This is a genomic window from Bradyrhizobium sp. Kon69, from assembly GCF_055807515.1.
Genome location: NZ_JBVVOS010000045.1, coordinates 1 through 47,585, shown reverse-complemented (window position 1 = coordinate 47,585; position 47,585 = coordinate 1). Strand labels below are relative to the sequence as shown.

Here is a 47,585-nt window from a genome sequence, read left to right as displayed (position 1 = left end):
ACCCCGGCAGAGGCCTTCTCCTCTCAACTGTTGCACTTCGAGTGTGAATCCACCTCCTGGCTTTCGCCAGGACGACAGCGGGGCTCCATCACCGCCTGCTTGTAGCGACTACATCACCACCGGCGCGTCCGGCAGCTCGTTCGCATGCGGGCCCTGCGGCGGAAAGTGCTTCGCCAACTCCCGGGACACCGCCTCGATGCCGCCGATCACGCCGCGCTCGAACTGCCCCGACCTGAACTCGACTTCCATGGCGCGGCAGATGCCCTCCCAACGCTCGGCGCCAACCTTCGCATCGATACCGCGATCGGCGATGATCTCGACATCGCGGTCGGCGAGCAGGAGATAGATCAGGACGCCGTTATTGTGCGCGGTGTCCCAGATGCGCAGTTGCGAGAACACGTCGAGCGCGCGCTCGCGCGCCGGCTGGTTGCGAAACAGCGGGCCGCCGTCGAGCGCGCCTTCGACCACGAACCGCACCTGTCCGGAATGCATGGCTTCGCCACGCTTGATCGCCTGCTCGATGCGGTCGAGCACGTCTTTCGGAAACACCTGCTTGGCACGCCAATGATGCTGGAGCAGATGCCGGGTGATGCGCCTGATGCTCATGACCTACCAGCTCCCCGAAGCACCGCCGCCGCCAAAGCTGCCGCCACCGCCGCTGAATCCGCCGCTCGACGACGACCCGCTGCTCCAGCCGCCGGATGACGAACCGCTCGACCACGAGCGGCCGCGCGCGGATCCCGTGCCCGATCCCGCCCCAAACAGATCCGCGATAAACGTCAGGACAGCGCCGAGCACACCGACGCCCAGTCCGATCACCGCAGAGCCGATCACGAACCAGGCGATCACACCAACGATCGCTCCGGTTATCCCCGAACCGAACAGCCGCCCGAACATGGAGCGCAGGATGCCGCCGATGACCAGCGGGCCGAACAGCAGAAAGAAAAAAAGCGGCTCGACGTCGTTCCAATCGCCGAAATTCACGCTGCGCGAGGGCGTCGGCAGCGGCTCGCCATCGATGACGCGGATCATGCGGTCGACGCCCGCCGTGATGCCGCCGGCGAAATCGCCACTCCTGAATTTCGGCGTGATGGCTTCGTCGATGATGCGCCGCGAGGTGACGTCGGTGAGCGCGCCCTCGAGGCCGTAACCGACCTCGATGCGCAAATGCCGGTCGTTCTTGGCCACCACGAGGATGGCGCCGTCGTCGACGTTCTTGCGTCCGATCTTCCAGGCCTCCGCAACGCGGATCGCGAATTGCTCGATCGTCTCCGGATCCGTCGTCGGCACGATCAGGACGACCAGCTGGCTGCCTTTGCGGGTCTCGAAGTCCTGCAGCTTTTGCGACAACGCTGCGATGTCGCCGCTGGAAAGCGTCCCGGTCTGATCGACGACGCGGCCGGTGAGCTGGGGTATGGCGACATCGGCTGAGGCGGGGAATACCGAGCCAAACAATAGCGAGAATACGATTATCGTGCGCCACACATGCGCTGTCATCGCCCGGCGCGACCGGGCGATCCAGTATTCCAGAGACGCCAGCGGGATATGTTGAAGCCGCGGCGTACTGGATTCCCCGCTTTCGCGGGGAATGACGGCGGTGGGTGGGGCTGCGCGCATGCGCAAAATAGCGCGCACTTACTTCGACGGCGCGGGCGCCGGATTGAAATCGACCTTCGGTGCGGTCGAGATTTCCTTCTCGTTTGCGACCGAGAAGTTCGGCTTCTCCTTGTAACCGAACATCATCGCGGTGACGTTGCTCGGGAACGAGCGGATGGTGACGTTATAGTCCTGCACCGCCTTGATGTAGCGGTTGCGCGCCACCGTGATGCGGTTCTCGGTGCCTTCGAGCTGCGACATCAAATCCTTGAACAGCGCATCCGACTTGAGCTGCGGGTAGTTCTCGGTAACCACGAGCAGCCGGGACAGCGCGCCGGAGAGCTCGCCCTGGGCCGCCTGGAATTTCTGGAATGCGGCGGGATCGTTCAGCACCTCGGGCGTCGCCTGGATGCTGCCGACCTTGGCGCGGGCATTGGTGACGCCGAGCAGCACGTCCTTCTCCTGCTGCGCAAAACCCTTCACCGAGTTGACGAGGTTGGGCACGAGATCGGCGCGGCGCTGGTACTGGTTCACGACCTCGGACCAGTTGGCCTTGATCTGCTCGTCCTCGCTCTGGATCGCGTTATAGCCGCAATTGGTGAGGCTCAACGAGGCCAGCGCCGCCAGCACGGTCAGGATCTTTCGCATCAAATTTCTCCCGGTGGAATCGGGCGCAAGCTACCAGATTGCGCGCGCGAGATACCAGACATCTTGCGTCCCGGCCGAAGCCGCGAAAGGCAGCCGATGTACGCAAGCCTCTTGCTTAATCCCGGCTGTAATAGTCAACTTGAGGGAACAATAATGCCAAGTCGGGAACGCCAGGGGAACGCGATGAGCTCGTTCGAGACCATCCTCGTGGAGAGGCCGGAGCCGGCGATTGCCCGGGTCGTGATGAACCGGCCCGACGTGCGCAACGCGCAGAACCTGCAAATGACCTACGATCTCAACGCCGCCTTCGATCAGGCGGTGCAGGACGACGCGGTCAAGGTGATCATTCTGGCCGGCAACGGCCCGCACTTCTCCTCAGGCCATGATTTGCGACCTGGCAGCAAGAATGAAGCGGGCGTGGATTTTCCGCCGATCGGAAATTGGGGCGGCTTCGCTGAGCCAAACGCCCATGGCCGCTTCGCGCGCGAGCAGGAGATCTATCTCCAGATCACGCGGCGCTGGCGTAACCTCGCGAAGCCGACCATTGCGGAGGTGCACGGCAAGTGCATCGCCGGCGGCCTGATGCTGGCATGGGCCTGCGATCTCATCGTCGCGAGCGACGATGCGCAGTTCTGCGATCCCGTGGTCACCATGGGTGTCTGCGGCGTCGAATGGTTCGTGCATCCCTGGGAGCTCGGACCACGCAAGGCCAAGGAATTTCTGTTCACGGCCGACAGCTGGAGCGCGCAGGAGGCGCACCAGCTCGGCATGGTCAACAAGGTCGTGCCGCGCGCGGAGCTCTCATCGCAGGTGCTGGAGCTGGCACGCCGGATCGCATCAAAGCCGTCCTTTGCGCTGAAGCTGACCAAGGAAGCCGTGAATCGTTCGGTTGACGTGATGGGCCAACCGGCCGCAATCGACCAGGCCTTTGCGCTGCATCAGCTCTGTCACGCGCATAATCTTCAGGAATTCGGCATGGTGGTCGATCCATCCGGCCTGCACCCCTCCGTGCGCAAGCCGCCGGCGGCCGCGGAGTAGACAGGATGGATCTCAATCTCAGCGACGAGCAACGGCTGCTGCGCGAAAGCGCGGAGCGCTTCGTGGCCGAAAGCTACAATGCCGCTCACCGCCGCAAGATGGCGAACGATCCGCTCGGCTTCAGCCCGGCGGTGTGGACACAATTCGCCGAGCTCGGTTGGCTGGCATTGCCGATCGCGGAAGAGTTTGGCGGGCTCGGCGGCAGCGCGGTCGAGATCGGCATTTTGATGGAAGCCTTCGGCCGCGGGCTGGTGTCGGAGCCGTATATCGCAACAATCGTGCTTGGCGCTGCGTTGATCGAGCGATGCGGCAGCACGGCGCAGAAGCAGGCCATCCTGCCGAAGATCGCGGACGGATCGTTGAAGCTCGCGTTCGCGCATTCCGAGCGCGCGGCGCGGTTCGATCTTGCCAAGGTCGCAACCACCGCCCACAAGACGGCGCAAGGCTGGCGCCTGGCCGGCAGCAAGATTGCCGTGCTCGATGGCCACGCCGCCGACGAGATCATCGTCTCCGCGCATATCCATGATCATCAGGGGCCGTCGGCGCGGATCGGCCTGTTCCTGGTGCCGGCGACGACGCCGCGTGTTGCGATCTCCGACTACGAGCGCCTCGGCGGCGGGCGGGCCTGCAACATCGAGCTGTCGGACGTGCAATTGCCGGAGGATGCCTTGCTCGGCAACGGGCATGACGCGCTGCCGCCAATCGAATGGGCCGTTGACCGCGCCATGGCCGCACTCGGTGCCGAGGCCGTTGGCATCATGCAGGTGCTGCTGGACACCACGCTGGAGTACACAAAAATTCGAAAGCAATTCGGCCGGCCGCTCTCGGCCAATCAGGTGATCCGCCACCGCCTCGCCGACATGGCGGTGCAGGTCGACGAAGCGCGTTCGATGGCGCTGCGCGCCGCGCTGAAGGTCGACGCCGATCCGGTCGAGCGCGCGCGGGCCGCGTCAGGCGCGAAGGCGAAGATCGGCAGATCCGCACGTTTCGTCGGCGAGCAGTCGATCCAGCTTCACGGCGGCATGGGCGTTACCGAGGAGCTCGAGGTCGGCGCCTATTTCAAGCGGCTGGTCGCGTTCGACACGCTGTTCGGCGGCAGCGCCCACCATTACGGCCGCCACGCCCTGCTTGGCCGCACCACCGTGCCGGCCTGACACTGGGAGAGCCTCATGGACCTGTCCTTCAATGCCGAAGAGCGCGCCTTTCAGGATCAGGTGCGCGGCTTCATTGCCAAAAATCTCACCGAGGAGATGAAGCGCGCGACCGCGCTGACGCCGTCCGTGTTCTCCGACCCCGATATCGGCATGGCCTGGCAGCGCACGCTGCACAGCCGCGGCTGGGGCGCGCCGGGCTGGCCGGTCGAGCATGGCGGACCCGACTGGACTCCGGCGCAGCGCTGGATTTTCGAGACTGAAAGCGCGCGGGCCGGCGTGCCCAATGTCAACGTGATGGGCGTGAAGATGGTCGGGCCCGTCATCATCGGCTTCGGCTCGGCGGAGCAGAAGAACTTCTACCTGCCGCGCATTCTGTCCGGCGAGGATTATTGGTGCCAGGGCTATTCCGAGCCGGGCTCCGGCTCCGATCTCTCCTCGCTGAAGACGCGCGCGGTGCGCGACGGCGACGACTACATCATCAACGGCACCAAGATCTGGACCACCCATGCCCACCACGCAAACCGCATGTTCGCGCTGGTGCGCACCAGCGACGGCCCGCGGCAGCAGGACGGCATCAGCTTCATCCTGATCGACATGAAGACGCCGGGCATCACAACGCGCCCCATCCTCACCATCGGCGGCGACCACGAGGTCAACCAGGTGTTCTTCGACGATGTACGCGTTCCCGTGGCGAACCGCGTCGGCGAGGAAGGCAAGGGCTGGACCTACGGCAAGTATCTGCTTGAGTTCGAGCGCGGCTCCGGCATCGCGTCGGCAAAATTGCGCGAAGGGCTGAAGGCGATCGCGGATCTCGCTGAATCGGACTTGACGGGACGTGCGATCGACAGCCCTGACATCGCAACGCGCATCTCCGAGGTCGAAATCGACATCGACGCGCTGGAGATGACCGAGCTGCGCGTGCTGTCGGCGCTGCAGACCGGACAGAATCCCGGTGCGGTGTCGTCGATCCTGAAGCTGCGCAACAGCGAGATCCGCCAGGCCGTGACGCGGCTTGGCGCCGACGTGATCGGCCATGACGCCCTCGCGGTCGAGCCGATGCGTCCGCTCTACAAGCTCAACCATGAGCCGGCGATGCCGGAGGAGATGCTGACGGTGGTGCCGGAATATCTCAACGGCCGCGCCTATACGATCTTCGGCGGCACCTCGGAGATCCAGCGCGATATTATTGCGAAGATGATGCTAGGAATTTAGCACTTGTAGCCCGGATGGAGCGCAGCGCAATCCGGGACAACAATCGCGAGCGGCCCCGGATTTCGCTGCGCTCCATCCGGGCTACACGCCAAACAACTAGCCCACCTTCGCATCTCTGATCGCCTGCCAGATCTTCTGCGGCGTCAAGGGCGTGTTGAGCTGGGTGATGCCGAGCTCGGCGAGCGCATCCATCACGCCGTTGGTGACGCAAGGCGGACCGCCGATGGCGCCGGATTCGCCGCAGCCCTTGGCGCCGAGCGGATTGGTGCGACAGGGCGCGGAATCGTCGAGCGTCACCACGATCGGCGGAACGTCGTCGGCGCGCGGGATGCAATAGTCCTGGTAGCTCGCGGTGAGCAGCTGGCCGTCGGCATCATAGGACACGCCCTCATACAGCGCCTGGCCGATACCCTGCGCGACACCGCCATGGATCTGTCCCGTCACCAGCATCGGGTTCACGGCGACACCGACGTCGTCGACGGTGGTGTAGCGCACGACCTTGGACACGCCGGTCTCGGGATCGATCTCGACCTCGCAGATATGCGTGCCGTTCGGCCAGCTCGGACCATCCACTTCGCCTTCGGAATCGACGCTGAGTTTTGCGCCGCTCTCCTTCTCTGCAATATCGAACAGGCTGATGCGGCGGTCGGTGCCGACCACGGTGAGCATGCCGCCATGGTATTCGATGTCCTCGATCGAGGTCTCCAGCACGTTCGCCGCCTTCTCGCGCGCCTTCTGGATCAGATCGTTGGAGGAGACCGCGACCGCCGTGCCGCCGACGAACAGGGAACGCGAGCCGACGCTGCCAAAGCCTGTCGCCAGATCAGTGTCGCCCTGGACCACATCGATCTTGTCCATGGGGACGCCGAGCGTGTCGGAGATCATCTGGGTGTAGGTGGTCTGCAACCCCTGCCCCATCGCCATGGTCCCCGAATGCAGCACGACGCGACCTTCCGACGTCGCGTGCAGGCTGACCTTCTCGGTGTGAGCGCGGCCGCCGGTCCATTCGATATAGGAGGTGAGCCCGCGGCCGTAGAGCAGGCCCTTCTTCTTCGCCGCCTTCTTGCGCGCGGCAAAGCCGTCCCAATCCGCAAGCTTCACGGCACGGTCGAGCATGTGCGCGAAGGCGCCGGAATCGTAAACCTGCCCCGCAGCATTCGTATACGGCAGTTGCGCCGGCTTGATATAGTTGGCTTTCCGGATCGCGCGCGGATCCATGCCGATTTTCCGCGCGGCCGCGTCGAACAGACGCTCGACGATGAACACGGCCTCCGGGCGGCCCGCACCGCGATAGGCGCCGACCGGCGCGGTGTGGGTCATCACCGACTTCACCTCGAAATGCACCAGCGGCAAATCGTAGACGCCGGTCTGCACGAACGGTCCCAGCACCAGCGGAATGATGTTGGCCGCGCCCGAGGAATACGCGCCGGTACAGCCGATCGAGCTGACGCGATAGGCCAGCACCTTGCCCTTCTCGTCGAGCGCGAAGGAAGCGGTCGAGGTCAGATCGCGGCCATGGGTGCCGCCGACGAATTCGTCGGTGCGGTCGCCCCGCCAGCGGATCTTCCTGTTCAGCTTGGTCGCGGCATAGGCGACGATGCCGTCCTCGGGATAGAGGTTGGTCTTCTGGCCAAAGCCGCCGCCGATATCGCCGACCAGCACGCGCACGCTGTCCTTCGGACGCTTCAGCACGGCCTCGGCCAGCACGTCGCGGGTCGAGGCCGGCGTCTGCGACTGCACATGCAGGAGGAGGCGGCCGGAGTTCTTGTCGATCTCGGCAATGGTCGAGCGCGGCTCCATGGCCGACGGCACGAGGCGCTGGCTGACGAGATCGAGCTCGACCGTATGCGCCGCCTTGGCAAAAGCCTCGTCCACCTTGGCGGCATCGCCGTAAGCCATCGCGCCGACGATGTTGTCGGGCGCCTCCGGCCACACCAATGGCGCGCCGGGCTTGACCGCCTCGACGGGATCGACCACCGCCGGCTGCACGTCATATTCGACCACGATCGCTTCGGCTGCGTTCTGCGCATCGGCTCGCGAGGAAGCCACCACGGCAGCCACGGCCTCGCCGGCGTAGCGCACGATGTCGTGCGCCAGCAGGCGGCGTGGCGGCACCGTCATCGGCTTGCCGTCAGGGCGCTTGAAGATGCTCAGCGTCGGGATGACGCCGATGTCGTCCTTGACGAGGTCGGCGCCGGTGTAGACCGCGGTCACGCCGGGCATCGCAGTGGCGGCGCCGGTGTCGATCGAGACGATCTTCGCGTGGGCATGCGGCGAGCGCAGCAGGTACAACCACAGCGCGCCATCTTCCGGCTTGTCGTCGATGAACTGCCCCTTCCCGGTGAGCAGTCGGTGGTCTTCCAAACGCTTGACGGGCTGCCCCGCTCCGAAACGCAAATTGCCGGGAAGAATGTTCATTCCGTGGGGTCCCTTAATCTCTCAAATGCGGCCGCCTTTTAGCGGATCGAGGCATGCGAGGCCAGCCGCGGTTTTGGGCGGTATATCTACGATTTCGTCATGCCGGGGGCATAGGCGAGCGGAAGCAAAGCCGTCCTATGGACGCCTAGCCCAGCTCCCGCAGGACCGCTTCCACGACCTTGCGCGCATCGGCGGTGAGTGCGGCCTGCGGCGGGACGGGATCGCCAACGTCGTAGCCCTGGAAGGCCAATCCGGCCTTGATGCAGGCCGCCAGGTTGAAGCGGGCAAAAGCCTCGTTGATGCGCCACAGCCTGCGCTGGAGCGCCATCGCCTCGTCCCAGCGGCCGGCCTTGCAGAGCTCGTACAGCGCGACGCTCTGGCGCGGGATGATGCAGGCGGGCCCCGCCATCCAGCCGAGCCCGCCGATCAGCATCACGGCAGCCGGGATGTGTGCGGAGGCCGAGAACACCCGCAAGGCATCGCCGCAGCGGTTCATGATCGAGAGCAGCCGGCCGGTGTTGGTCGAGGCATCCTTGATGTAGCCGATGCGCGGATGTTCGGCGAGGCGCGCGATGGTGTCGAGGGTGAGATCGGAGCGCTGGAATTGCGGATTGGTGTAGATGACGACGGGGATGTCCACGGCATCCGCGATGGCGCGGAAATAGGATTCGATTTGGGCATCGGCGAGCGGGAAATACGCTTCCAGGATCGCCAGAATGCCGTCGGCGCCGAGCTTCTGATACGCCTTCGCCTGCGCCACCGCATCAGTCGTCGAGGTGGAGGCGACGCCCGCGACCACAGGCACGCGTCCCCTTGCCGCCTCGATCGTGGTCTGCACGATTGCGGTGCGTTGGGCGGCGTTGAGATAGGCGAACTCGCCGGTCGAGCCGAGCGGGGTCAGACCGTGGACGCCGGCGCTTATCAGATCGTCGCAGAGCTTTGCGAGCACGTTCGTCCGCACCGCGCCGTCGGCAGCGACGGGAGAGACGAGATAGGGAAAGACGCCGCGAAAATCGGACATGTCAGCTGTGAATCCCGGAAACTGGCTTGCGCCTGACCGGTCTTACCAACGCTCGCGCCGGCGATCAAACCCTGATCAGCCGCACCCGCGTGCCCCAGGGATCGATCGCTTCCACGCCATTGGCAAGCGCGGTGACTTTCGCACCGCCCTTACGCAGGCGCTCGTCCTGCGCGGCAAGCAGGTCCGGCTTCTCCGTCACCAGCGAGAACCAGGCGAGCCCTGTTGCCTGATCGTCGCGTGCGCCGGCGCCCTGGCTCTGCCAGACATTCATGCCGAGGTGATGGTGGTAGCGGCCTGACGACAGGAACGCGGCGCCGTTGCGGCTGCGGGTCGGATCCAGGCCGATGGCACCGTGGTAGAAGCGCTCGGCCTGCGCGAGGTCGCCGACGCGCAGATGCATGTGGCCGATGCGCAGACCGTCCGGCGCCTTGGCATAATCAGGAACGCGCGTATTGGTCAGCGACAGCAGGTCGGGAATGTTGAGCTCGTCGGCCGCCATCTTCACGCTGCCCTCGCTCCACTGCCATTGCGAGGGATCGCGGTCGGCATAGACCTCGATGCCGTTGCCTTCGGGATCGTCGAGATAGACGGATTCGCTGACGAGGTGATCGGCGAAGCCCGAAAGCGGCACGCGATGCGAAGCGGCTGCCACCAGCCAGCGCGCAAGGTCCTTGCGGGTCGGCATCAGGAAGGCGGTGTGGTAAAGGCCGGCGGCGTTGCGCGGCTCGATTGCGGCATCGGGGCGGGCCTCGAGCACCAGCAGCGTGATACCGGCTGTGCCGAGCTTGGCGGCGCTGGCAGAGCGCTCCATCACGGTAAGGCCGATGACGTCGCGGTAGTAGTCCGCAACCTTCTCGAGATTTTTCACCCGGAGCGTCACCATCCCGACCCGCATCGGGGTGCGGCTGGCATAAGTCGGCCCGCCGCCCTGCGGGGTGCCCTCGGCGCGCGCTGCGCCCGCCGCCGCCATTGCAAGCGAGCTGGCGCCGGCGAGTTGAAGCAGGGTGCGGCGGGTGAGGTCGATGGTCATCGGTCAGGCTCGCTGAAAATCGTGAAGGCGGCGCAATTTCTCGATTGCTACACGTTGCCGTGAGCGGCTCCCAATCACATGTTCGTCGGCCGTGGTCTTACGGACCAGCTTCCCTGCTTATTTCCTGGCCATGCGGCCAGTTACGCGATCGCCCGCGACATCCCAGATTGAGGACAGCTTACAGGAGCCTGCCATGACCGACTCAACTCCCCTGACTTCGCTGTCGTCCGCGCTCGCGGATGTGGTGTCCCGCACCGCGCCGTCCATCGTTGCCGTCCATTCGCATCGCTCCCGCGCCACCGGCTTCGTCTGGAAGCCGGGCCTGATCGTCACCGCCGACGAGGCGCTGGCCGATGAGGGCGACGTCGAGATCGGCCTCCCCGACGGCAGCACCGCAGCCGCCACGATTGCAGGCCGCGACCATACGACGGATATCGCACTGCTGCGTGCCGATAGCGCGATCACCCCGGTCAAGCTGGCCACAATTGTCCCGCCCCTCGGCGCGTTGTCGGTCGTCGTCGCCACAAACCGCGATACGCCGAGCGCCGCGCTCGGGATGGTGTCGGCCTCCGGCAAGAGCTGGCGGTCGCTGCGCGGCGGCGATATCGATGCGCGGATCGAGCTCGACGTCCGCTTGCGCTCCAGCCAGCAGGGCGGCCTCGCGCTCGATGCATCGGGCGAGGTCTTCGGCATGGCCGTGCTCGGCCCGAGGCGTGTGCTGGTAATCCCGACGGCGACGATCGAGCGGGTCGCGGCCCAGTTAGAGGTCCGCGGCCGCATCGCGCGCGGATATCTCGGCCTCGGGCTGCAGCCGGTCCGGCTCGACGACGGTGTCGGCGCGATGGTGATGAATGTCGACAAGGCCGGCCCTTCGGCGGCGGCCGGCATCCGCCAGGGCGACGTCATCGTCGCCGTCAACGACCAGAAACTGTCCGGCGTGCGTGCACTGTCGCGGACGCTGGGGCCGGCGAGCGTGGGCGCGGTGGTCGATATCGCGGCGCGCCGCGGCGGCGAACCGGTCAGCTTCAAGGTTACGATCGGCGAGAGGCCGGCGGCGTGAGCGAGGACATCGCGCCCGAGATCGTGTTGGCTTTGGAGATCGACGATCCCGCCCTCGCCGATCGCCTGGCGGCTCTGCTCGGCAATATCACCGGGCTTCGCCTCGCCGAACCCGGCGAGAAGGCCGCGGCGACGATTGTCAGCCGGGATCCGCGCATGATGCCTGAGGACATCGCGCTGACACAGCGCGAGCTCGATGTGCTGGCGTTGATGGCGGAAGGTGGCTCCAACAAGATGATCGCGCGTCAGCTCGGCATTTCCGTTCACACCGTGAAATTCCATGTCGGCTCGCTGCTCGACAAGCTCGACGCCACCGGCCGAACCGATGCGGTGGCACATGCGGCCCGCCGTGGCGTGATCGAACTCTAGGGCGGATGCGGCGGGAAGCTGAGCTGGACCGTCAGGCCCGGCGCGTTGTCGTGCAGGGCAATCTCGGCGCCATGGAGGCGAGCGACCGCGGCGACCAGGCTTAAACCAAGGCCGTTACCCGGGGTGTAGCGGCTCTGCTCCAGCCGGTAGAAGCGTTTGAACACGTGATCGCGCTGATCCGCCGGAATGCCCGGACCGTCGTCGACGATCGCGATCACTGCCCCCTCGTTGGCACTGCGGCAGGTGACGGTCACCTGCCCGCCCTTGCAGCCGTGCTTGATCGCGTTGTCGACGAGATTGGCGATGGCGTCGAACAGCAGGTCGCGATCGCCAATAATCGCCGCCTCGCGGTCGCCGCCCAGGCTGAGCCGCGTCGCGACCTGTTCGGCGGCGGCATCGTAGAGCTCGACGACCTCGCCGGCGATTTCGGCGAGATTGAGGTTGCGAAATGCGCTGCGGCGGGCTCGGGTCTCGATCTCCGAGATGCGGGTGATGGAGGCGAACATGCCGAGCACGGCGTCGAGATCGGCGATGGTGTCGCCGATCAGCGCCGCGTCGGCTTCGCCGTTGCGCGGGGCGTGATAGGCCTTCTCCAGCCGGCCGCGCATGCGCGTCAGCGGCGTGCGCAAATCATGGGCGACGTTGTCGCTGACCTGCTTGACTTCGCCCATCAGCGTCTCGATGCGGTCGAGCATCTGGTTGAGGTGTTCAGCGACCCGGTCCCACTCGTCGTGACTGCCGCGCAAGGGAATGCGCTGGTCGAGGCCGGACATCATGATGGCGCGGCTGGTGGCGTTGATCTCCTCGATCCGCCCGACCGTGCGGCGCGTCACCAGCACCGCGGCGAGCCCGGCGAGCACCAGCATCAGCACCGCGACAGCGACCATTGCGAGCTCGATCATCGCGGTGAAGCCGCTGTGGTCGCCGGCATCGCCGACACGGTTCTGCACATAGGCGATCGTGCCGAAATAGACATAGGCCATGATCGCCGCGACGATCAGCCCGAACGCCGCGATCGCGATCAGCGCAAGGCGGAAGGTCGAGGAGCGGAGCGTTTTAGCCAGGAGCACGGAGACAATATCCGATGCCGCGGATGGTGTGGATCAGCGGATAGGCCTGGGCATCATCGACCTTGCGGCGGACGCGACCGACATAGACGTCGATGATGTTGGTGGAGGGATCGAAGTGCAGATCCCAGACATGCTGGAGCAGCATCGCACGCGAGACGACGCGGCCCTCGTTGCGGACGAGATATTCGAGCAGCTGGAATTCCCGCGGCAACAGCGGAATCTTCCGGCCGCGGCGGCTCGCGCTCCGCGCGATCAGGTCGATGGCGAGATCGCCGACCCGCAGGATCGTTTCCTTGGCAACGGTGTCGCTGCGCCGGCCGAGTGCCTCCAGCCGCGCCAGCAATTCGGTGAAGGAGAACGGCTTGACGAGATAGTCGTCGCCGCCGGCGCGCAAGCCGCGCACGCGGTCGTCGACCTCGCCAAGTGCGGAAATGATCAGGAACGGTGGGCGATGCCGTCGTCGCGCAGCTGGCGCATCACGCTGATGCCGTCGATGTCGGGCAGCATGCGGTCGATGGTGATCACGGCATAGTCGCGCGCGGCGCCGTGGCTGAGGGCTTCGCGCCCCGTGGCGGCGAGATCGACGTCGTAGCCGGAGGTCGTCAGCTCCTCGACGAGCTGGCCTGCGGTTTCTGCATCGTCCTCGACGACCAGAATGCGGCGGTGAGCTCCGGACATGACAAACTCCGCGCGACGATCGCCACCAGACTATCCCGTTCCGGGGCTGAGCGGAACTGCCCGATGACGATCGCGACAATGGTGCGGTACGGCGATGCTAGTACCAACTGTCTCCGCACACATTGACCCATTGCCACCCATAGGGCGTCAAGCTCCTGCGCCAGCAGCCGTCATTGTAGCCGGCATAGTAATACGGCGCACCGAAGACGGCGAAACGACGGAAGTGATGGTGGTGGAAGGCATGGTGGCCGTGCCAGCCGGCACCCGCAAAGCGTGGTCCGATCGCGCCATGCGCAAAGCGCGGTCCACCGAAGCCTGCTCCGCCAACATGGGCAAAGCGCGCACCGCCCATGCCGCCCACATGCATGCCGCCGAAGCCACCGGCGTGCATACCGCCACCGAAATGCCCACCACCGCCGAAATGCCCGCCGCCGCCGAATCCGCCATGACCGCCACCACCGCCACCTCTGGCGAGCACCGGTGAAGCGAGCGCCATCACCGCGGCGATCGTCACCGCGGTGAGGCCTTTGAGAAGCCTGTTGTCCATCGAAGCATCCTCCGTGCTGCGCGGCGATACCTGCCGCGCGAGGAGGCTCAGATGAGAGCAAGGGACAGGCACCTTCAACTTACAAACGCGCCAGATTCTGACGCCGGTGTTAGGGAGAGGACCTGCTCTCTCCTCGTCATTGCGAGGAGCCCTTGCGACGAAGCAATCCAGAGTCCCGCTGTGGAAAGATTCTGGATTGCTTCGCTGCGCTCGCAATGACGACGCGGATAGAACTCTTAATACATCGAGCAGCTCAACGCGCGGAGACGCTCCGATCTCTCCCCGCAAAGAGCGGGGAGAGGTTGAAGATCACGCCCGCTTGCCGCCGTTCTTCTCGGCCGCGCGGCGCAGCGCTTCGGCGAGCGCACCGCCGCCGCCGCCGGAAGATTCCTGCTGGCGCGGGGCCGACGACGTCATGCGGGAGGGATTGCGCGAGCTGTTGTCGCGCTGCATGCCGGGCGCGTCCTTCTTGGCGCCGACCTCGTCGTCGAGCCGCAACGTCAGCGAGATGCGCTTGCGGGCGACCTCGAAGTCCAGCACCTTGACCTTGACGATGTCGCCGGGCTTCACCACCTCGCGCGGATCCTTGATGTAGGTCCTGGACATCGCCGAAATGTGCACGAGGCCGTCCTGATGCACGCCGATATCAACGAAGGCGCCGAACGCGGCGACGTTGGTCACGGTGCCCTCGAGGATCATGCCCTTCTTGAGGTGCTTGATCTCCTCGACGCCATCCATGAACACAGCGGCCTTGAACGCCGGACGCGGGTCGCGGCCGGGCTTCTCGAGCTCGCGCAGGATGTCGGTGACGGTCGGCAGACCAAACGTCTCGTCCACGAAGTCTTTCGGCTTTAGCGTGCGCACGATGTCGCTGCTGCCGATCAGCGCCTTGATGTCGCTCTTGGTGGCGCTGAGAATCCGGCGCACCACCGGATAGGCTTCCGGATGCACGCCAGAGGCGTCGAGCGGGTCCTCGCCGCCGAGGATGCGCAGGAAGCCCGCGCACTGCTCGAACGCCTTGGGGCCGAGCCGCGGCACGTCCTTCAGCGCCTTGCGCGACTTGAACGGACCGTTGGAGTCGCGGTGTGCCACGATGCTGGAGGCAAGGCCGGAGCCGACGCCCGACACCCGCGCGAGCAGCGGAGCGGACGCGGTGTTGACGTCGACGCCAACCGCGTTCACGCAGTCTTCGACCACGGCGTCGAGCGATTTGGCGAGCTTGGCCTGGCCGAGGTCGTGCTGGTACTGACCGACGCCGATCGCCTTGGGCTCGATCTTGACCAGCTCGGCCAGCGGATCCTGCAGCCGCCGCGCGATCGAGACCGCGCCGCGCAGGGTGACGTCGAGTCCGGGCAGCTCCTCCGAGGCGAAAGCCGAGGCCGAATAGACTGACGCGCCCGCTTCCGACACCACGATCTTGGTCATCTTCAAGTCGGGCAGGCCCTTGACGAGGTCGGCCGCGAGCTTGTCGGTCTCGCGCGAGGCGGTGCCGTTGCCGATCGCGATCAGCTCGACGCGATGTTTCAGCGCGAGCTTGCCGAGGATCGCCAGCGCCTCGTTCCACTGCCGCTGCGGCTCATGCGGGTAGATCACGGCGGTATCCACCACCTTGCCGGTCGCGTCGGTGACGGCGACCTTGACGCCGGTGCGGAAGCCGGGATCGAGGCCCATGGTGACGCGGGTGCCCGCGGGCGCGGCCAGCAGGAGGTCGCGCAGGTTGGAGGCGAACACGCGCACGGCCTCGGTCTCGGCGGCATTCCACAGCCGCATGCGCAGGTCGATGTTGAGATGCACCTGGATCTTGGTGCGCCAGGCCCAGCGCACGGTGTCGATCATCCAGCGGTCGCCGGCGCGCTTGAGGTCGGCGATGCCGAACCGCTTCATGATCTTCAGCTCATAGACACTCGGCACGCCCGGGGGCGATGCTTCGACCTCGGCCTGGATCTGGAGATCGAGGATCTCTTCCTTCTCGCCGCGGAACATCGCGAGGATGCGGTGCGAGGGCAACTTCGTCAGCGGCTCGGAGAACTCGAAATAGTCGGCAAACTTTTCGCCCTCGGTCTTCTTGCCGTCGCGTACCTTGGAGGCCATGCGCGCATTGGTCCACACCTCCTCGCGAAGCGCGCCGATCAAATCGGCGTCTTCGTCGAAACGCTCGACCAGGATGGCGCGGGCGCCGTCGAGTGCCGCAGCGGCATCCGCAACGCCCTTCTCGGCATTGACGAAGGCTTCGGCGACGACCTTCGGATCGTTGGTGGGCTCGGCCATGAGCTGATTGGCGAGCGGCTCCAGGCCGGCTTCCTTGGCGATCTCGGCCTTGGTGCGGCGCTTCGGCTTGAACGGCAGATAGATGTCTTCGAGGCGCGCCTTGCTGTCGGCGGCGAGAATGGAGGCTTCCAGCGCGGCATCGAGCTTGCCCTGCTCGCGGACCGATTCGAGGATGGCCTTGCGGCGGTCCTCGAGCTCGCGCAGGTAGCCCAGGCGCTCCTCCAGCGTGCGCAATTGCGCGTCGTCGAGCGCACCGGTTGCTTCCTTGCGGTAGCGGGCGATGAAGGGAACCGTAGCACCGCCGTCGAGCAGCGCCACTGTCGCCTCGACCTGCTCCGCCCGAACCCCAAGCTCCTGCGCAATTTTCTGGTTGATATTTGCCACGCGAGAACCCCTCTATCCAAGCACGCATCGCGGAGGCGAACCACCGGCTGCGGGACGCCGCTTATGGACCAATCGGGGTTGATTCATCAAGGTGCGGCGGACGATCGTCGACAAGGGATTTTTTGTCGAACCGATGCGATCTCGCCACAATCGTGGGTGCGACGCAGACGACGCACATACTCCGCCGTCGTCCTGGCGAACGCCAGGACGACGAGGGGGATTGCCTCGACACCTTGACAGCAGCACCGGTTCGACGGCTGTTTTGTCCGCCGGGCTCCTGAACCCCATGTGAGGACTATCATGCGGACGACATCGGTCGGCGTCTTCAAGGTCGCCACCAAAGGCCCCGGCGACGTCTCCGGATTGATGAGCATGATCGGCTCCGGCGCGATCGATCCGGCATCCATTCTGGCGATCCTCGGCAAGACCGAAGGCAATGGCGGCGTCAACGACTTTACCCGGGAATATGCCGTTGCCGCGCTGTGCACGGCGCTGGCGCCACGGCTCGGGCTGTCGCCGCAGGAGGTCGAGCAACGCATCGCTTTCGTGATGTCCGGCGGCACCGAGGGCGTGCTGAGCCCGCACATCACGGTGTTCACGCGCCGGGACGTTCTGCAGCGCCCGGCAGGCATCTCCGGCAAGCGCCTGAGCATCGGCATGGCGCACACGCGGGATTTTCTGCCTGAAGAGCTCGGGCGCTCCGCTCAGATCACGGAGACAGCCGACGCCGTGAAGGCCGCGATGGCGGATGCCGGCATCGCCGATCCCGCCGACGTCCACTTCGTGCAGATTAAGTGTCCGCTGCTCACCAGCGAGCGCGTCGAAGCGGCGAATGCGCGCGGCCACAAGACGGCGACGACCAGCGCCTACAGCTCGATGGCCTATTCGCGCGGCGCTTCCGCGCTCGGGGTTGCGGTCGCGCTCGGCGAGATCGCAACCGACATGCGCGACGAAGACGTGCTGCGACGCTACGATCTGTTCTCGAACGTCGCCTCGACCTCATCCGGAATCGAGCTGATGCACAACGTCGTCATCGTGCTCGGCAATTCGATGTCCTCGACGAGCGAATTCGAGATCGGGCATGCCGTGATGGACGATGCGATCGACGCCACCGCGGTGCTTGCGGCGCTGGAGAGCGTTGGGCTACGTGCCGCGCCGCAGACGACGACCGGCCGCGAGCTCGTCAACGTCTTCGCCAAGGCCGAGGCCTCGCCTGATGGCAGCGTGCGCGGCTTCCGCCACACCATGCTGGAAGATACCGATATCAGCTCGACACGCCACGCCCGGGCTGCCGTTGGCGGCCTGATTGCCGGCCTCGCCGGCACCGGTGCGGTCTACGTCTCCGGCGGCGCCGAGCACCAGGGTCCCCCCGGTGGCGGGCCGGTCGCGGTGATCGCAAAGCTCTCGAATTGATGCTTGCGCATGCAATGGAGGATTACCTCTCCATCCGGCGCAACCCTGCCCTTCGCGCCGCCTCAGTTGATTAAAGTGCTCCTGTGCGAAACTAAGGTGGCGCCGCACGAAGAGGTTTGGACCGCATGACTTTTCCGATGAGCTGGAACGAATGGGCGCAGCACGATGGCGTGGGGCTGGCGGCGCGCGTCCGCAAGGGCGAGCTCACGGCAAAGGAATTGGCGCGCCAGGCCGCCGCGGGCGTCGCCAAGGTCAATCCGGCACTGTCCGGCGTGGTCGAGCTGTTCGATGACGTGATCGCCGATCCGGCCAAGGACGGCGCCAATCTCGCTGGCCCGTTCGCCGGCCTGCCCTTCCTGATGAAAGACCTCGGCCCGACCATGAAGGGCCGGCTCCAGGAGATGGGCTCACTGTTGATGCGCGGTAATCGCGCCAGCGCCGACACGTTCCTGACCGGCAAATTCCGCCAGGCCGGACTGAACCTGATCGGACGCACCACGACGCCGGAATTCGGCGTCTGCAGCTCGGCCGACAATCCGGCCGTCTATGTCACGCGCAATCCCTGGGATACCGACTACACCACCTGCGGCTCGTCGGCCGGCAGCGCCGCAATGGTCGCGGCCGGCGTGGTACCGATCGCACATGCGACCGACGGCGGCGGATCGATCCGCATTCCCGCCGGCGTCAATGGCAATATCGGGCTGAAGGTCTCGCGCGGCGTGTTCTCGCTGGCACCGCACATGTCCGATCTCACCGGCCTGGTCTCGATCCAGGGCTGCCAGTCGCGCTCGGTGCGCGACACCGCCGCTTTCGTCGATCATGCAAGGGGAGCGGCGCCCGGCGAGTTCATGCCGTTCTGGACGACGGCGCAGCCTTATTCCGAGATGATCAAGCGCGATCCGTCAAAACTTCGCATCGCGCTGTCGCACAGTTGGGGCGACTACACCGCGACACCAGAGATCGCGGCCGAGCTGGCGAAGGCCGGCCGCTTCCTTGAAGGCCTCGGCCATCACGTCGATTACGCCCTGCCCGAGCTCGACTTCCGCGCCGCATTCGAGGCGCAGACCACCTGCTACATCTCGAATTTTGCGGTGGTGATCTCGAACATGCTCGCCGCGCGCAGACTGGAACGGCCGCCGGAAGACCTCATCGAGCCCATGAATATCAGGATCTGGGAAGCCGGCCGGCATACGAGCTTCGCCGAGCGGGCGAAGATGCAAGGCGTGTTCAACACGACCTCACGCGCCTTCGGCGCCTTCTTCGAGCAGTGGGACGTGATCCTGACCCCGATCACCGCGCTGCCGACGCCGAAGGTCGGCACCCGGGAATATCTCACCATCTCCGACAATCCTGACGTGCTCGACTGGTTCGGCAATCTCTGGCGCTTCTTCGCCTTCACGCCGCTCGCCAATCTCTGCGGCATGCCGGCGATCTCGATGCCGATGGCCACGCAGGACCACGGCCTGCCGCTCGGCATCCAGGCGATTGCGAAGCAGGCCAATGACGGCCTGCTGCTGCAACTCGCCGCCCAGATCGAGCGCGCGCTCGACGGCAAGTGGAACGACGGCAGGAAGCCGAAGGTGCATGTGAGCTGAGTGAGTTGATCGCATTAACTTGCGATCCGCTAACTGCCTTAGTTCTTCACCGTCGGAATTTCCTCCGGCCGGGGCTGCTGCTGGCCCTGCTGGTACATTGCCAGCGCCTTTTCGAGCGCTTCGCGCAGCGCCAGCGCCGCGGCCACGCTGCAGCGCAGATGCGCGGTCTGGACCACGTCGACCCTGACGGCGGCACCGACCGGCATCAACAAATTGGCCGCAAGCTCGATCTGGATCGCGCCGTTGTGGTGGCCGAAGCAGGATGCGCCGTCGAAATAGATGATCGGCGCCCGCTCCGAGCTCGAGGTCGAAATGATGACGGGCCCCTGGCTGGTGGCGGGCGTTTCGGGATCGGCCATGGGCACTCCTTGCGGCTAGTCGAACGAACGGGGCGCCCACCATCGTTGCTTCGGCCCGCCCTGTCGAGGCCAAACCGCCCCCGGCACGCCTGCCGAGGGACGCGCATCCGGGGTTTTGCGCCGCGCCCGCCACTGGTCTAGAACGTCCTCATGTCCAGCTCACCGACCACACTTTCGTTCGAGGACCTCGCCGAGGCGATCAAGGGCCGCCGCTCCGATTACGGCCATATCAGCGGGCTCCAGCTCGACCGCTTCGCACCTCGCGAGGCCTGGTCCAGCCTGCCCTACCGGCCCGTCTTCGTCGGCGACACCGAGACCGGCGTCCTGCATGGCGGGGTCGTCACCGCGATGCTGGACGAGAGCTGCGGCATGGCGGTCCAACTCGCGCTCGACGGCACGAGCGCGATCGCGACGCTCGATCTGCGCATCGACTATCAGAAGCCGGCGACGCCGGGCCTCGACATCAAGGCGCATTCGGTCTGCTACCGCACCACGCGTTCGATCGCCTTCGTGCGCTCCACCGCCTATCAGGAGTCCGAGGACGATCCGGTCGCGACCGCCACCGCCTGCTTCATGATCGGCGCCAACCGCACCAACATGCTCGCGGACCGCAGGATGGACTCCCGCCACATCGCGACGCTGGAGGCGCCGGACGATCCGGAAGGCCCGTTCGCAAACAGCCCGTTCGCACGCTGCCTCGGCATTCGCGTCAACGACGACGACACACTGACGATGCCGTTCTCGCCAAAGATCATCGGCAACCCGATCCTGCCCGCGATCCATGGCGGCATGACCGGCGCCTTCCTCGAGACCACCGCGATCTTCGGAGTGGCGCGCGAACTCGGCGCAACCGCGCTGCCCAAGCCGATCGGACTGACCGTCAACTATCTGCGCTCGGGCCGCGCGCTCGACACGTTCGCCAACGTCTCGATCGTGAAGCAGGGCCGGCGCATCGTCGCCTTCGAGGCGCGGGCCTGGCAGTACGATGCGAACAAGCCGATCGCCACGGCCTTCGGCCATTTCATGCTGCGGCCGACGCCCGGAAACGACGAGGAATAGGCGCATTTTCCCTTGACGGCCAAGGTCTGGGCCACAACGATAGCATGTTCCCGCGAGAGGTATTGGGTTGCGGCATCCGCTCGACATCATCGCCATGTTCGCCGCGCTCTGGCTGCTGGCAGCGATGGTGCTCGACGCGCTGACGCCGAAGGAGCTGACGACGGTGATGATCGGCATCGCCATCGGACCCGCCGTCGTCATCACCGCCGTGTTCTACTATCTGCGCTGCCCGCGCACCGATTTCGCAGTGATGTTCGCCGCGCTGTGGCTGATCTCCGACATCGGCATCGCGTTCATCTCCCCGGCGCAGCTGCCGCATTTCCTGATCGCGCTCGGCTTCGTACCGGCGCTGCTGATCGGCATCGTGCTGCACTGGCAACGCTTCCAGCGCCGCCATGAGCGGCTGCCCGTGCCGTCGGTCAAGCGGGGTTAACGCGGTTCGTAGCCGGTCAACGTCTCGACCGCGCGAGCCACGATTTGCTCCTCATCCCAGTGAAGACGTTCGAAGGACACCGCGATCCGTCCTGTTGCATCAAGAATGAAGAGTTCGATGCGGTGACGGTTCACGAGCGATTCGCCAAAATTGACACCAAGCTCGAAATAGGAGCGCAGCGCGTCGTTCCCCTCGACGGCTCGTAGCAACCGGTGATCTTCGTCCATACGCACGGCACGGTCCTGGCCATAGACCCGCAACCGTTCGGCCCTATCGAACGCCGGATCATACGTGATCGCAGCCGTACGGATCCGTCCCGCGAGTCCCCGCGCGCCGAGCAACGCCTGGACGCGTCCCAGCTTCGTGACGCTGAGCGAGCACTTCATCGGATTATCACAACGAGTATAGAAGAAGACCACGATGGCAGGGTTGCCACTGAAGAACTCAAGGAAACTCACCGATTTCCCGTCTTGATCCTGCATCAGGATGGAATCGATCGAGCAAGGCTCCAGGTTCGCCATCGGCGCCCGGATCGAGACATTTCCGGCCGCCGGTAAGGCACCGCAGCACGAAGGAACGGCACTGTCGGGCTCGCGGATGGCCTTCAGCGCCCGATCGAGATCGAGCCGCAACTTCCGTGACAGACCGTGCTCCGCGCGCCAGCTCTCGAGCTGGTGTTGAACGGCTTGCGCCTTCGAACCAAGCCAGGCCAGCACGGCCAGCAACTCCGATACCGCACTGGTCCCGGTGGATGATGTCGCGTACTCGCCATACCTCTCGAACGAAACCGGCTCGTCATGGAATCGAATCCGGTTGAGCGCCCGCGCGACAAAGGGCGCAAAGGCTTCGTTCGGCTTCGAATAAGAACGCAATGCGCGCGCGGCCGCGGCGACCAGGTAAGCATCGATACCCGTATCCAGCTCTTCGAGCACGAAGATCAGCGCTTGATCTGAGAGTCCAGCGCGCGCCAGAGCAAGGAGGATCCAGCCTCGCATCTGGACGACAGTCGCTGTCCCTCGCCCGGCGTAGACAGGATGTTCTTCGCGCAGAAGATCCGCGAGCTCCGCACCACCGACCGGATCAGCGGCGAGTGTGTCGACCAGATCGGCGAACCGGTCTTCCGACATCACGCGCGTTGCGTCGCCGGAAATAGTCATCTACTGATCGTACTTGCTGAGGAAGCGGCGCGCGGACTGCTTGTACTTTGTCGGCGTTTTGGACGAGTTGAAGCGAGTCACACTCCGCATCAAGACCTTGTCCTTGGCGAGCGCGGCATCATCGCCGAACTGCTCCAAAGCGGTCAAACTCGTGGCTTTGATGTCCGAATAGTCCGATTTGTCCTTCAGTATCTTGAGCGCTTGCTGTTGCAGTTTTTGCGGATTCAACGAGTGCAATGCAGAGGCAGCGAGCTGCCGGTTTTCGCGCAACTCCTTTTTGTCGCGGAGCATCTTCTCGAACAGCGGCGCCGACTTGGCATCGGCCGCTAACAGACGCAGTGCCTCGCGCTTCGCGTCCTGGTTCGGCGGCTTTTTCACGATCGCGCGCGCTATCGAGTACGCACCGGCATGAGCGTCGTTGCCGAGGAGCTGAAGCGCCTTCTCGGGCGGGAGCAGCGCCTTGGCGGGGTTCCTCAGGCCGTCCAGGAGCTTCTTTTGCGCAAATCCATCCTTGTTGCGCATGAGAATACCGAGCGACCGCCGCCGCAGCTGCTCATGAGAATCGGTCGAGACCTCGCGTAAGGCCGCAATGTAGTCCGCATTGACGGATTCGAAATTGGGGACACTGAAGGCCGCCGCGCCGAGCGATTGCAGCGCGGCCATCCGCACCTCGATGACCTTGCCGGAGTCGCACAAGACCTTCAATAGACGCTGAACATCGTCGGTGCTCTCTGCTACCTGGACAGGGGCCGGGGGGGAGGTTTTTCGCTTTCGCGTCGCGACCTTTTTCTTTGCGGCCTTTTTCTTTGCAACTTTCCGCTTCGTTGCCATCATCTCATCTCCCCGCGCAGACGCGCGCTAGATCTGCACGTCATCATAACCGAATCCCATGTTGGATGCCGCATTGATGGCGCCGAGGTAATCGATGCAGTCCTTGACATGCGGCTGCAGCCCCGGCGCCGCGACGCAGGGTGATGTGGCCAACGTCCCGCCCGGCGCGTCCGGGGGACGGGTGGGGTCCGCGGGGCTGGTGATGCCGTTCCACGGCCACATGGTATCATTCAGCTTGTGGCCCGGCCGACTGGTTGGTCTCTCGTCGAACGACGCCGCGGTCGCCGGATCGAAACGTCCATTCTGGCGTTGCCACTTTGCCCACAGCCGATCGACGTTGCAGTGAAGCAGGAAAAACAACGGGTCCTTCGCCGCGGTCGTGGGATTTTGGATAGAGCCGCCAAAGCTGGTGTGCGCAAGGCCGTGCGGATTTCCCTCCATGCCCCGGAACGCGCGAAACTGGTTACCCAGCGCCAGCGTTTGCGCTTCCTTCATCGGATTTGGAGGAGCCTGCGATGTGGGAAAGTCCGGAGTACGATTGATTCCAGGAGTGCCGTCCGTCGCCCAGAATTCCAGCGGATTACCATTGCGGAATTTAACGGTGCCATTTGCGTCGGACTCGCCCAGGAAGTCGCGTGTAAAAACGTTCGGAGCGGGCTGGTCGAAGCGCCAATAGGGGAGCGCCACACCCGGATCGATCGCTTGAAGCTCACGCTCGAGGTCGAGCAGATAGGCGCGATGCCATGGCAGGAAACCGGGCGCGGCATGTGCCTGCGGATAACCGGGCGCCTTGTGCATGTTATTGAAATCCGCGAAGCGGCCGAGACCCTGATTATTGAGCTTGGCAAACGCCGCGGTGAACCGATCGCGCTCGCCGTTCGTGAGTTTGTTGGCATTCTTGCGGATGCGCACCATCAGTTGGGACGATCCGACGAGCGTGTTTCCGACGCGTGCCTCGATCTCGACGTCGCCAGAGTTGGTACTGGGCTGGCCAAATTTCCCGGCAACGAAGAACGGAACCGTTGTGCCGTTCGTCGGGACGGTCAGAGTGAGGCTGCTCGCTAACGCTCCAGTCGTGCCGCTGCGAAATCCGACTCTACCGCCATTTGCCGCCGATACGGCGGCAAGTCTAACGCTGACCGTTGACGCGTTGGCGCCAGATGGGTCAGTCACGCGAATCCGGCACGGAGACGGTACCCATGCAACGAAGTGCGCCTCTGGAGCTGTACTGTTGTTGATCTGCAGTTCGACGTTCATAAATGCGCCCTCCCCGAAATTGGGCGGCCCGAACAACATTCTCTGCGAGTAACAAATCACGATACAATCACATCGTGCAGATAGCAAGTTGATCGGCCGCGACCGAATGCCCTCCGGCCGGCGGGGGGCACCGGCCGGAGGGCTTCGCGTCGTGGTCGGAGACGAGCCGGGATACGCCGACGATGCGCGCCTTAGCGCGGCAGCAAATTGGTCTTGGCGAGATCGACGACCTCGTCGCCGCGACCGTTCATCACGGCGCGCAAGACCCAGAGGCTGAAGCCCTTGATCTGTTCGGGCGTGATGGTCGGCGGCATCGACAGTTCTTGCTTGGCGGTGACCACATCGAGCAGCGCCGGCCCGTCGTGGGCCAGGATGTCCTTCACCGCGCCCGGGAGCTCGCCGGGATCCTCGACGCGCCTCGCGAAGATACCCATCGCACGCGCCATCGCTGCGAAGTCCGGATTCTCTAGATCGACATTGGTGTCGACGAAGCCGGCCGCCTTCATCTCCAGTGCGACGAAGCCGAGCACGCCGTTGTTGAAGATGACCACCTTCACCGGCAGCTTCATCTGCGTCAGCGTGATCAGATCGCCCATCAGCATGGTGAAGCCGCCGTCGCCGGAGAGCGAGATCACCTGGCGGCCGGACTGCGCGGCCTGCGCGCCGATCGCCTGCGGCATGGCGTTGGCCATCGAGCCGTGCACGAACGAGCCGATCAGCCGGCGGCGGCCGTTCATCTCAAGATAGCGCGCGGCCCACACAGTCGGCGTGCCGACATCGGCGGTGAACACCGCATCATCGCTCGCATGGTCGCTGATGACCTTTGCCAGGTATTGCGGATGGATTGGTTTGCTGCCCGGCGTGCCCTTGGCGAGCGAGTCCAGGCCCTCGCGTGCTTTCTTGTAGTGCGCGATCGAATCGTCGAGATGCCTGCGCTGCGTCTTGGCCTTGAGCAACGGCAGCAGCGCCTCGATGGTGAGCTTGACGTCGCCGACGAGGCCGAGATCGATCTTGCAGCGACGACCGAGATTTTCCGGGCGGATGTCGATCTGGGCGACCTTCGCATCCGTCGGGAAGAATTGTTTGTAGGGAAAATCAGTGCCGAGCATCACCAGCGCGTCGCAGGCGTGCATGGCCGCATAGCCAGAGGAGAATCCGATGAAGCCGGTCATGCCGACATCGTAGGGATTGTCGTATTCGACATGCTCCTTGCCGCCCAGCGCATGCACGATCGGGCTCTTCAAGGCTTCCGCGAGCTGCATCAACGGCGCATGCGCGCCGGCGCAGCCGCGGCCGCAGAACAAGGTGATGCGCTCGGCGCCGTTGAGGAGGTCCGCAAGCGCTTTCAGCTCATCGGCCTGCGGCACGATTTTCGGCGCCGACAGCGCAAGGCCGCGCGCCGTCGACAGCGCACGCTTGGGTGGGCTGCGGAAAGCGACGTCGCCGGGCATGGCGACGACGGCAATACCGCGCATGCCGACCGCCGCGCGGATCGCATTCTCCAGCACATAAGGAAGCTGACTCGGATCGGAGACCAGCTCGCAATAATGGCTGCACTCGCGGAACAGGTTTTGCGGATGCGTCTCCTGGAAATAGCCGCTGCCGATCTCGGCCGTCGGGATTTGCGCGGCGATCGCCAGCACCGGAACGCGGCTGCGATGGGCGTCGAACAGGCCGTTGATCAGATGCAGATTGCCCGGACCACACGAGCCCGCGCACACCGCAAGGCTGCCCGTCATCTCCGCTTCGCCGGCAGCGGCGAAGGCCGCAACCTCCTCGTGCCGGACATGGATCCATTCGATCGTGCCGCGCCGCCGCAGCGCTTCGGTCAGCGCATTCAGGCTGTCGCCGACGATGCCGTAGATGCGCTTGACGCCAGCCTGTTCGAGCGTTGCCACGAACAGGTCGGCCACGTTGTTGATTGCCATGTCGGTCTCCTGATCTCGCTTCTGCGGCAAGATAGGATAAAGCCCGGGTGTGACGGCATCACGGCTTGTTTATTGCCGTTTCAGTCTTTCGAAATCGCCCGATCGTAGGCCGCGATCGTCAATTTTGCGCGAGCTGCAACGTCCGTTGCCGTCATGCCGGGCTTGTAGAGGCTGGAGCCCAGCCCGAACGCCGTCACGCCACCCTTGATGTACTCCGCGAAATTCTGGTCGGAGACGCCGCCGACGGCGGCGATCATCACGCCGGCCGGCAGCACGGCACGGATCGCGGCGATGCCGGACGCGCCGAGCACGCTTGCCGGAAAGAATTTCAGGCCCGACGCGCCGGAGCGCGCGGCAAGCAGCGCCTCGGTCGGCGAGAACACGCCCGGTAGCGTGACCATGGCGTATTGGTGCGCACGCGTGAGCACCTGTGTATCGACATTCGGCGACACCATCAGCTTGCCGCCGACATCGTTGAGCCGATCGACATCCGCTGTGGTCAGCACCGTGCCGGCGCCGATCAGCACGCCGGCCGGCGCGAGCTTGACGGCGGTGGCGATGGAGCGGAACGGATCGGGCGAGTTCAGCGGGATCTCGATCGCGGTCATGCCGGCCTCGATCAGCACGCCGACGATGGCCTCGGCTTCCTCCGGCTTGATGCCGCGCAGGATCGCGACCAGTGGCCGTTTCATCGCTGGAAAGGGAACGCTCATCTCAACAGTCCTCTCATTTCGTCCAGATCGCAGCAGCCGCCATCGACAGACCGCCGCGGACCACTTCATCGGCATCGACCGGCTTCACGGTGACCGACAGCGCGTCGAAAGCCAGCCTGTACAGCATCGCGAGCCGCCCCGAGGCAATCAGCGTGATTCCAGCTTTCGGCATCGCGCCGGAGAGCCCCGCCGCCAGTTCGACGCCGATCAACGTGCCCGACAGCGTTTCGCGCGCTGCGGCCGGTGTGCCCCCGAACAAAAGCTGACGCGACCGCGCGCCGAACAGAAAATTGGCGGCGAAGGCCGGCGCTTCATACGCAGACTTCACCGCTGCCTGGAAACTCGTGACATCCTCGGCGTCTTCGGCGCCGGCGACCGCAAGCGACAAAATCGTCTCGCGCGACACCACGCTGAAGAGCTCGCCGGTCATAAAGGTAGAGAAATGCGCGACCGTATCGTCCTTCAGGCGCACCCATTTCGAATGCGTGCCGGGCATGCAGACCAGCGCTTCACCTGCGGCATCAAGCCCGAGCGCGCCGAGCAGCTGCGTCTCCTCGCCCCGCATCACGTCGGGCGCTTTTGCATCGCGCTGCGCGATACCGGGCAGGATCCGGATGTCGCGTGCTTCGCCCGGCACGCGCGCGGCCTGCTTCAGGACGGCCGCGAGCGGCGCCGGTGTATCGACATATCCGGCTTCGACCCAGCCCGTCTTGGCGCCGGCCATGCCGCAGACCAGAACCGGCAGATGAGCTGGTGCTTCGACTGCCGCGAGATGCGATTGCAGCACGGCCGCAAAGCCGGCCTTCGCGGCCACCAGCATGCCCTCATCGCTGCGGCGTTCGGCCAGCACCACGCCGGTACGATCGATCAACCAGAGCCGGAAGCTGCTGGTGCCCCAGTCCACCGCGACGTATGCGGGTTCGGTCATCTCGATTCTCGTCCTCGTCTCACCGGCAAGACGCCGTCTCGCGACAATGAGACGACATCAGGCAATTTCGCCCCGGAGATATCGGCTATTGCCGCCGCAAACCAGCGTTTTCTCGCAGGTCTGAGACGCTGTAGCGGTGGCACACCGCTTGCGGAGCGGTGGCACACCGCTTGCTCAAGCAACCCTGCTCACATCCGTGAACCGCGCAACAAGACGCGTCAATTGTGGAGAGGAAACCCATGGAGATCGGCTATTTCACGATGCCTTCGCACCCGCCGGAGTGCGGCCTGAAGGAAGGGAACGACTGGGACCTGCAGGTCATGCGCTGGCTCGACGAGCTCGGCTATCAGGAGGCCTGGGTCGGCGAACACCACACCGCGCCCTGGGAACCCAATCCCACGCCGGACCTGCTGATCGCGCAGGCGCTGATGCAGACCAAGAACATCCGCATCGGACCGGGCGGCTTCCTGCTGCCCTATCACCACCCGGCCGAGCTCGCCAACCGCGTCGCGATGCTCGATCATCTCTCCGGGGGGCGGCTCAATTTCGGCGTCGCCGCTAGCGGCCTGCCGAGCGACTGGGCCATGTTCAACGTCGACGGCATGAGCGGACAGAACCGCGACATGACACGCGAGGCGCTGGAGATCATTCTGAAGATGTGGAGCGATCCCGCGCCTTGGACCTACAAGGGCAAATTCTGGACGGTGACCAAGCCGGACACCATGTTCGACTTCCTGAAACCCCACATCAAGCCGTTGCAGACGCCGCATCCGCCGATTGGCGTCGCCGGGCTGTCGAAGAACTCGGACACGCTGAAGCTCGCCGGCGAGCGCGGCTTCATTCCGATGAGCCTCAACCTCAACCCGGCCTATGTCGGCAGTCATTGGGATTCGGTCGTAGCCGGTGCCGCCAAGACCGGACGCAAGCCGGACCGCGCGGATTGGCGGCTGGTGCGCGAGGTGTTCGTCGCCGATACCGACGAGGAGGCGTGGAGGCTCTCGACCGGCGACATGATGGGCCGGATGATGGGCGAGTACTTCCTGCCGCTGCTCGGTCATTTCGGCTTCAAGGACTATTTGAAGCACGCGCCCGACGTGCCCGATAGCGACGTCACCGTCGAATATTGCGCCAAGCGGAACTGGATCGTCGGCTCGCCCGCGACCGTCGCCGAGAAAATCGAGAAGATCTACGAGGAGGTCGGCGGCTTCGGCGTGCTGCTGGTGTTCGGGTTCGACTACAAGCACAAGGCAGAAGCCTGGCATCACTCGCTGTCCTTGCTGAGGAACGAGGTGATGCCGCGCCTGAAGCATCTCGGCTCCGCGCAGAAGGCGGCTTGACCCGACGCGGGTGCGGCGCGATCGTGCCGCACCCGTTCTTTCTGGAGATCATCGCGTGAGCGTGGACGCAAAGGATTTCAAGCAGGCGATGCGCCAGTGCGCCGGCGCCGTGGCGCTGGTGACTGTCGGCGCCGAGCACGGCAAGCGCACGGGGTTGACGGTGACCTCGGCCTGCTCACTATCGGACTCACCGCCATCCCTGATCGTCTGCGTCAACCGCAACGCCAGTGCGCACGCGCGCGTCCGCGAGGAAGGCGCGTTCGCGATCAACTTCCTGCATGAGGACCACGCTCTTCTGGCGCTCACCTTCAGTGGCCAGAAGGGCGTCAATGGCGACGACCGTTTTGCGTTCGGGGAGTGGACGCGCGGGGTGACCGGCGCGCCGGTGCTGAGCGATGCGGTCGCCGCATTCGACTGCGTGCTGGCGCAGGAATTCGAGACGACGACGCATTCGATCTTCGTCGGCGAGGTGCGCGGCGCATCGCATTCCGAAGGCGCGGCGCCGCTGGTGTATCTGCGCAGCAGCTTCCACGTCCCTCACGAAATCCGCGGCACCGTCACAGTCGGAGATCTCGACTCGCGGCATCTGAGCTGGAGCGATTTTTCGTAAGGCAGCGGCGGCGAGCTCGCTGCCGTTCCCTTCTCCCCTTGTGGGAGAAGGTGGCCCGAAGGGCCGGATGAGGGGTTCTCTCCGCACGTTCAACTGCAAGAGAGAAGTGCTCGCGGAGAGAACCCCTCACCCGTCTCGCCGCTACGCGGCGAGCCACCCTCTCCCACAAGGGGAGAGGGTAAGAAAGCGAGCGCCTACTGCGTCGTCTCGATCTTCAACTGCTTGATCTTACGATACAGCGTGGCCCGGCTGAGTCTCAGTGCGCGCGCCGCTTGAGTCACCCGGCCGCCGTGCTTGCGCAGCGCGTCCACGATCGTGGCGCGCTCCGCCGCAGCCAGATCCGCTTCCGCCGCCCTTCCACCAAACGGCGGCAGATCGAGGTCGGCATCGGTGATGACGCCGTCCTCCGCCGTGCAGCCGGCGAGCCGCAGCACATGCCGGAGCTGGCGCATGTTGCCGGGATAGGGATAGGCCGCCAGTTGCGCCCAGGCCTCGTCCGAGAGGGAGCAGTTCGGCGCTTCCTCGCGCGCGATCTGGCGGATGACGTCGTCGCGGTCGGCGCGCTCGCGCAAGGCCGGCAGCCGCACCTCCATGCCGCGCAGACGGAAATAGAGGTCGGTGCGGAAGGCGCCCTCCTCGGCCATGCGGCCAAGATCGCGATGGGTGGCGCTGATCAGGCGAATGTCGACCGGCACAGGCTTCAGCGCGCCGAGCGGCCACACTTCGCGGTTCTCCAGCACGCGCAACAGCCGCGTCTGCAGCGCGATCGGCATGTCGCCGATCTCGTCGAGGAACAGCGTGCCACCGTCGGCCTGCACGATCAGGCCCTTCGAGCCGTCGCGGCGTGCGCCGGTGAAGGCACCGGCCTCGTAACCGAACAGCTCGGCATCGATCAGGCTTTCCGGCATCGCCGCGCAGTTCAGCGCGACATAGTTGTGGCGTGCGCGATTGCCGGCTGCGTGAATGGCACGGGCGAACACATCCTTGCCGACGCCGGTCTCGCCATGCAGCAGCACCGGCAGATTGTGATCGCCGATGCTCTTAAGTCGCTTCACGCTCTTGATCAGGCCGGGATCGCTGCCGGCGAGCCGCTGCAGCGCATCGAAGCGACCGACCTGTGCATCGCGGCGCGACGCGAGCGGACGGCTCGAGGCCCTCGCCCGCAGCGGCGGCGCGACATGGCCATGCCCCAACGGAGTGCCATCGGCCCGGCGCAGCTCGACGAGATCCTCTGCGTCGCGCGCGGCGGGATGGTCGAACTTGACGTAGCGCGACAGATCGATGCCGGATGCGATCAAAGCGTCGGTGAGACCCAGCAGCGCGCGCGCCGAACGGCAGGCGCCCACGATGCGGCGATCGTCGTCATAGGCGAGCAGGCCGCTGCCGCCATCGCCCGGCACGGTCGCGATCCATGCGTTGCGGAAATGACCGCGGAAGATCGCACCCTCCATGCGCCGCGTCGCCTCCATCGTCACCGCGAGCGCGAGCTGATGCGCCGTGCGTTCGAGGTCTTCGCGGCAGGAAGTGATGTTCACGGCGCCTGCGAGCCGTCCGGCCTGGTCGAACAGCGGCGTCACGGCGCAGGAAAACATGTGCCACTGCGCGCGAAAATGCTCGTCGCGATGCACCAGGATTGGCTTCTGCTCGGCGAGCGCGGTGCCGAGCCCATTGGTGCCTTCGAAGGCCTCGGAAAAATTCGAACCGGTGTAGATCTTCCAGTCCATGAACAGTCTTGCGTCGGCCTCGCCGGGCAGGCGGCTGAACAGCATGGTTGCGTTCACGTCTGCCAGATTGACGCAGTAGCCGGCATCGCGCAGCACACGGGCGAGCCCGTCGAGCTCCGGTGTTACGAGCCGGATCGTCTCCTCCATGGGTTCGGCGACGTGACGGATCTCGGCTTCGGTGAGCGTCTGCGGCGGCCCCTGACGGGCGGGATCGAGCTTGTGGCTGACCAGGCAGCGCCGCCAGGAATTGGCAATACGCGAAGAGGCATCGACGTCGGCCAAGCGGTTTGTAACCTGATTGGCGACGGACAAGACACGGGCGACATGGTTCGAGGCCGAAAGGCTGGCCATCGCGGACGTCTCCACCCTGTATTATTGTGCAAAGTCTGGCACCGCAGGCGGGGATGTCAATCGGGAACCAGGAATGTGGCGAAGCGCAATCAGAATTGCTGCACCGCGCTCACCACGTGTCGATACACGGCCGCTTCTTCCCGGTCCGCGCCGGCGGCTTCGGCACCGAGCGCAGGCCCGCCATGATCCAACGCCGCGTCTCGGCGGGGTCGATGACGTTGTCGATCTCGAACACGGAGGCGATCGAGACGGCCTTGCCGTTGGCATAGAGCTCGGCGACCTTGTTGCGATAATAAGTCTCGCGCTCGGCGGGGTCGGCGATCGCCTCCATTTCCTTGCGGAAGCCGAGGCGGACGTAACCCTCCAGGCCCATGCCTCCGAACTCGCCGGTCGGCCAGGCCGCGGTGAAGAACGAGGCGTGGAAGCCGCCGCCGATCATCGACTGCGCCCCGAGCCCATAGCCCTTGCGCAGCACGATGCCGAACAGCGGCACGGTCAGGCTCGCGCCCGTCACGAACATGCGCGAGACGTGGCGCACGATCGCCGTCTTCTCGGCTTCCGGGCCGACCATGAAGCCGGGCGTGTCGCAGAGCGAGACGATGGGCAGATCGAAGGCGTCGCAGAGCTGGAGGAAGCGCGCGGCCTTGTCGCCGGCATCGGCGTCGATCGCACCGCCGAGATGGCGCGGATTGTTGGCGATCAGGCCGAACGGCCTACCCTCGATGCGGATCAACGCGGTGATCATGCCGACGCCGTAATCGCGGCGCAGCTCCAGCACGGACTCCTTGTCGGCGACGAGGTCGATCACGCTGCGGATGTCGTAGACCCGCAGGCGGTTCTCGGGGATCGCGCGGCGCAGCAGGCGCTGGTCGGCGGCCTGCCAGTCCGTCACCGCACCCTGGAAATAAGACAGATATTTTTGCGCAACGGATGTTGCCTCCTCCTCGTCCTCGACAAGGATGTCGATGACGCCGTTCGGCGACTGGAACGTAACAGGCCCGACCTCGGCCGGGTGATAGACGCCGAGCCCGCCGCCCTCGATCATGGCGGGGCCGCCCATGCCGATCGAGGCGTTTTTGGTGGCGATGATGACATCGCAGCAGCCGAGCATCGCGGCATTGCCGGCGAAGCAGTAACCGGAGACCACGCCGATGACCGGCACGAGGCCCGAGAGTCTCGCGAACTGCACGAAGGACGGACCGTCGAGCCCGGTCATGCCGAGCCGGTCGGTATCGCCAGGCCGGCCGCCGCCGCCCTCGGCATAAAACACCAGCGGCACGCGCCAGTCCTCCGCGAGCGTCAGCATGCGGTCGATCTTCTTGTGGTTCATGTGGCCCTGCGTGCCCGCCAGCACGGTGTAGTCGTAGGCCACGACGATGCAGCGACCGCCCTCGGGGCCGAACTTCTCGGCGTTGACGGTCGCGACGCCCATGACTAGGCCGTCGGCCGGCGTGTTCTTGACGAGATCGTCGAGCTTGCGCCGCCGCCGCTGCGCCGCGATCGCAAGGCTGCCGTACTCCATGAACGAGCCGTCGTCGACGAGCTGCGCGACATTCTCGCGCGCGGTGCGCTGATTGGTGTTGCGGCGGCGCTCGACCGAGGCAGGGCGATTTTCGTCGAGCGTGTTGGCCTGGCGCGCGATCAGTTCGGCGAGATCGGGACGAATGTGGTCGAGATCGATATCGGTTTCCGTGGCCGACGCGTCCGCCGCAACGTCGAGCGGCTGCAGATACATGATCGGCTCGCCGTGCATCAGCGTGACACCGTCGCCGGCGAGTAGCTTCGTGACGCGACCGCCCTGCTCGGCCATGACCAGATGTTCCATCTTCATGGATTCGATCACGGCGAGCTGCTGGCCCGGGCGCACGACCTCGCCTTCCTTCACCTGAATGGTGACAATGGTCCCCTGCAAGGGTGCTGCGACCATCACCGTGCCTTCGGGCACGGTCTGTGCCGTATGCGCCTCTGTGCCGGGACCGCCGCTTCGCTCCGTCGCCGCAAAATAGAGTGGTTTGGCCGCGCCATCCGCGGCTTCGACGAGCTTGCCTATGTTGCGATCGATGAAGTCTGTCGCGATGCGGTTTGCCCTGAAATCGGGATGCGCCAGCACGGCCTGGAGGAAGGCGATGTTGGTGATGACGCCGTCGATCCGAAACTCGCGCAAGGCACGCGAAGCCTTGGCAACGACCTCGTGCCAGGCTTCACCGGACGTATGCACGATGACCTTTGCCAACAGCGAGTCGAAGGCGGCGCTGGTCTTGTAGCCGGCATACCCAAAACTATCGACGCGGACGCCGGGACCTGACGGCGGCTCGAACACGGCAAGCACGCCACCGGTCGGGTGCGTCGCCCCCAGCTCGTCCAGCGTCTCCATGTTGACACGCAACTGCATGGCATAGCCGCGCGGCTTCGGGATCGAGCCTTGCGCCAGGCCAAGCGAGGCAAGCGAGGCACCGGCGGCGACCGCGAGCTGGGCGCGGACCAGATCGAGGCCCAGCACCTCTTCGGTCACGGTGTGCTCGACCTGAAGCCGCGGGTTGGCTTCGATGAAGGCAAAACTGTCGTCGGCAGAGCCGTCGACCAGGAACTCGAAAGTGCCGAGATTGTCGTACGACGCGGCCGTCGCAAGCTGCTTCGCCGCCTCGATGATGCGGCCGCGCAAGGGCTCGCTTAGCGACGGGCTCGGCGCCACCTCGATCAGCTTCTGGTGCCGGCGCTGAATGGTGCATTCGCGTTCCCAGAGGTGGGAGATTGCGCCCTGGCGATCGCCGATGATCTGCACCTCGATATGGCGCGCCTGCCGGATCAACCGCTCGGCATAGACGCCGTCGAAGCCGAACGCGGCCTTGGCCTCGGACTGGCAGCGCACGTAGGCCTCCGCGAGATCGGCAGCGCGCTCGACCACGCGCATGCCACGGCCGCCGCCGCCGGCCATCGCCTTGATCACGATCGCCGCGTTGCTGCCGAGCGAGGTGAAGAACGCCGTGATGTCCTCCAGCGAGGACGGCCCGCTGGTGCCGGCGATGATCGGCACGCCGCAGCGCTTTGCCAGTTGCCGAGCCGCAACCTTGTCGCCGAATAGCTCGAGCGCCGCGGCCTTGGGCCCGACGAAGGTGATACCTGCATCAGCGCAGGCTTTCGCGAACGCCGCGTTTTCGCTGAGAAAGCCGTAGCCGGGATGCACGGCGTCGCAGCCGGACGCCATTGCCGCCTTCACCACGGCCTCGATGTCGAGATAGGCCCGTGCGCCGCGGCCGGGGATTTCAACGGCCTCATCGGCAAGGCGCACATGCAGCGACAGCGCATCGTCCGCGGGATGGATCGCGACCGTCGCGAGGCCGGAATCGGCTGCAGCGCGCGCGACGCGGATGGCGATCTCACCGCGATTGGCGATCAGGAGCTTTTTGAACGACATGCAGCGTCTCCATGCCCGCGTGCCCAAGCGCGGGTCGGCAGGTCCGATGGCTCTGCTTCGTCACTTTAACCGAGGCCGTCAAGGGCAAGAACGCCGGTCGCGATGACCGGTCCCGCGGGCCGGAATTTCAGTCGGTCGCGCGCGCCGTGATGAGGCGAATAATCCGCGCCACGGCAGACGGGATCGGCGCGATGATCGGCACGGTGAACATCGGCTGAAGCTCGCGCGCGGCTTCGCCCAGCGGCCCGCCACCGATGATGACCGCCTCCGCGCCATCCTGCGCGATGCAGGCCTCGACCGCGCCGGCGAGCGCTGTGCGCAGCCGCGCCGGATCGCGCATCAGCTCCTGCGGATCGCCCTCCGCGAAGCGGACACCGGTGTAACGCGATCGCAGCCCCAGCACGGCGGGCAAGGCGTCGATCTTCGCTGCCAACAGCGGCGTCGTGGTCGCCACGCCGAAGCGACGACCGTTCTCGGCGGCTGCCAGCATCGAGGACTCACCGATGCCGACCGCGGGCAGTTCTATCGTGGCCCTGATCCCGACCAATCCGGGATCGCCGAACGCGGCGACGATGATACCGTCGCATGCATGCCGGTGTGACTGCGCGATCTCCAGAACTTCGGTGGAAGCTGCATCCAGAGCGTCCGGCGTCACGATCATTTGCGGCGCGCGCGTTGCGGTCGCGCCGTCGACGTCGAAGCCGTCGCCGGCGGCCGACCTCGCGATGGCGACCATCATCGCGGTGGTCGCCACGGAACTGTTCGGATTGATCAGGAGAATGCGCGCGCGCCGATCGGAAGTTTGGCCCATCACCCTGCTATACTAGGCCGCCCGCACCCCCGCAACGAAAGCGCTGACCTCGTCTTCCAGCGATTGCAGCTTCTGCGACAGCCGGCCACTCGATTGCAGCACGAGGCCGGCGGCCTGGCCGGTCTCCGCCGTCGCGTCCGTCACACCCGAGATGTTCTGCGAAACCTGGTCGGTGCCGGAGGCGGCCTCCCTTACGCTGTGGGCGATCGCCGCGGTCGCGGCGCCCTGCTCCTCGACCGCTGCGGCGATCGACGAGGAGATCTCGTTGACCTCCATGATGGTGCTGCGGATGCTCTCGATGTTGCCGACGACCTGGTTGGTCTCGGCCTGGATCGCGGTGATCTGCGCGCCGATCTCGTCGGTCGCCTTCGCGGTCTGGCTCGCCAGCGACTTCACTTCGCTTGCCACCACGGCAAACCCCTTGCCGGCCTCGCCGGCGCGCGCCGCCTCGATAGTGGCGTTGAGCGCCAGCAGATTGGTCTGCGAGGCGATCTGGTTGATGAGGTCGATGACCTCGCCGATCTTGTGCGCGGCCGCCGCCAGCCCCTGCACCGTGTCGTTGGTGCGCTGACCGTCGGCAGCGGCCTTGTCGGCCACGGTCGCAGCCTGCGCGACGCGCTGGCTGATCTCGGTGATCGAGGACGACAGCTGCGCGGCGGCGGAGGCCACCGTCTGCACGTTGCTTGAAGCCTGCTGACAGGCGGTGGCGACGAAGCTCGCGCGGTCGGTCGCCTTGTTGGCGGTCTCGGACATGCCCTGCGCGGCCTGCTGCATCGCGCGCGCCTCGTTGAAGACGTCGCGGACGACGGCCTGAACGTTCGCCTCGAACTTGCCGGCGAGATCGGTCATCGTCTTGCGCTTCTCCTCGTCGGCCTTCTGCTTCGTCTCCTGCTGTTCGGCGTGCATCCGGCCGACCGCCGACGCATTGTCCTTGAACACGGCGAGCGCCTTGGCCAGTCCGCCGATCTCGTCGCGACGATCGGTATGGGGCACGTCGAACGCGCTGTCGCCGGACGCGAGGCGCTCAGTGAGCGCGGTGATCTTCGCCAGCGGCCGGGTCACGCTGCGGCCGATCACAAAGGAGGCGCCGAGCACGAGCACGAACACGACCATACACACCAGGGCAAAGGTCATCGCATTCTGGCGGAAGACGGCGTCGACGTCGTCGAGATAGATCCCGGTGCCGATGATCCAGCCCCAGGGCGCAAAACCCTTCACATAGGAGATTTTCCCGACCGGCTGGTCGAAGCCGGGCTTCGGCCAGAGATAGCTGTAGAAGCCCGCCCCCTGCTTCTTGACGACGTCAACGAAGCCGACGAACAGCGCGTTGCCGGACGGATCCTTCATCCCGGAGAGATCCTTGCCGTCGAGCTCGGGCTTGATCGGATGCATGACCATTTTGGGGGTCATGTCGTTGAGCCAGAAATACTCGACCTTGTCGTAACGCAGGCTCTTGATCTCTGCGATGGCGGCGGCCTGCGCCTGCTCGCGTGGGAGTTTTCCATCGCTCTCGAGCTTCTGGTAGTGCGCCAGGATGCCGTAGCCGACGTCGACCATGTGCTGCGTCTTGGCCTCACGGTCCGCGATCATCTGCGCGCGCAGCGTCGAAAGCGCGATCGGCGCCAGCGCGATCATGCCAAGAAGGCTGATGCCGACAATCAGGACCAGCTTGAAACTGATGCGGGAGAAAAACATCGGTGCTCGCAAGATTTGGAAGGGCCGATATGCCAGTTTATCCCGCGTCCCTTAGCAAAGCTTTAAGCATTCGGGTTCCCGCAAAAACCCGCAAACTCCGTAGAATCCTACCGGCACGCCGCGGACGGCCCCGCAGGCTCGCTGCATCCGAGATGCGAACTCTTCAAAACTAGAAGGCCTCGACATCGCCCCTCCGAGCGTTGACTTGCAGGGGGCTCTGACGGAACGATCGGCGCAGATCATCAGCGCCAGCCGGGGCGCGGGCGCAGCCGGAGGTCAGAGGCTAGAATGCATCAATCGACATCGACAGGGTCTCTCGATCTTCCGGCGCTGAGCGCAGCGGAGCGGCTCTTCATCTGGGGATTTCGGGCCAAGGCACGCAGCGGAAGCGCCGTTCCGACCGCGGCCGACATCCAGCAAGTGTACGACCATTTTCGCGTGGGCGACGCCGTGCCTTCGCTCGAATCCATCATCGAGATCTTTGCCTGCACGGCGCATACAGCCATCGCGGTGCACTGCCCGACCTGCCCGCGCATGTCCGACAGCGAGCACGGCATGTTGCGGGCAATCGCCGCCGCGCAGAAAGAGCGCGACGATATCGCGCGCGAACAGTTCGAATGCTGGCTGCCGCCGGTCGGCGCCGATTGGGCTCTCGCACCCGTGCGCGGGCTTGCAACGATCTTCCGCATGGCGGGTCTCATCCTGCCCGAGCGACACGTTCCGTCTTTCGACCATGACCGGACCATGGCGATGAAGAGCTGGCTGGTCGGAAGCCCGACGTTGCACTGACCGGGATCGCGCATGATGCAGGATAATTGCGGCTTTGTGCCTGTCACGGAAGCCGGCCAGGCGCGGCTCTGTCCGCTTCGGGTCGCGCTCGCGACGCGGCCTGACATCGAGAGCTACGATGATTTTGGCCGCGTCACGCTCTCGCTGTTCCGGTTCATCGCCGCCGCCTATGCGACCGGCGCGTCCGATTGCTGGGAGGCGGCCTATCGCTTTGCCGACGAGGCGCCTGGCATCGCCGACAGCCCGCTGCTGGTCGCACGCGTTGCCGCGCTGGTCAGACTCCTGCGCAGCGGCCGGCCATGCCCATTGTGCTTCATGCCGCCGTCGTGCCGGCGCCTGTCGCAGGACGAGCCAGAATTGATGCGACTGCTGGCGGTGGCGCGCGGCAACCAGCCGGGTGAGCTCGGAGCCGCCGTCTGCCAGTTCGTCGGCAACGAGAACGGGACTGCGACAACGAGGGCCGTCAACGCGCTCGCGTTCTGCTGACAGCCAGCTGCCGTGCTAGATCACCGTGCTCGCCGCGCGCAATTCGCTTGAGGTGATGGCTTCACCGATCGGCGACGCACGTCTCCATGATCGCATCGAGCTCCGCCTTCGAGAGCACCCCTAGCTCGGCGATGAAGACGATCCGCGCACACGGCACGCCCGGCGTCGGCGCATCGCCAGCGGCGAGCGCGGCTTCGCCGGGGGCGAGCGTGGCATCTGCAGGTGCCAGCGTGGCGCGGCCCGCGGCGAATTGAAACACCATCTGGCGCCCGGGTTGCTCGACGGTCTCGAACAGGCCTTTTGCCCGCGCGAGTTTTGGCGCAAGCCGGCCGATCGCCTGCTGCAGGCGGGGCAGCGAGATCGGCCGGTCCGAGGTCCAGCTCAGCGTTTCGAAGCGTTGCTCTGCCGGCCGTCGCGGTCCGGGCTCGCGTCGCGCGGGGGCCCGATCGACGCTCGCGGGAAACAGCAGCGCGGACGGAATCTCGCCGTGCGGCGCATCGACCACCACGGCAGGAACGCGTTGCGCGCGGATGGCCTCGCGCATGCGGGAGCCCGCGCCCTCGTCTGCCAGATCCAGCTTGCTCAGCGCCACGATGTCGGCGACGCGCAGCTGTGAACGATGCAGCGCATCGTCGAGAGCGGCCGGCGGTGTCGCCGCGTCCATCACGCAGAGCACCGTCTCCAGCGGCGCCTCACGCAGGATCACGGGATCCATCAGGTTGCGGACGATCTCGGCGGGATCGGCGACGCCGCTGGTCTCGATGACGATGTATTCCGGCTTCGGATCACGTCGCAGCAGCGTCGAAAGCGTGCGCAGCAGGTCGCCTTCGAGCGTGCAGCAGATGCAGCCATTGGCGAGGCTGACCACGCCATCGCTCGCGCCCGCGATCAGCTCGGCATCGATGTTGATCGCACCGAAATCGTTGACCACAGCGGCGATCCGCCGTCCCTCCGCATGCGCCAGCAGATGGTTCACGACAGTGGTCTTGCCGGCCCCCAGAAAGCCCGTCACCAGGAGAATGGGGACCGGCATGTCTCTCAGCCCCCGACGACAGGGCGGCGCACGGGACGGCCGGGCCTCGCCGCGAGGTCCAGCACGCCGTCGCTGATCAGCATCTCGCCGCTGACGATCAGATGCCGCACGCCTTCGGAGGGGCGGTTCATCGCCGTGAAGGTCGCGCGGTCCGAGAGCTTCTCGTAGTCGAACACGACGATGTCGGCATCGGCGTCCTTCGCGAGCCGGCCCTTGGCGCGCATCGCGGGCGTGCTCTGCGACAGGATCTCCGCCGGAATCAGCGCGCATTTGCGCACGCCTTCGAGCAGCGACACGGTCTTGCGCTCGCGCACCCATTCGCGGATGAACTTTGTGAAGCAGCCGGCCGAGCGGGGGTGCGAGGTGGCGTCATCCGGCAGCGGCCAGGCATCGCCGGTGTAGGTCTTGCCGTCCGACGTCGTCCACGGCATCGCGTCGGAGGCGATGGCGCCGCCGGGATAGAGCACCGACATGTCGAGCAGGTCGCGATGATGCGCGTTGTTCTCGGTGTCGAGGATGTGCCACAGCACCAGCGACGACGGCTCGTCGGCCTGCGCCTTCAAGAGCTCCTCGCGATCGCTGAAGCGATGGCCGTCGGTCACCCGCTGCACGGAATCGTAACCGGTGCCGTTGCGCTCGACGAATTCGGGGTCGCTGAAGAACGCCGCCGCCAGCACGGTCGAGCCGGTGCCATAGGGATAGGCCTCGACCGTGATGGGCAGGCCCTGCGCCTGCGCTTTCGCGATCAGCACGCGGCAGCGCTCGACGTCGGTCTTGCTCGACGAGTTGAAATGGCAGATGTGCATGTGCGCGCCGGTGGCGCCGGCATAGCCGATCAGGCGGATATAGGCCTCCGCCGCGCTCTCGGGGTCCACGCGCGACATGTAGGCGACGTGCGTGAAGGTCGGCACGTCCTGCGCGGCCGCGAGCTGGCAGACCGCGGTCAGCTCCTGCACGCCGGCACCCGGCGCATAGGCGTTCAAGATGCCGATGCCGATACCGCCCTCGTTCAGGCCGCGCGAAAGACGCTCCAGAATGCCCGCGACCTCCGCATCGCTCGCGACGTTGTCCATCCAGCGGCGATCGCGCATGGCGTTGCCGAACGCCTCCAGCGAGCTCTCCGCATTGGAGCCGGTCATCGCGCCAATACGCGCGAAAGCCCAGTTGGTGGCGGCGCCGTAGTTCAGCACGCGTCCCTTCCGCGCCTGGCGCTCATACCAGGACCCGACCGGCAGCACGCCGGCTTCGAGATCGAGCGTCGTCGTGACGCCGTCGAAAGCCTGCATGCGATCGGCGGGGAGCGACTGGCCATGCGCATGAAGGTCGATAAAGCCGGGCGCGACCACGAGCCCAGTCGCGTCGATCACCCGCTCGGCGCCGCCGAGCGAGGCGCCGACCGCGGCGACCTTGCCGTCCACGACCGCCACGTCGCCAACCGCGTCCATTCCGCTGGCGGGATCCACCACCCGGCCGCCAGAGATCACCAAACCGCTCATGTCGTCGCTCCCTCACGCTGAATTCGCATCAAGGCAGATTCCCGGAGGGACGACCACCTCCACCGATGCCGACGCATCATGCTCGCAAAGAAGGCTCGCAAGGCAGGTTCGAAGGGAGGCTCGAAAGGGAGGTCAATTCACATGCGAGTCGCGGACACGCGCCCGCAGTCTCGCGGCAGGTTTGCCCGAGCTATGCTTCTCGCTTAACGCCCTTGAAGAAAGGGCGCAGGGAAGACCGGGCGCCGGCTGGCACCCATAAAAACCCCCATGCGAACTGATTGCACACGCAATGCACAGGGGAGACACAGGGCAGCCGAGACCAGGCCTTCCCTGCGCGGTGGTTTGACGGCCTATGCCGTGCTCTCCCCGGAGACGAGTTCCTTTTTGCCTCCGTCACCTCCGCGAAATGCACGGCACCGCGCCGGTTGACGCGCTGACGCCTTCGCAAAGGCTTGACCGTAGCAACGACGGCCAGGACCACACGGTTTCGCCGTACGCAGGCATCCTGCTTCGCCCAAGGCTTCGCAGGACATGGTCCCGCTCCACCAAAGACTTCGCAGGCATGGGCGCCGTCCGTCGATGCGGGTCGTGCCACGCTCACGAGGTTCATCTCGCCCTGCACGCACGAGCCCGCCTTTAACGCCGCCCGCGTCCACCGCAACTCCCAACCCGCGTTCGTGACGACGTACGACCGCCCCTTTTGTGGGCTGGGATGGGCGAGACATGCGACAAATCCGAATTTCGGTAAAGTGGAATATTTTTGGTGAGAGGGATTGACTTGCGTTTGCGTCTGTTTCGCCCGACCGTCGGAGACGACGGACTCCACGACCATGCACTGGACCGCGACGCAGCTCCGCCGTCTTCTCGCCCCCATTGTCATTCAGGAAGTTGGATGGGGCGCTACAGTGGGCAAAGTTCCCAAAGGTTTCGTGTGATCGCTCGACGTCTCCTGCAACGCGACTCTCGTCATTCTATTTCGCGCCGCGCTCTCCTCGGTGGATTTATGTCGGCAGGGACCGCCCTCGCGCTCGGCGGATGCGCCGGCTTGGGTGCGACCGGGGCGCGTTACGACGCGTCATCGCTATCCCTCGACCCCACATTGCTCGTCACCACCACGCGCAAGCCGGTGAACGGCGGCCGTACGAAGCCCTGGTTCGGGCCGGAGCGCGCGACGACCATGACAATCGCGCGTGCGAAGCTGGGGGCGCCGGACGAAAGCCGTCTTTCTCTCGCCTCGGTTGGATTTGGCGATTGGCGCCTTGACCGGGTCGAACCGGTATCGGCGGACGCCGGCGATCTCGTCGCGCAGGCCGGCGGAGGCGACGTGCTGATCTATGTGCACGGCTTCAAGCAGACGTTCGAGACGGCGGTGCTGGATGGCGCCCATCTCTCCGATGGGATCAAGTTCCGCGGCCGGACCATGGTGTTCTCCTGGCCCTCCAAGGCAGGACTGTTCGACTATGCCTATGACCGCGACAGTGCGATGTGGTCCCGCGACGAGTTCGAGCGCGTGCTCTCCGCACTCGTGTCGGCGCCAGGCACCGGCCGCGTGAACATCGTTGCGCACAGCATGGGAACCATGCTGTCGCTCGAAAGCCTGCGTCAGCTCTATGCGCGATACGGCGACACAGTGACGAGCAAGATCGGCGCCGTGGTGTTTGCCGCGCCCGATATCGACATGGACGTGTTCTCGTCAGCGATCCACCGCATCGGTCCGCTTGCGGGCAAAATCACCGTGATCGCCTCCACGAACGATCGCGCCCTGGCGCTGTCGGGACAGATCGCAGGTGGCATGACCCGGGTCGGCGCCGCCGAAAAGGCCGTCATCGCGCAGCTCGGTGTGCGCGTGGTCGATGCCTCGCAGGAAGGTTGGGGCATCATCAACCACGATCTGTTTCTGTCGAATGCAGAAGTGCAGCGGGTGATCCGCCGCTCAATCGACGGCACGATCGCGTAAGGGAGTGGCCGCGCGGCATGAGTTTGATGCGTCGCGATCAATGACGCCGAAGCGACAACCGACTACGATGGCAATTTTCGCTCGGAGATGATCCGCACCGGCGGAAAGGCGACGCAATCCACCACATCGAACAGCACTTCAATTCGTCGCTCGAATGAGCGTACGAATGCAAGGGCGTCACCGCGACATTCATCGGCGATACGCGTGCCGAGCGTGCAATGCGGCGTCCACATTCCCGGTCGGTAATGAGGACGACAATGTGCCGGGTCGATTGCGGCGCTGATAGAGCTGTGGATGCGGCTTAGCGCCTCATTGCAGGTCGGCTCCACCCAGAGAACGAGTGGCGAGCCTTCGAACCAGCGAATACGTTTGAACTCGATGCGCAATTGCGGTTCATCGACGACGGCCGCCTGCATGGCGCCCCATGCGGTCTTCTCGTCGATGGCAGGCGGATCGTAGATGGCAAATGTGAAATGTGGCCGATAGCCCAGCGCACGCATCGATGGCTCGACCTCGAACGCGGCAACCTGATCCCACAGACGTTCTATCTCGCCAGCGGAGGCATGGTCGGCCCGGATGTTGATGGCAAGTGCCACAGACTCACCCTGTGGGCGGAACAGTCAATCGCCAAACGGGGGCCGATCGACTCTAAAGTTGGCGCTCCCTAGGGGAATCGAACCCCTGTTTCAGCCTTGAGAGGGCCGCGTCCTAACCGCTAGACGAAGGGAGCGTGAGGGAGAGGACATAGCCTCGAATTTTGCCGGCGGCAAGCGGGGATCGAGGGGTTTCGGACGTCTGCTTGGGGACGTCCTGGCCTGGTGCGCAATTGCGCACGGGGACTAGGACCCATTACCCCGAATGGGGATGGTTAAGGCAGATCGGAACGACGATCTCGTGCACGCAACCGGGTTCGGTGGTTATGGGTCCTGGCTTTCGCCAGGACGACGGATGAGGCGAGTTCCGCGCCCCGGCCCCGCCTTACGGCTCATTGGCGAATTTCAGCTTTCCGGCCGGCTTCAAGGTGTGGGCATCGAAGGTGCGGATCTCGGTGACGCCGCCGACATCGAGCGTGATCACGAGCCGGTCGCCGGCGACGCCGGTCGAGACGATTTTGGCGCCCTTCGGCAGGGTGGCGGTGACGTCGCCGACAGGCTCGGGCGCCCTTCCCTCCGACTTGAAAAGGCGGTAGCCCACCCCGATCAGCACAGCGCAGATTGCCAGCGCCGTGGTCAACCCCGCGATCAGCATCATCCGCCGCACCCGCGCGAACAGCGCGGCCTGCTCGGGGCTCGGTTCGGGAACAACGGTATCAGACGTCGTCATGGAAAATTCTGGCTCTGCGCAAAGGTTGGAGGTTGTTGTCGAAGGCTCCGAGGGCTCGACCCGGCTCGACCGCGTGCTGGCGACGCACCTTGCCGAGCTGTCGCGATCGAGGCTGAAAGCCCTGATTCTGGCGGGCGCGGTGAGCCTCAGGGACGCCGCGATCCGGGACCCCGCTTATCACGTCGCCTCCGGCGATACGATCACAATCGACGTGCCGGAAGCGGCCCCGCCGGAGCCGAAAGGCGAGGATATCGCCCTCGATATCGTGTTCGAGGACGACGACATCGTCGTCCTCAACAAGCCGAAGGGGCTGGTGGTGCATCCCGCGGCGGGCCACGAGACCGGCACGTTGGTGAATGCGCTGATCGCCCATTGCGGCTCATCGCTGTCGGGGATCGGTGGCGTCCGCCGGCCCGGCATCGTGCACCGGCTGGACAAGGACACCACGGGGTTGATGGTGGTCGCCAAGAACGACCTCGCGCATGCCTCGCTCACCGCGCAATTCGCCGATCACGGCCGCACCGGGCCGATGCGGCGCGGCTACATGGCCTTCGCCTGGGGGCTGCCGGGCCGCCATCGCGGCACCGTGGACGCGCCGATCGACCGCCACCCGCATGCGCGCGAGAAGATGGCGGTGCGCCAGGGCGGCCGCGAGGCCGTGACGCATTGGGAGCTTCTCGAGAGTTTTGCCGGACGCGACGGCAAGCCGATCGCCGCGCTGCTCGCCTGCGAGCTCGAGACCGGGCGCACCCACCAGATCCGCGTCCACCTCGCCCATATCGGCCACCCCCTGATGGGCGACGCCGTCTACGGCCCGCATTTCAAGACCAAGGCGAACCAGCTGGCGCCTGAGTCGCAGGCCGTCCTGGCCGCGCTGGGGCGGCAGGCCCTGCACGCTTACCTGCTGGTATTGGAGCACCCGAGGACTGGAGAATTACTCCACTGGGAGGCGCCTCTGCCGGAGGATTTGCTTCTCCTCCAGGGGGCCCTGAAAGCGGCGCTATGACGCAGGCCGCTTCAGAAATGCTTTACATTACAAAAAGTTATAGCTGCCACACGGGGACGTGACGTCAGCAATCCTTCCCTTTTTGCCTCCCGATGGAGTATATTGCGCTTGCGTTGAAGACCAACGCGGAACATCGCAGCACCGATCGGCTTTAACCAAGCGGTCGTCTGCCTGGCCCGCCGCTATCGGGGGCCTGAACCTGTTTGGAGGGCGCACTATGGCCCGTACAGCTACCCTGCCGGTCCTTAATGGCGAATCCGGCCTTTCCCGTTACCTCGGCGAGATCCGCAAGTTTCCGATGCTGGAACCCCAGCAGGAATACATGCTCGCCAAGCGTTGGCGCGAGCACGATGATCGTGACGCCGCGCACCAACTCGTCACCAGCCATCTCCGTCTCGTGGCCAAGATCGCCATGGGCTATCGCGGCTACGGCCTGCCGATCTCCGAGGTCGTCTCGGAAGGCAATGTCGGCCTGATGCAGGCGGTGAAGCGGTTCGAGCCCGAGAAGGGCTTCCGTCTCGCCACCTACGCGATGTGGTGGATCAAGGCGTCGATTCAAGAGTACATCCTGCGTTCGTGGTCGCTCGTGAAAATGGGCACCACCGCGAACCAGAAGAAGCTGTTCTTCAACCTGCGCAAGGCGAAGAGCAAGATTTCCGCGCTGGACGAAGGCGATCTCCGCCCCGACCAGGTGGCCATCATTGCCAAGCGTCTCGGCGTCACGGCTCAGGACGTGGTCGACATGAACCGCCGCCTCGGTGGCGACGCGTCGCTCAACGCACCGATCCGCGACGACGGCGAAGCCGGCGAATGGCAGGACTGGCTGGTCGACAATTCGCCCAACCAGGAAGCCATGCTGGCCGAGCACGAGGAGTATGATCACCGCCGTGACGCCCTGAACGGCGCCATGGGCGTGCTCAACCCGCGCGAACGCCGCATCTTCGAGGCGCGCCGGCTCGCCGATGAGCCGATGACGCTGGAAGACCTTGCCGCCGAGTTCGGTGTGTCGCGCGAGCGCGTCCGCCAGATCGAGGTCCGCGCCTTCGAGAAGGTGCAGTCCGCGGTCAAGGGCACGATCGCAAAGGCCGAACAGGCCGCGCTGGAAGCCGCGCTCTAAGCGCGAGGTTTTTAGCGCCAGAGATTGGCGGATCGACAAGAGACAGAAAGCCGGCCGCAACGCCGGCTTTTTTGTTGTCCGCAACTCTCGCTGTCATGCCCCGCGCAGGCGGGGCATCCAGTACGCCGCGGCGCTTGTTGTAAGAGCGAGGTCTCCAATGCAGGTCTCTGGAATACTGGATCGCCCGGTTGAATGTTTAGACCGGAGACATAGCTGACGCTTGTTCGGACACATCACTGACAGGTTGGCCATTGGTCAAGTCGATTGATG

The 47,585-nt window shown here is 65.3% G+C and carries 40 protein-coding genes, 1 tRNA gene and 1 pseudogene; 16 read left to right on the top strand and 26 right to left on the bottom strand.

The genetic code is table 11. The features are described 5' to 3' along the window. Positions 1 to 108 precede the first annotated feature (108 nt). The 3 genes from AC0L3U_RS36315 to AC0L3U_RS36305 form a co-directional block, all read right to left on the bottom strand. A complete protein-coding gene (locus tag AC0L3U_RS36315; protein ID WP_473364861.1) occupies positions 109 to 606 on the bottom strand; it encodes a TPM domain-containing protein in 498 nt (165 codons plus the stop codon). A 3-nt stretch (positions 607 to 609) separates the two neighbouring features. After that, entirely contained in the window at positions 610 to 1,497 is an 888-nt protein-coding gene (locus AC0L3U_RS36310) for a TPM domain-containing protein (protein WP_473364860.1), read from the bottom strand. Positions 1,498 to 1,635: 138 nt separating this feature from the next. Further along, the gene (locus tag AC0L3U_RS36305) at positions 1,636 to 2,244 is read right to left on the bottom strand and encodes a LemA family protein (protein ID WP_473364859.1); all 609 of its coding nucleotides are present in this window, start codon (positions 2,242 to 2,244) and stop codon (positions 1,636 to 1,638) included. Positions 2,245 to 2,427: 183 nt separating this feature from the next. On the opposite strand from AC0L3U_RS36305, the gene AC0L3U_RS36300 reads away from it, so the two are divergent. From AC0L3U_RS36300 to AC0L3U_RS36290, 3 genes are read left to right on the top strand one after another with little or no spacing between them, the layout of a single operon-like run. Further along, positions 2,428 to 3,282, top strand: a complete 855-nt coding sequence (locus AC0L3U_RS36300; protein ID WP_473364858.1) for an enoyl-CoA hydratase — start codon at positions 2,428 to 2,430, stop codon at positions 3,280 to 3,282. 5 nt (positions 3,283 to 3,287) lie between these two features. Further along, entirely contained in the window at positions 3,288 to 4,436 is a 1,149-nt protein-coding gene (locus AC0L3U_RS36295; RefSeq protein ID WP_473364857.1) for an acyl-CoA dehydrogenase family protein, read from the top strand. Between the two features lie 15 nt (positions 4,437 to 4,451). Next, a complete protein-coding gene (locus AC0L3U_RS36290; protein ID WP_473364856.1) occupies positions 4,452 to 5,648 on the top strand; it encodes an acyl-CoA dehydrogenase family protein in 1,197 nt (398 codons plus the stop codon). 96 nt (positions 5,649 to 5,744) lie between these two features. On the opposite strand, the gene AC0L3U_RS36285 is transcribed toward AC0L3U_RS36290, so the two are convergent. From AC0L3U_RS36285 to AC0L3U_RS36275, 3 genes are all read right to left on the bottom strand, one after another. Beyond that, on the bottom strand, positions 5,745 to 8,066 hold the full coding sequence (locus tag AC0L3U_RS36285; RefSeq protein WP_473364855.1) for a xanthine dehydrogenase family protein molybdopterin-binding subunit: 2,322 nt from the start codon (positions 8,064 to 8,066) through the stop codon (positions 5,745 to 5,747). Between the two features lie 145 nt (positions 8,067 to 8,211). Further along, a complete protein-coding gene (locus AC0L3U_RS36280) occupies positions 8,212 to 9,087 on the bottom strand; it encodes a dihydrodipicolinate synthase family protein (RefSeq protein ID WP_473364854.1) in 876 nt (291 codons plus the stop codon). Between the two features lie 64 nt (positions 9,088 to 9,151). Continuing rightward, a complete protein-coding gene (locus tag AC0L3U_RS36275) occupies positions 9,152 to 10,117 on the bottom strand; it encodes a VOC family protein (protein ID WP_473364853.1) in 966 nt (321 codons plus the stop codon). Between the two features lie 193 nt (positions 10,118 to 10,310). On the opposite strand from AC0L3U_RS36275, the gene AC0L3U_RS36270 reads away from it, so the two are divergent. Both AC0L3U_RS36270 and AC0L3U_RS36265 read left to right on the top strand, forming a co-directional pair. Continuing rightward, positions 10,311 to 11,177: a S1C family serine protease gene (locus AC0L3U_RS36270; RefSeq protein ID WP_473364852.1), complete on the top strand. Its 867-nt coding sequence runs from the start codon at positions 10,311 to 10,313 to the stop codon at positions 11,175 to 11,177. Next, a complete protein-coding gene (locus AC0L3U_RS36265; RefSeq protein WP_473364851.1) occupies positions 11,174 to 11,545 on the top strand; it encodes a response regulator transcription factor in 372 nt (123 codons plus the stop codon). Before AC0L3U_RS36270 ends, AC0L3U_RS36265 begins: the two co-directional genes overlap by 4 nt. Here the strand turns inward: AC0L3U_RS36265 and AC0L3U_RS36260 are convergent. From AC0L3U_RS36260 to AC0L3U_RS36245, 4 genes and pseudogenes are all read right to left on the bottom strand, one after another. Beyond that, on the bottom strand, positions 11,542 to 12,615 hold the full coding sequence (locus AC0L3U_RS36260) for a sensor histidine kinase (protein ID WP_473364850.1): 1,074 nt from the start codon (positions 12,613 to 12,615) through the stop codon (positions 11,542 to 11,544). The two genes, AC0L3U_RS36265 and AC0L3U_RS36260, sit on opposite strands and share 4 nt — an antisense overlap. Further along, positions 12,602 to 13,293, bottom strand: a pseudogene (locus AC0L3U_RS36255) (response regulator transcription factor). The gene AC0L3U_RS36260 and the pseudogene AC0L3U_RS36255 overlap by 14 nt, the downstream one beginning before the upstream one ends. 97 nt (positions 13,294 to 13,390) lie before the next feature. Continuing rightward, entirely contained in the window at positions 13,391 to 13,840 is a 450-nt protein-coding gene (locus tag AC0L3U_RS36250; protein WP_247358050.1) for a hypothetical protein, read from the bottom strand. Positions 13,841 to 14,149: 309 nt separating this feature from the next. Further along, the gene (locus AC0L3U_RS36245) at positions 14,150 to 16,492 is read right to left on the bottom strand and encodes a Tex family protein (protein WP_473364849.1); all 2,343 of its coding nucleotides are present in this window, start codon (positions 16,490 to 16,492) and stop codon (positions 14,150 to 14,152) included. A 300-nt stretch (positions 16,493 to 16,792) separates the two neighbouring features. Between AC0L3U_RS36245 and atzD the strand changes: the two genes are divergently transcribed. Together atzD and AC0L3U_RS36235 are read left to right on the top strand one after the other, a co-directional pair. After that, complete coding sequence (gene atzD / locus AC0L3U_RS36240) at positions 16,793 to 17,905, top strand: cyanuric acid amidohydrolase (protein ID WP_473364848.1); 1,113 nt, start codon at positions 16,793 to 16,795, stop codon at positions 17,903 to 17,905. A 125-nt stretch (positions 17,906 to 18,030) separates the two neighbouring features. Then, positions 18,031 to 19,500, top strand: coding sequence for an amidase (locus AC0L3U_RS36235; RefSeq protein ID WP_473364847.1), 1,470 nt, complete (start codon positions 18,031 to 18,033; stop codon positions 19,498 to 19,500). 38 nt (positions 19,501 to 19,538) lie between these two features. Here AC0L3U_RS36235 and AC0L3U_RS36230 read toward each other — a convergent pair whose 3' ends face one another. Further along, positions 19,539 to 19,859, bottom strand: coding sequence for a hypothetical protein (locus tag AC0L3U_RS36230; protein ID WP_354061762.1), 321 nt, complete (start codon positions 19,857 to 19,859; stop codon positions 19,539 to 19,541). A 150-nt stretch (positions 19,860 to 20,009) separates the two neighbouring features. Here AC0L3U_RS36230 and AC0L3U_RS36225 point away from each other — a divergent pair, with 150 nt between their 5' ends. Together AC0L3U_RS36225 and AC0L3U_RS36220 are read left to right on the top strand one after the other, a co-directional pair. Then, a complete protein-coding gene (locus tag AC0L3U_RS36225; protein ID WP_473364846.1) occupies positions 20,010 to 20,918 on the top strand; it encodes a PaaI family thioesterase in 909 nt (302 codons plus the stop codon). A gap of 67 nt (positions 20,919 to 20,985) precedes the next feature. Beyond that, the gene (locus AC0L3U_RS36220) at positions 20,986 to 21,351 is read left to right on the top strand and encodes a hypothetical protein (RefSeq protein WP_354208055.1); all 366 of its coding nucleotides are present in this window, start codon (positions 20,986 to 20,988) and stop codon (positions 21,349 to 21,351) included. On the opposite strand, the gene AC0L3U_RS36215 is transcribed toward AC0L3U_RS36220, so the two are convergent. The 6 genes from AC0L3U_RS36215 to AC0L3U_RS36190 all read right to left on the bottom strand — a co-directional run bounded on the left by AC0L3U_RS36215 (position 21,348) and on the right by AC0L3U_RS36190 (position 28,165). Next, positions 21,348 to 22,508 (bottom strand): SCO family protein, encoded by a 1,161-nt coding sequence (locus AC0L3U_RS36215; RefSeq protein WP_473364845.1) that lies wholly within the window; start codon positions 22,506 to 22,508, stop codon positions 21,348 to 21,350. The genes AC0L3U_RS36220 and AC0L3U_RS36215 overlap by 4 nt on opposite strands. After that, positions 22,509 to 23,342 (bottom strand): hypothetical protein, encoded by an 834-nt coding sequence (locus tag AC0L3U_RS36210; RefSeq protein ID WP_473364844.1) that lies wholly within the window; start codon positions 23,340 to 23,342, stop codon positions 22,509 to 22,511. A gap of 24 nt (positions 23,343 to 23,366) precedes the next feature. After that, on the bottom strand, positions 23,367 to 24,596 hold the full coding sequence (locus AC0L3U_RS36205; RefSeq protein ID WP_473364843.1) for a tyrosinase family protein: 1,230 nt from the start codon (positions 24,594 to 24,596) through the stop codon (positions 23,367 to 23,369). A gap of 191 nt (positions 24,597 to 24,787) precedes the next feature. Next, positions 24,788 to 26,524 carry a ubiquinone-dependent pyruvate dehydrogenase gene (gene poxB, locus AC0L3U_RS36200; RefSeq protein WP_473364842.1) on the bottom strand — a complete coding sequence of 579 codons (1,737 nt, stop codon included), beginning with the start codon at positions 26,522 to 26,524 and terminating at the stop codon, positions 24,788 to 24,790. A gap of 80 nt (positions 26,525 to 26,604) precedes the next feature. Then, positions 26,605 to 27,237 carry a 2-dehydro-3-deoxy-6-phosphogalactonate aldolase gene (locus AC0L3U_RS36195; RefSeq protein WP_473364841.1) on the bottom strand — a complete coding sequence of 211 codons (633 nt, stop codon included), beginning with the start codon at positions 27,235 to 27,237 and terminating at the stop codon, positions 26,605 to 26,607. A 13-nt stretch (positions 27,238 to 27,250) separates the two neighbouring features. Continuing rightward, positions 27,251 to 28,165, bottom strand: a complete 915-nt coding sequence (locus AC0L3U_RS36190; protein WP_473364840.1) for a 2-dehydro-3-deoxygalactonokinase — start codon at positions 28,163 to 28,165, stop codon at positions 27,251 to 27,253. A 239-nt stretch (positions 28,166 to 28,404) separates the two neighbouring features. Here AC0L3U_RS36190 and AC0L3U_RS36185 point away from each other — a divergent pair, with 239 nt between their 5' ends. Beyond that, positions 28,405 to 29,502, top strand: a complete 1,098-nt coding sequence (locus AC0L3U_RS36185; protein ID WP_007596571.1) for an LLM class flavin-dependent oxidoreductase — start codon at positions 28,405 to 28,407, stop codon at positions 29,500 to 29,502. 55 nt (positions 29,503 to 29,557) lie between these two features. Continuing rightward, positions 29,558 to 30,112: a flavin reductase family protein gene (locus AC0L3U_RS36180; RefSeq protein ID WP_473364839.1), complete on the top strand. Its 555-nt coding sequence runs from the start codon at positions 29,558 to 29,560 to the stop codon at positions 30,110 to 30,112. 194 nt (positions 30,113 to 30,306) lie between these two features. Here AC0L3U_RS36180 and AC0L3U_RS36175 read toward each other — a convergent pair whose 3' ends face one another. The 4 genes from AC0L3U_RS36175 to AC0L3U_RS36160 all read right to left on the bottom strand — a co-directional run bounded on the left by AC0L3U_RS36175 (position 30,307) and on the right by AC0L3U_RS36160 (position 38,108). After that, positions 30,307 to 32,187 (bottom strand): sigma-54-dependent Fis family transcriptional regulator, encoded by a 1,881-nt coding sequence (locus AC0L3U_RS36175; RefSeq protein ID WP_473364838.1) that lies wholly within the window; start codon positions 32,185 to 32,187, stop codon positions 30,307 to 30,309. Positions 32,188 to 32,296: 109 nt separating this feature from the next. Then, positions 32,297 to 35,602 carry an acetyl-CoA carboxylase family protein gene (locus AC0L3U_RS36170; RefSeq protein ID WP_473364837.1) on the bottom strand — a complete coding sequence of 1,102 codons (3,306 nt, stop codon included), beginning with the start codon at positions 35,600 to 35,602 and terminating at the stop codon, positions 32,297 to 32,299. A 127-nt stretch (positions 35,603 to 35,729) separates the two neighbouring features. Next, positions 35,730 to 36,413: an aspartate/glutamate racemase family protein gene (locus tag AC0L3U_RS36165; protein ID WP_473364836.1), complete on the bottom strand. Its 684-nt coding sequence runs from the start codon at positions 36,411 to 36,413 to the stop codon at positions 35,730 to 35,732. Positions 36,414 to 36,425: 12 nt separating this feature from the next. Beyond that, positions 36,426 to 38,108, bottom strand: coding sequence for a methyl-accepting chemotaxis protein (locus tag AC0L3U_RS36160; protein ID WP_473364835.1), 1,683 nt, complete (start codon positions 38,106 to 38,108; stop codon positions 36,426 to 36,428). Between the two features lie 288 nt (positions 38,109 to 38,396). On the opposite strand from AC0L3U_RS36160, the gene AC0L3U_RS36155 reads away from it, so the two are divergent. Then, the gene (locus tag AC0L3U_RS36155; protein ID WP_473364834.1) at positions 38,397 to 38,897 is read left to right on the top strand and encodes a hypothetical protein; all 501 of its coding nucleotides are present in this window, start codon (positions 38,397 to 38,399) and stop codon (positions 38,895 to 38,897) included. A 12-nt stretch (positions 38,898 to 38,909) separates the two neighbouring features. Further along, positions 38,910 to 39,383, top strand: coding sequence for a hypothetical protein (locus AC0L3U_RS36150; protein WP_473364833.1), 474 nt, complete (start codon positions 38,910 to 38,912; stop codon positions 39,381 to 39,383). A gap of 61 nt (positions 39,384 to 39,444) precedes the next feature. On the opposite strand, the gene AC0L3U_RS36145 is transcribed toward AC0L3U_RS36150, so the two are convergent. Together AC0L3U_RS36145 and AC0L3U_RS36140 are read right to left on the bottom strand one after the other, a co-directional pair. After that, positions 39,445 to 40,416, bottom strand: a complete 972-nt coding sequence (locus AC0L3U_RS36145) for a CobW family GTP-binding protein (protein ID WP_473364832.1) — start codon at positions 40,414 to 40,416, stop codon at positions 39,445 to 39,447. A gap of 5 nt (positions 40,417 to 40,421) precedes the next feature. Continuing rightward, the gene (locus AC0L3U_RS36140; protein ID WP_473364831.1) at positions 40,422 to 41,912 is read right to left on the bottom strand and encodes an amidohydrolase family protein; all 1,491 of its coding nucleotides are present in this window, start codon (positions 41,910 to 41,912) and stop codon (positions 40,422 to 40,424) included. 1,003 nt (positions 41,913 to 42,915) lie between these two features. On the opposite strand from AC0L3U_RS36140, the gene AC0L3U_RS36135 reads away from it, so the two are divergent. After that, the gene (locus AC0L3U_RS36135; protein WP_456767845.1) at positions 42,916 to 43,869 is read left to right on the top strand and encodes an alpha/beta hydrolase; all 954 of its coding nucleotides are present in this window, start codon (positions 42,916 to 42,918) and stop codon (positions 43,867 to 43,869) included. Between the two features lie 62 nt (positions 43,870 to 43,931). On the opposite strand, the gene AC0L3U_RS36130 is transcribed toward AC0L3U_RS36135, so the two are convergent. From AC0L3U_RS36130 to AC0L3U_RS36120, 3 genes are all read right to left on the bottom strand, one after another. Continuing rightward, complete coding sequence (locus AC0L3U_RS36130; protein WP_473364830.1) at positions 43,932 to 44,465, bottom strand: 2'-5' RNA ligase family protein; 534 nt, start codon at positions 44,463 to 44,465, stop codon at positions 43,932 to 43,934. Between the two features lie 59 nt (positions 44,466 to 44,524). Further along, positions 44,525 to 44,599: transfer RNA gene (locus AC0L3U_RS36125), tRNA-Glu, on the bottom strand. 248 nt (positions 44,600 to 44,847) lie between these two features. Next, the gene (locus tag AC0L3U_RS36120; protein WP_473364829.1) at positions 44,848 to 45,192 is read right to left on the bottom strand and encodes a hypothetical protein; all 345 of its coding nucleotides are present in this window, start codon (positions 45,190 to 45,192) and stop codon (positions 44,848 to 44,850) included. On the opposite strand from AC0L3U_RS36120, the gene AC0L3U_RS36115 reads away from it, so the two are divergent. Beyond that, on the top strand, positions 45,191 to 46,198 hold the full coding sequence (locus tag AC0L3U_RS36115) for an RluA family pseudouridine synthase (protein WP_473364828.1): 1,008 nt from the start codon (positions 45,191 to 45,193) through the stop codon (positions 46,196 to 46,198). The genes AC0L3U_RS36120 and AC0L3U_RS36115 overlap by 2 nt on opposite strands. Before the next feature lie 217 nt (positions 46,199 to 46,415). Then, positions 46,416 to 47,315: an RNA polymerase sigma factor RpoH gene (rpoH, locus tag AC0L3U_RS36110; protein ID WP_007596598.1), complete on the top strand. Its 900-nt coding sequence runs from the start codon at positions 46,416 to 46,418 to the stop codon at positions 47,313 to 47,315. Positions 47,316 to 47,585 lie beyond the last annotated feature (270 nt).

Bases quoted from the DNA above. Each gene is read 5' to 3' on its own strand.
- AC0L3U_RS36315 (WP_473364861.1), bottom strand. From the start codon at position 606: ATGAGCATCAGGCGCATCACCCGGCATCTGCTCCAGCATCATTGGCGT.
- AC0L3U_RS36310 (WP_473364860.1), bottom strand. From the start codon at position 1,497: ATGACAGCGCATGTGTGGCGCACGATAATCGTATTCTCGCTATTGTTT.
- AC0L3U_RS36305 (WP_473364859.1), bottom strand. From the start codon at position 2,244: ATGCGAAAGATCCTGACCGTGCTGGCGGCGCTGGCCTCGTTGAGCCTC.
- AC0L3U_RS36300 (WP_473364858.1), top strand. From the start codon at position 2,428: ATGAGCTCGTTCGAGACCATCCTCGTGGAGAGGCCGGAGCCGGCGATT.
- AC0L3U_RS36295 (WP_473364857.1), top strand. From the start codon at position 3,288: ATGGATCTCAATCTCAGCGACGAGCAACGGCTGCTGCGCGAAAGCGCG.
- AC0L3U_RS36290 (WP_473364856.1), top strand. From the start codon at position 4,452: ATGGACCTGTCCTTCAATGCCGAAGAGCGCGCCTTTCAGGATCAGGTG.
- AC0L3U_RS36285 (WP_473364855.1), bottom strand. From the start codon at position 8,066: ATGAACATTCTTCCCGGCAATTTGCGTTTCGGAGCGGGGCAGCCCGTC.
- AC0L3U_RS36280 (WP_473364854.1), bottom strand. From the start codon at position 9,087: ATGTCCGATTTTCGCGGCGTCTTTCCCTATCTCGTCTCTCCCGTCGCT.
- AC0L3U_RS36275 (WP_473364853.1), bottom strand. From the start codon at position 10,117: ATGACCATCGACCTCACCCGCCGCACCCTGCTTCAACTCGCCGGCGCC.
- AC0L3U_RS36270 (WP_473364852.1), top strand. From the start codon at position 10,311: ATGACCGACTCAACTCCCCTGACTTCGCTGTCGTCCGCGCTCGCGGAT.
- AC0L3U_RS36250 (WP_247358050.1), bottom strand. From the start codon at position 13,840: ATGGACAACAGGCTTCTCAAAGGCCTCACCGCGGTGACGATCGCCGCG.
- atzD (WP_473364848.1), top strand. From the start codon at position 16,793: ATGCGGACGACATCGGTCGGCGTCTTCAAGGTCGCCACCAAAGGCCCC.
- AC0L3U_RS36235 (WP_473364847.1), top strand. From the start codon at position 18,031: ATGACTTTTCCGATGAGCTGGAACGAATGGGCGCAGCACGATGGCGTG.
- AC0L3U_RS36230 (WP_354061762.1), bottom strand. From the start codon at position 19,859: ATGGCCGATCCCGAAACGCCCGCCACCAGCCAGGGGCCCGTCATCATT.
- AC0L3U_RS36225 (WP_473364846.1), top strand. From the start codon at position 20,010: ATGTCCAGCTCACCGACCACACTTTCGTTCGAGGACCTCGCCGAGGCG.
- AC0L3U_RS36215 (WP_473364845.1), bottom strand. From the start codon at position 22,508: ATGACTATTTCCGGCGACGCAACGCGCGTGATGTCGGAAGACCGGTTC.
- AC0L3U_RS36210 (WP_473364844.1), bottom strand. From the start codon at position 23,342: ATGATGGCAACGAAGCGGAAAGTTGCAAAGAAAAAGGCCGCAAAGAAA.
- AC0L3U_RS36205 (WP_473364843.1), bottom strand. From the start codon at position 24,596: ATGAACGTCGAACTGCAGATCAACAACAGTACAGCTCCAGAGGCGCAC.
- poxB (WP_473364842.1), bottom strand. From the start codon at position 26,524: ATGGCAATCAACAACGTGGCCGACCTGTTCGTGGCAACGCTCGAACAG.
- AC0L3U_RS36195 (WP_473364841.1), bottom strand. From the start codon at position 27,237: ATGAGCGTTCCCTTTCCAGCGATGAAACGGCCACTGGTCGCGATCCTG.
- AC0L3U_RS36190 (WP_473364840.1), bottom strand. From the start codon at position 28,165: ATGACCGAACCCGCATACGTCGCGGTGGACTGGGGCACCAGCAGCTTC.
- AC0L3U_RS36185 (WP_007596571.1), top strand. From the start codon at position 28,405: ATGGAGATCGGCTATTTCACGATGCCTTCGCACCCGCCGGAGTGCGGC.
- AC0L3U_RS36175 (WP_473364838.1), bottom strand. From the start codon at position 32,187: ATGGCCAGCCTTTCGGCCTCGAACCATGTCGCCCGTGTCTTGTCCGTC.
- AC0L3U_RS36170 (WP_473364837.1), bottom strand. From the start codon at position 35,602: ATGTCGTTCAAAAAGCTCCTGATCGCCAATCGCGGTGAGATCGCCATC.
- AC0L3U_RS36165 (WP_473364836.1), bottom strand. From the start codon at position 36,413: ATGGGCCAAACTTCCGATCGGCGCGCGCGCATTCTCCTGATCAATCCG.
- AC0L3U_RS36160 (WP_473364835.1), bottom strand. From the start codon at position 38,108: ATGTTTTTCTCCCGCATCAGTTTCAAGCTGGTCCTGATTGTCGGCATC.
- AC0L3U_RS36155 (WP_473364834.1), top strand. From the start codon at position 38,397: ATGCATCAATCGACATCGACAGGGTCTCTCGATCTTCCGGCGCTGAGC.
- AC0L3U_RS36150 (WP_473364833.1), top strand. From the start codon at position 38,910: ATGATGCAGGATAATTGCGGCTTTGTGCCTGTCACGGAAGCCGGCCAG.
- AC0L3U_RS36145 (WP_473364832.1), bottom strand. From the start codon at position 40,416: ATGCCGGTCCCCATTCTCCTGGTGACGGGCTTTCTGGGGGCCGGCAAG.
- AC0L3U_RS36140 (WP_473364831.1), bottom strand. From the start codon at position 41,912: ATGAGCGGTTTGGTGATCTCTGGCGGCCGGGTGGTGGATCCCGCCAGC.
- AC0L3U_RS36135 (WP_456767845.1), top strand. From the start codon at position 42,916: ATGTCGGCAGGGACCGCCCTCGCGCTCGGCGGATGCGCCGGCTTGGGT.
- AC0L3U_RS36115 (WP_473364828.1), top strand. From the start codon at position 45,191: ATGGAAAATTCTGGCTCTGCGCAAAGGTTGGAGGTTGTTGTCGAAGGC.
- AC0L3U_RS36120 (WP_473364829.1), bottom strand. From the start codon at position 45,192: ATGACGACGTCTGATACCGTTGTTCCCGAACCGAGCCCCGAGCAGGCC.
- rpoH (WP_007596598.1), top strand. From the start codon at position 46,416: ATGGCCCGTACAGCTACCCTGCCGGTCCTTAATGGCGAATCCGGCCTT.